At 71.0% G+C, this 56379-nt stretch carries 50 protein-coding genes and 4 pseudogenes (1 of these 54 only partly in view); 26 read left to right on the forward strand and 28 right to left on the reverse strand.

Annotated elements, in window-relative coordinates; translation table 11 throughout:
* From E1295_RS04175 to E1295_RS04185, 3 genes are all read right to left on the reverse strand, one after another.
* Positions 1 to 433: DUF5994 family protein (locus E1295_RS04175; protein ID WP_220448526.1), on the reverse strand; the 433-nt coding region annotated here is incomplete at its 3' end.
* Positions 430 to 1404, reverse strand: a complete 975-nt coding sequence (locus E1295_RS04180) for an acyl-CoA desaturase (RefSeq protein WP_132628321.1) — start codon at positions 1402 to 1404, stop codon at positions 430 to 432. The genes E1295_RS04180 and E1295_RS04175, both read right to left, overlap by 4 nt.
* A gap of 107 nt (positions 1405 to 1511) precedes the next feature.
* Positions 1512 to 4715 carry a Tn3 family transposase gene (locus E1295_RS04185; protein WP_132628322.1) on the reverse strand — a complete coding sequence of 1068 codons (3204 nt, stop codon included), beginning with the start codon at positions 4713 to 4715 and terminating at the stop codon, positions 1512 to 1514.
* 495 nt (positions 4716 to 5210) lie between these two features.
* Between E1295_RS04185 and E1295_RS04190 the strand changes: the two genes are divergently transcribed.
* Entirely contained in the window at positions 5211 to 5414 is a 204-nt protein-coding gene (locus E1295_RS04190; RefSeq protein WP_220448527.1) for a response regulator, read from the forward strand.
* Positions 5415 to 5633: 219 nt separating this feature from the next.
* Here the strand turns inward: E1295_RS04190 and E1295_RS04195 are convergent, their stop codons facing one another.
* Entirely contained in the window at positions 5634 to 5825 is a 192-nt protein-coding gene (locus tag E1295_RS04195) for a hypothetical protein (protein WP_132628324.1), read from the reverse strand.
* A gap of 316 nt (positions 5826 to 6141) precedes the next feature.
* Here E1295_RS04195 and E1295_RS48465 point away from each other — a divergent pair, with 316 nt between their 5' ends.
* The 8 genes and pseudogenes from E1295_RS48465 to E1295_RS48470 form a co-directional block, all read left to right on the forward strand.
* Positions 6142 to 6315 (forward strand): hypothetical protein, encoded by a 174-nt coding sequence (locus E1295_RS48465; protein ID WP_166427065.1) that lies wholly within the window; start codon positions 6142 to 6144, stop codon positions 6313 to 6315.
* Positions 6312 to 7742: an MFS transporter gene (locus E1295_RS04200; protein WP_132628325.1), complete on the forward strand. Its 1431-nt coding sequence runs from the start codon at positions 6312 to 6314 to the stop codon at positions 7740 to 7742. The genes E1295_RS48465 and E1295_RS04200 overlap by 4 nt, the downstream gene beginning before the upstream one ends.
* A gap of 116 nt (positions 7743 to 7858) precedes the next feature.
* A complete protein-coding gene (locus tag E1295_RS04205) occupies positions 7859 to 9076 on the forward strand; it encodes a cytochrome P450 (RefSeq protein WP_132628326.1) in 1218 nt (405 codons plus the stop codon).
* 19 nt (positions 9077 to 9095) lie between these two features.
* Positions 9096 to 9293, forward strand: a complete 198-nt coding sequence (locus E1295_RS04210) for a ferredoxin (RefSeq protein ID WP_132628327.1) — start codon at positions 9096 to 9098, stop codon at positions 9291 to 9293.
* On the forward strand, positions 9290 to 9460 hold the full coding sequence (locus E1295_RS49935) for an FAD-dependent oxidoreductase (protein ID WP_220448528.1): 171 nt from the start codon (positions 9290 to 9292) through the stop codon (positions 9458 to 9460). Before E1295_RS04210 ends, E1295_RS49935 begins: the two co-directional genes overlap by 4 nt.
* 12 nt (positions 9461 to 9472) lie before the next feature.
* Positions 9473 to 9598, forward strand: a complete 126-nt coding sequence (locus E1295_RS51740; protein ID WP_281284715.1) for a hypothetical protein — start codon at positions 9473 to 9475, stop codon at positions 9596 to 9598.
* A 121-nt stretch (positions 9599 to 9719) separates the two neighbouring features.
* A pseudogene (locus E1295_RS50655) lies at positions 9720 to 9956 on the forward strand (DUF4158 domain-containing protein); the annotation flags it as partial.
* A gap of 187 nt (positions 9957 to 10143) precedes the next feature.
* A pseudogene (locus E1295_RS48470) lies at positions 10144 to 10320 on the forward strand (IS256 family transposase); the annotation flags it as partial.
* 273 nt (positions 10321 to 10593) lie between these two features.
* On the opposite strand, the gene E1295_RS04225 reads toward E1295_RS48470, so the two are convergent.
* The gene (locus tag E1295_RS04225; protein ID WP_132628329.1) at positions 10594 to 11187 is read right to left on the reverse strand and encodes a TetR/AcrR family transcriptional regulator; all 594 of its coding nucleotides are present in this window, start codon (positions 11185 to 11187) and stop codon (positions 10594 to 10596) included.
* Positions 11188 to 11297: 110 nt separating this feature from the next.
* Here E1295_RS04225 and E1295_RS04230 point away from each other — a divergent pair, with 110 nt between their 5' ends.
* A complete protein-coding gene (locus E1295_RS04230) occupies positions 11298 to 13562 on the forward strand; it encodes a S9 family peptidase (RefSeq protein WP_132628330.1) in 2265 nt (754 codons plus the stop codon).
* Between the two features lie 169 nt (positions 13563 to 13731).
* Positions 13732 to 14253, forward strand: a pseudogene (locus tag E1295_RS52350) (FAD-dependent oxidoreductase); the annotation flags it as partial.
* Positions 14254 to 14534: 281 nt separating this feature from the next.
* Here E1295_RS52350 and E1295_RS04240 read toward each other — a convergent pair.
* Together E1295_RS04240 and E1295_RS04245 are read right to left on the reverse strand one after the other, a co-directional pair.
* Positions 14535 to 14768 (reverse strand): annotated as a pseudogene (locus tag E1295_RS04240) (Tn3 family transposase); the annotation flags it as partial.
* Between the two features lie 142 nt (positions 14769 to 14910).
* On the reverse strand, positions 14911 to 15861 hold the full coding sequence (locus E1295_RS04245) for a helix-turn-helix domain-containing protein (RefSeq protein ID WP_132628331.1): 951 nt from the start codon (positions 15859 to 15861) through the stop codon (positions 14911 to 14913).
* Positions 15862 to 16034: 173 nt separating this feature from the next.
* On the opposite strand from E1295_RS04245, the gene E1295_RS04250 reads away from it, so the two are divergent.
* Positions 16035 to 16283, forward strand: coding sequence for a hypothetical protein (locus E1295_RS04250; protein WP_220448529.1), 249 nt, complete (start codon positions 16035 to 16037; stop codon positions 16281 to 16283).
* Positions 16280 to 17683, forward strand: a complete 1404-nt coding sequence (locus E1295_RS04255; protein WP_132628333.1) for a serine hydrolase domain-containing protein — start codon at positions 16280 to 16282, stop codon at positions 17681 to 17683. The genes E1295_RS04250 and E1295_RS04255 overlap by 4 nt, the downstream gene beginning before the upstream one ends.
* 42 nt (positions 17684 to 17725) lie before the next feature.
* Here the strand turns inward: E1295_RS04255 and E1295_RS04260 are convergent, their stop codons facing one another.
* The 4 genes from E1295_RS04260 to E1295_RS04275 all read right to left on the reverse strand — a co-directional run bounded on the left by E1295_RS04260 (position 17726) and on the right by E1295_RS04275 (position 21933).
* On the reverse strand, positions 17726 to 18847 hold the full coding sequence (locus E1295_RS04260) for a hypothetical protein (protein ID WP_132628334.1): 1122 nt from the start codon (positions 18845 to 18847) through the stop codon (positions 17726 to 17728).
* Positions 18840 to 19337: an RNA polymerase sigma factor gene (locus E1295_RS04265; RefSeq protein WP_246079832.1), complete on the reverse strand. Its 498-nt coding sequence runs from the start codon at positions 19335 to 19337 to the stop codon at positions 18840 to 18842. Before E1295_RS04265 ends, E1295_RS04260 begins: the two co-directional genes overlap by 8 nt.
* 188 nt (positions 19338 to 19525) lie before the next feature.
* Positions 19526 to 20572, reverse strand: a complete 1047-nt coding sequence (locus E1295_RS04270; protein WP_132628336.1) for an aldo/keto reductase — start codon at positions 20570 to 20572, stop codon at positions 19526 to 19528.
* A gap of 125 nt (positions 20573 to 20697) precedes the next feature.
* Positions 20698 to 21933, reverse strand: a complete 1236-nt coding sequence (locus E1295_RS04275; RefSeq protein WP_132628337.1) for a GNAT family N-acetyltransferase — start codon at positions 21931 to 21933, stop codon at positions 20698 to 20700.
* A 70-nt stretch (positions 21934 to 22003) separates the two neighbouring features.
* On the opposite strand from E1295_RS04275, the gene E1295_RS04280 reads away from it, so the two are divergent.
* On the forward strand, positions 22004 to 24778 hold the full coding sequence (locus E1295_RS04280; RefSeq protein ID WP_246079840.1) for a helix-turn-helix transcriptional regulator: 2775 nt from the start codon (positions 22004 to 22006) through the stop codon (positions 24776 to 24778).
* Positions 24779 to 25053: 275 nt separating this feature from the next.
* A complete protein-coding gene (locus tag E1295_RS04285) occupies positions 25054 to 25620 on the forward strand; it encodes a dihydrofolate reductase family protein (RefSeq protein ID WP_132628339.1) in 567 nt (188 codons plus the stop codon).
* A gap of 45 nt (positions 25621 to 25665) precedes the next feature.
* On the opposite strand, the gene E1295_RS04290 is transcribed toward E1295_RS04285, so the two are convergent.
* Both E1295_RS04290 and E1295_RS04295 read right to left on the reverse strand, forming a co-directional pair.
* Entirely contained in the window at positions 25666 to 27255 is a 1590-nt protein-coding gene (locus tag E1295_RS04290) for an FAD-dependent monooxygenase (RefSeq protein ID WP_132628340.1), read from the reverse strand.
* A 51-nt stretch (positions 27256 to 27306) separates the two neighbouring features.
* Positions 27307 to 28314: a glycoside hydrolase family 113 protein gene (locus E1295_RS04295; RefSeq protein WP_220448534.1), complete on the reverse strand. Its 1008-nt coding sequence runs from the start codon at positions 28312 to 28314 to the stop codon at positions 27307 to 27309.
* Positions 28315 to 28429: 115 nt separating this feature from the next.
* Between E1295_RS04295 and E1295_RS04300 the strand changes: the two genes are divergently transcribed.
* Positions 28430 to 29083, forward strand: a complete 654-nt coding sequence (locus E1295_RS04300; protein WP_166427068.1) for a TetR/AcrR family transcriptional regulator — start codon at positions 28430 to 28432, stop codon at positions 29081 to 29083.
* On the opposite strand, the gene E1295_RS04305 is transcribed toward E1295_RS04300, so the two are convergent.
* Together E1295_RS04305 and E1295_RS04310 are read right to left on the reverse strand one after the other, a co-directional pair.
* Positions 29028 to 30884 (reverse strand): WD40 repeat domain-containing protein, encoded by a 1857-nt coding sequence (locus tag E1295_RS04305; RefSeq protein ID WP_166427069.1) that lies wholly within the window; start codon positions 30882 to 30884, stop codon positions 29028 to 29030. The genes E1295_RS04300 and E1295_RS04305 overlap by 56 nt on opposite strands.
* Before the next feature lie 373 nt (positions 30885 to 31257).
* Positions 31258 to 32412 carry an adenylyl-sulfate kinase gene (locus E1295_RS04310; protein WP_132628344.1) on the reverse strand — a complete coding sequence of 385 codons (1155 nt, stop codon included), beginning with the start codon at positions 32410 to 32412 and terminating at the stop codon, positions 31258 to 31260.
* Between the two features lie 86 nt (positions 32413 to 32498).
* Between E1295_RS04310 and E1295_RS04315 the strand changes: the two genes are divergently transcribed.
* Genes E1295_RS04315 through E1295_RS04325 form a run of 3 tightly spaced genes read left to right on the forward strand, consistent with a single transcriptional unit; the run spans position 32499 to position 35597 of the window.
* Positions 32499 to 33404, forward strand: coding sequence for a class I SAM-dependent methyltransferase (locus tag E1295_RS04315; RefSeq protein WP_132628345.1), 906 nt, complete (start codon positions 32499 to 32501; stop codon positions 33402 to 33404).
* A 37-nt stretch (positions 33405 to 33441) separates the two neighbouring features.
* A complete protein-coding gene (locus tag E1295_RS04320) occupies positions 33442 to 34962 on the forward strand; it encodes an N-acyl homoserine lactonase family protein (protein WP_166427070.1) in 1521 nt (506 codons plus the stop codon).
* Positions 34959 to 35597, forward strand: a complete 639-nt coding sequence (locus E1295_RS04325) for a TetR/AcrR family transcriptional regulator (RefSeq protein ID WP_132628347.1) — start codon at positions 34959 to 34961, stop codon at positions 35595 to 35597. The genes E1295_RS04320 and E1295_RS04325 overlap by 4 nt, the downstream gene beginning before the upstream one ends.
* 7 nt (positions 35598 to 35604) lie before the next feature.
* On the opposite strand, the gene E1295_RS04330 is transcribed toward E1295_RS04325, so the two are convergent.
* The gene (locus tag E1295_RS04330) at positions 35605 to 37998 is read right to left on the reverse strand and encodes an ATP-binding cassette domain-containing protein (RefSeq protein WP_132628348.1); all 2394 of its coding nucleotides are present in this window, start codon (positions 37996 to 37998) and stop codon (positions 35605 to 35607) included.
* Between the two features lie 295 nt (positions 37999 to 38293).
* Here E1295_RS04330 and E1295_RS04335 point away from each other — a divergent pair, with 295 nt between their 5' ends.
* Positions 38294 to 39322: a hypothetical protein gene (locus E1295_RS04335; protein ID WP_132628349.1), complete on the forward strand. Its 1029-nt coding sequence runs from the start codon at positions 38294 to 38296 to the stop codon at positions 39320 to 39322.
* A 36-nt stretch (positions 39323 to 39358) separates the two neighbouring features.
* Here E1295_RS04335 and E1295_RS04340 read toward each other — a convergent pair whose 3' ends face one another.
* Positions 39359 to 39655 carry a response regulator transcription factor gene (locus E1295_RS04340; protein WP_246079833.1) on the reverse strand — a complete coding sequence of 99 codons (297 nt, stop codon included), beginning with the start codon at positions 39653 to 39655 and terminating at the stop codon, positions 39359 to 39361.
* A gap of 375 nt (positions 39656 to 40030) precedes the next feature.
* On the opposite strand from E1295_RS04340, the gene E1295_RS04345 reads away from it, so the two are divergent.
* The 4 genes from E1295_RS04345 (at position 40031) to E1295_RS04360 (ending at position 43360) form a co-directional block, all read left to right on the forward strand.
* On the forward strand, positions 40031 to 40609 hold the full coding sequence (locus tag E1295_RS04345) for a TetR family transcriptional regulator (protein ID WP_132628351.1): 579 nt from the start codon (positions 40031 to 40033) through the stop codon (positions 40607 to 40609).
* Between the two features lie 78 nt (positions 40610 to 40687).
* Positions 40688 to 41761 (forward strand): TetR/AcrR family transcriptional regulator, encoded by a 1074-nt coding sequence (locus E1295_RS04350; RefSeq protein ID WP_132628352.1) that lies wholly within the window; start codon positions 40688 to 40690, stop codon positions 41759 to 41761.
* 100 nt (positions 41762 to 41861) lie between these two features.
* Positions 41862 to 42200 (forward strand): YciI family protein, encoded by a 339-nt coding sequence (locus tag E1295_RS04355; protein WP_132628353.1) that lies wholly within the window; start codon positions 41862 to 41864, stop codon positions 42198 to 42200.
* Between the two features lie 2 nt (positions 42201 to 42202).
* On the forward strand, positions 42203 to 43360 hold the full coding sequence (locus tag E1295_RS04360; RefSeq protein WP_166427071.1) for an RNA polymerase sigma factor: 1158 nt from the start codon (positions 42203 to 42205) through the stop codon (positions 43358 to 43360).
* 238 nt (positions 43361 to 43598) lie between these two features.
* Here the strand turns inward: E1295_RS04360 and E1295_RS04365 are convergent, their stop codons facing one another.
* The 8 genes from E1295_RS04365 to E1295_RS04400 form a co-directional block, all read right to left on the reverse strand.
* Positions 43599 to 44153 carry a DUF1062 domain-containing protein gene (locus E1295_RS04365; protein WP_246079834.1) on the reverse strand — a complete coding sequence of 185 codons (555 nt, stop codon included), beginning with the start codon at positions 44151 to 44153 and terminating at the stop codon, positions 43599 to 43601.
* A gap of 255 nt (positions 44154 to 44408) precedes the next feature.
* Entirely contained in the window at positions 44409 to 45155 is a 747-nt protein-coding gene (locus E1295_RS04370) for a hypothetical protein (protein WP_132628355.1), read from the reverse strand.
* Positions 45152 to 46489, reverse strand: coding sequence for a vWA domain-containing protein (locus E1295_RS04375; protein WP_132628356.1), 1338 nt, complete (start codon positions 46487 to 46489; stop codon positions 45152 to 45154). Before E1295_RS04375 ends, E1295_RS04370 begins: the two co-directional genes overlap by 4 nt.
* Positions 46486 to 47565, reverse strand: a complete 1080-nt coding sequence (locus tag E1295_RS04380; protein WP_132628357.1) for an AAA family ATPase — start codon at positions 47563 to 47565, stop codon at positions 46486 to 46488. Before E1295_RS04380 ends, E1295_RS04375 begins: the two co-directional genes overlap by 4 nt.
* Before the next feature lie 89 nt (positions 47566 to 47654).
* On the reverse strand, positions 47655 to 48023 hold the full coding sequence (locus E1295_RS04385; RefSeq protein ID WP_132628358.1) for a hypothetical protein: 369 nt from the start codon (positions 48021 to 48023) through the stop codon (positions 47655 to 47657).
* A gap of 550 nt (positions 48024 to 48573) precedes the next feature.
* A complete protein-coding gene (locus E1295_RS04390; RefSeq protein WP_132628359.1) occupies positions 48574 to 49125 on the reverse strand; it encodes a dihydrofolate reductase family protein in 552 nt (183 codons plus the stop codon).
* A gap of 250 nt (positions 49126 to 49375) precedes the next feature.
* Positions 49376 to 50854, reverse strand: coding sequence for an SDR family oxidoreductase (locus E1295_RS04395; protein WP_132628360.1), 1479 nt, complete (start codon positions 50852 to 50854; stop codon positions 49376 to 49378).
* Positions 50855 to 50917: 63 nt separating this feature from the next.
* Entirely contained in the window at positions 50918 to 53188 is a 2271-nt protein-coding gene (locus E1295_RS04400; protein WP_132628361.1) for a xanthine dehydrogenase family protein molybdopterin-binding subunit, read from the reverse strand.
* Positions 53189 to 53262: 74 nt separating this feature from the next.
* Between E1295_RS04400 and E1295_RS04405 the strand changes: the two genes are divergently transcribed.
* Entirely contained in the window at positions 53263 to 54132 is an 870-nt protein-coding gene (locus E1295_RS04405; protein WP_132628362.1) for an FAD binding domain-containing protein, read from the forward strand.
* Complete coding sequence (locus tag E1295_RS04410; protein WP_132628363.1) at positions 54129 to 54644, forward strand: (2Fe-2S)-binding protein; 516 nt, start codon at positions 54129 to 54131, stop codon at positions 54642 to 54644. Before E1295_RS04405 ends, E1295_RS04410 begins: the two co-directional genes overlap by 4 nt.
* Here E1295_RS04410 and E1295_RS04415 read toward each other — a convergent pair.
* The 3 genes in view from E1295_RS04415 to E1295_RS04425 are tightly spaced (at most 34 nt apart) and all read right to left on the reverse strand, a layout consistent with a single transcriptional unit that may run on beyond the window.
* On the reverse strand, positions 54614 to 55363 hold the full coding sequence (locus E1295_RS04415) for a hypothetical protein (protein ID WP_132628364.1): 750 nt from the start codon (positions 55361 to 55363) through the stop codon (positions 54614 to 54616). The two genes, E1295_RS04410 and E1295_RS04415, sit on opposite strands and share 31 nt — an antisense overlap.
* Positions 55360 to 55857 carry a SigE family RNA polymerase sigma factor gene (locus E1295_RS04420; RefSeq protein ID WP_132628365.1) on the reverse strand — a complete coding sequence of 166 codons (498 nt, stop codon included), beginning with the start codon at positions 55855 to 55857 and terminating at the stop codon, positions 55360 to 55362. Before E1295_RS04420 ends, E1295_RS04415 begins: the two co-directional genes overlap by 4 nt.
* 34 nt (positions 55858 to 55891) lie before the next feature.
* Positions 55892 to 56379, reverse strand: the end of a protein-coding gene (locus tag E1295_RS04425; RefSeq protein WP_246079835.1) for a LacI family DNA-binding transcriptional regulator. 532 nt of this gene lie beyond the right edge of the window; 488 of the gene's 1020 nt are visible here — the last part of the coding sequence; its start codon lies off the right edge, out of view; its stop codon occupies positions 55892 to 55894.

Genomic DNA, 56379 nt, shown 5'->3' on the forward strand with positions numbered 1-56379 from the left:
GGGCGGAGGTGGTGGGGTTGTCTGGGTCTGCGGCGGTGAGAATGTCGCCGGGGCGGGTACGGCCCCGGCACCGGGTGGCCAGGCCGAGCGCCTTGTCGGCGGCGGCGGGCGCGGTGCCGGGCGGGATGACCAGCAGGTTGAGGTGCTCGATCCCTGGGATGATCAGGTTGACCAGGTGGGGGTCGATGGTGCGGAACCAGCCCACTCTGATCTGGCGGCCGGGGGCGGCGATGCGGCGCGGGATGTTGTCCCAGGTGTCCACATGCAGGCCCACGCGCAGAACCCGCCGCTGCAGCCGCTGGTCGATGGCGGCGATCAGGGCGGGCAGTTCCGCGCCGGCGTCGTAGCTGGCGGGCCACCACGCGCCGTCCACCGCGCCCCGGCGCGCGAGGTCGGGATCCAGGCTGAGCCGCACCGGCTCAGGGCCGGTCATGAGGAAGGCTCGCGGCGTTGTGCGGCCAGGCGTGCGGCCAGGCGTGCCGGGGTCGGCCAGCGTACGTCACGGGCCCAGCCGAACCGTTCCAGCAGCCGGATCAGCCGGGCGGAGATGTCGATCTGGCCGGGCAGCACGCCGTGGCGGGCGCAGGTGGGGTCGGCGTGGTGGCCGTTGTGCCAGCTCTCGCCGAACGACAGGAGCGCCAGCGGCCAGAAGTTCGCGGCCCGGTCCCCGTTGCGGGTTTTCAGCGGCCGCTCGCCGAAGACGTGGCAGATGGAGTTGATCGACCAGGTGACGTGGTGCAGCAGCGCGATCCGTACCAGGGCTCCCCAGAAGAACGCGGTCAGCGCGCCGCGCCAGGTGCCGGTGGCCAGCAGGCCGACGGCGGGCGGCAGCAGCAGTGAGGCCGCCACCAGCGGCCCGAACAGCCGGTCCACGCGGCCCATGTCGGTGTCGGCGAGCAGGTCCTTGGCGAACCGCTCCCGGTTGGTGACATCACGCCCGAACATCCAGCCGATATGCGCGAAGACCAGTCCCTTGGCCAGGCCGCGTACGCTGCGGCCGTAGCGCCAGGGCGAGTGCGGGTCACCGTCGCGATCGGCGAAGGCATGGTGGCGGCGGTGGTCGGCCACCCACTGGATGACCGACCCTTGCACCGCCAGCGTCCCAGCCACGGCCAGGCCGATCCGCAGCCACCGGCTCGCTTTGAACGCGCCGTGGGTGAGGTAACGGTGAAAGCCCACCGTGATGCCGAGCCCGGTGAGGATGTAGGCACCGGCCGCGATCGCCACGTCGGTCCAGCTCAGCCCCCACCCCCAGGCCACGGGGATCGCTGCGGCCAGTGCCGCGAACGGCACCAGCACGAACACCCACAACGCGACCACCGCCGCGACCGGTTTACGCCCATCGATGATCGGCGCCACGCCGACCCGCTCACGGTCAACGACACCTGTGCCCGTCGAAGCCATGCCAGCATTGCCTCCCTATTCTCATCGCGGCGCGCAGTCACGCGTTGCCAGAAGCCAGTTCGCCTTCCCACGCTTGCCGCGGCTACACACCACCGCGATCGACGCGCTCAGGCGGGGCTCTCGCGGGGTCCGCCGGCCTGGCGAGGACGGGAGGGGCTACACCCCTCCTCGTCCGCGTCGGCGTCGCTGTCGGGCACGTCGGGGATCTCGCCGAGCTGCCGCAGCCCACCGGCCGGGGCAGAGGAGGCGATGGCATAGCGGCCCAGGACATTGAGGTGGGCGTGGCCGAGCGGGCTGAGCCGGGCAGCGTCCTCATCCTTGACCGGCACGCCCTGCGCCCGCAGCTGGTCGACGGCGGCCGACAGGTACTTCGAGTTCCACAGCGCGACCGCATTGACGACCAGCCCCAACGCGGCTAGTTGATCTTCCTGGCCCTCCCGATAAGCCTTCCGGATCTGGCCGTTGCCGCCGTGGCAGATCTTGCGGGCCAGCCGGTGCCGGGATTCCTGGACGGTGAGCTGCTTGTTGAGTTTGCGCCGGTAGGTGTCGTCGATCGGATCCAGGATGGACAGCAGGTGCAGGGTCTTGTCGATGCGGCCGTACTCGGCGAACGCCTGCCCCAGCGGGGTCGGGCGCCCATTGCGGGCGAACATGCGCAGCAGGTCGTAGGCGCGCACCTGGTTGGTCACCAGCGATCCGGCCACCCGGGTCATATCCGACCACTGCGTAGCGATCTTCTGCCGGTTGATCTTGTTGCGGGCGATCGCCTCCAACGGCCCATACGCCGGCGTCGTCCCGTCAGACAGGTCAGCGCGCCAAAACCTTTGGTCGCCCAAGTCCGCGAAACGGGGCGCGAACCGGTAGCCGAGCATCGAGAAGATCCCGAACACCATGTCCGAATCGGAGGCCTGATCCGTCGTGACCACCTCCGGCTGCGGGCCGGCGTCGATGTTGATCAGGCAGTCCAGGATGTACAGCGAATCGCGCGGCGTGCCCGGCACCACCACCTGCCCGATCCCCATCACTTGATCATTGACTGCGTTGAGGAGTGTGAGGCCGCGCTTGTAGCCGAAGTACTTCGGCGAGGGAGCGGCGTTGATCGTCTGGACCGGGACGACGAAGCGCAGCCCATCGACCGAGGCCAGCAGCCCGCCGCCCCACAACTTCACGAGCGGCACGCCGCGCTGGGCCTCGATGAGGATCGCGTTGGCCGCGGCGTGGGTTTCGGCGCGCACGTAGTTCTGGTCGACATGCGAGAGCCGGCTGCGGGTCAGCGCCTCGTCCCCGTCCTTGATCACCGGTGTGAGGCCGACATTGCAGGCCTCGCTGATCAGCAGCGCCACCAGCGACCGCGGCAGGTCGTGCATGCGCGTGGAGACATCGGCCAGATGCACATAGGCGTCCAAAAACCCGGTCCAGGAATGCACCTCCAGCAGCAGCTCGGGCAGGTCGATGCGCGGCAGCATCGCCTGGCAGGCCGCGCGCAGCCACTTCAGGGAAGGCGACTCGCCGAGCGCGCCAAGCTTTTCCACCGACAACCGGGCGTGCCCGTCGGCCGGGGTGACCACCCGCACCAAGGCGTCGTCACCGGCCTCGGTCAGGCGGCCGGCCATCTGCTTCCACGCCGCATCCAGCGCCAGCAGCTTGGCATCCAGGTGCGCCTCGACCGGATCGGTCAGCGACAGCGAGGCGAGCACGTCCTCACTGATCGCCTCCCACGCCTTGCCGTCCAGAAGATGGGCACGCGGATCGGCCCACCGCAGCGACGGGGCGGCAAAGACGTCCCGCACCTGCAGCGCCCGAAACAGAGCCTCCAGGACGCACACCACATAGGCATCGCGATCGACCGCGCCCGCCGGCAGATCGGAGTTGGCGAACACCGGCCGCTTCCAGGCCGCGCTCACCAGCGAGGCATCGATCTCCTTCGACAGCAGGGGCTTGCGCGAGACGTGCCGGCGCGCCAGCTCCGGCAGGCGCCGTACCGCGGCCAGCACCTTGCGGCCGCCCGCCGCAGCCCCCAACGCCTTCGACTCGCCCAGCAGCTTCAAGAACGGGCGGACGGTGTTGTACTTGTCCACCAGCGCGGCGCGCAGCGCCGCCTCCGCGGCCCCGTTATCTTCCGGCACGAGCTCTTCGACCTGCTCCAGCGCGGCCAGCACCTGTTCCTTGCTCGCGCCCGCTTCCGCGACGACCGCCGTCCACAATGCGGCCACGTCCAGATCGGCACCCACCTCGGCGACCAGGTCCAGCTGCTCCACCAGCACCCGGCCCGCCCGCGACAGCAGCTTGGAGGCCTTCTCCAGCTTCGGCAGCATCGCCAGCCGCTCGCCCGCCGACTTGCGCCGCGCCGGCGAGATCAACCGGGTGGCCATCAGCAGCGCGAACAGATCCAGCGCATCGTCGATCGCCTCGGCCTCCAGCGAGCGGGTCACCCCCAGCATCGTGGCCGTCTTGCGCGGCTCAGCCAGGCGGGCCAGCAGCGGCGCCTTGGTACCCGCCCCGTACTTGGCGAGCGTCTTCATCCGCCGCACCGGCACCTTGTCCACCCGCACCCGCCCCAGCCGGAACGCCGCGATGTCGTCCACCCGCTTGAGTGCCTTGGCCATCTCCGTGCCCGACTGCCGCTTGGGCGCCTGCCGCAGCCGCTCCAACTCCGAGATCCGCGCCCCTTCAGGTACCACCAGCAGCCCCGACAACGCCCGCGGCAACCCTGCATCGGCGCGCTCCACCTGACGTGTCACCGTCGCATACAGACGCTCATCCGCCCGCTCCCGCACCGAGCCGACCAGCCGCTCCAACACCGTCACCCCCGGCAGCAGCACCCGATGCCGGCGCAGCCACGCCACCGACTGATCGAACAACGCCGTCGGCCCCTCGGCATGCGTCCACGCCCGCCCGTGCAAGAACGTCAAGAACCGCTTCGACAGCGCCCGGCCCTGCCACGACTCCCGGTCGTCGAAGTCGTGGTAGCCGTAGGCGTCCCGGATCATCCACGCGTGCTCATAGACCGTCTTCGGTCGCTCGCCGTACCGTTTCACCTGCGACGGGTCCCCGATGCCCAACTGCTCGGCCAGGTAGTCCACCACCGGCCACGGCACCTCCAGAGGGTCCTCCAGGAACAAGCCCTTGTACCGGACCGTCCCGATCTGGATTGCCACGCCAAGGCGATGTGAATCCTGGCGCGACCGCCCGATCACTTCCCGGTCGAAGGCGTCCAGGAAGAAGAACTTCTCCATGTCCGGCAGCGACGGCATCTCACTGAACCTCGCGTACGCCGACCGCTGCTCATCAGACAGAAACTCCGCAGGCATGCCCGACGACCGTAGGCACACCACCTAGCGCCCGGTAACAACCGGAAGCACACCACAAGTCCAGATCTTGAACGGAAATGATCAACCCGAGAGCGACCTGCTGAAGCATCCCGCTAAGTTACTCACGGGTACCGCCAACGGCTGTCCGCAGGTTCCTCAACCCCGGCGACGGCGGGCAGCGCCTGCACCGGCTGATGGCCGACGCGCTACAGGGCGGCCGCGACGTACCCCAAGGGGTGCCCGGCCAAGATCTGCTTCAGGCGGTTATCGCCCGCCAGCGAGTCCTGGCCGCCGCGCTGAACGAGGTGGACCCCTTCTACCGCTACGAGGTGCAGATCCGCTCCGGCCGCGTGCGCGATCAGTCGTGGGACGGCGACCTGTGCACAGCCCCGTGCCGGTGGCCTGGGTGCACTACCGGCAACTGGACGAGGCGCCGCGAGGAGAAGCATCATTCTCGAACCAGCAGACACGCCAGCCAGAGCGGCCAGGCTGCTCGTGGCGGACGACGAACCCGCCATCGTGGACGCCGTCTCCCGCTACCTGCGCCACATCGGGCACGAGGTGCGCACCGCCACCACCGCGTTGCAGGCGCTCACCGCGGCCCGCACGTTCATGCCGGAGCTGATCCTGCTTGACGTGATGCTGCCCGACCGTGCTGGTGCTCGCGGTGACCCGGCTCGGCCACGCTCGTCGTCCTGATCGGTTCGCTGCACCAGCGGGTGGACGCCCAGCTTGACAGCGCTTCCAGTCGGACCTGCGGAACGGCCTGGTCGTCCCGCTGGGTGATCTTCCGGCGTTCCAGGTGCCGGGCAGGATCAGCGACGATCCACTCGTTGCGGATCGCGTAGGCGGCGAAGGATCGCAGCGCGGACAGGTGCTTGTTCCACGTCGCCGGGGCCCGCTCGTCCCAGCGGGCCGTCACCACCGCGTAGAGCGGCGGGCCGAGTTCGGCGATGGGCGCGTTCTGCCCGGCGGCGCCAGCAGGTGGATGAGGGTCTCGGCGTAGGTGCCGGCGGTACCGGGCTCGTCGCGGTAGCGGTCCAGGAACCGGGCGACCGCGTCGCCGAGCGGAACGGCGCCGTGGCCGGTACGCAGTGGCGTGATCGACATCGAAGGCGGCCTCCCGGCCGATGTGACACAGAACGTTTGGAGTCGCGGTCATCGCCACGGGATCGATCCGCAGGTCGCGGCGATCGCTGTTCAGCAGCGTGACACCGAATATCTACTTCTGTGTCACAAGCGGCCGCGGCCTCAACCGTGTTCGTCATGAAGAGGTGCTTGATCGGCTGCCCGCATGGCCTCGACCACGGGGAGCAGAGCGGCATGGTTCAACCGGCGCTTGAGGCTTTCCCGGCTACCGGCCCAGAACCGTCCACGAAGGGCGACGAAATGTCTCCGGGCTCAGTTCAACGACAGCCTTGAAGTCATGAGTGCTGGTGACAACGAGCAGCCCGGCGCGGAGCCTGCCATCGAGACCCGCGGCCGACGGCCACGCCACGGACGGATCGATGCGCGCAACGCCTCAACGACCGTGGCCAGCGAGTCCGAACCCGGAAAGCCCACCGCAGCCCCCGACGAACTGAGCGAGATGACCGCGTGATTCCCGATTCAACCCCTGCCCCGCCTTCCTGGCGGGAACTGCTGGGCCCCCAACATCTCGGAGCTGCGATCGTGCTGGCGGGCGGCGTGCTCGTCGGTGCGGTCAATATCTATCTGGCCTCGAGCCTGCTGCCGACCGCGGTGGCCGACATCGGCGGCGCCGGCTTCTACGCCTGGAACATGACGATCTACCTCGTCGCCATGGTGATCGCGACGATGCTGGTCAGTCGGCTCCTGGCCCGATGGGGGAACGTCGGCGCCTACCGCCTCGGCTTCGCCGTGTTTCTGGTGGGCTCGCTGGCCTGTGCGGCGAGCCCGGCGATGCCGGTACTGCTGGCCGGCCGCGGCGTCCAGGGATTCGGGGCGGGGGTGCTGTCCGGGCTGGGGTTCGCCGTCATCCGCTCGGCCCTGCCGAGCCGACTGTGGACCCGCGGCAACGCCCTGATGTCAGCGATGTACGGCGTCGGCAACTTCGTCGGCCCGGCGCTCGGCGGCCTGTTCGCCCAGTTCGGCTCGTGGCGCCTGGCGTTCGTGGCGATGGCGGTGATCGCGGCGGCGTGCTGCGCGATGGTGCCCCGGGTGCTACCGCGCGGCGAACGTAGTGACGCGCGGGCGCCGGTCCCGGCCGTGTCGCTGCTGCTGGTCACGGCGGCCACCGTGGCCGTCAGCCTGGCCGGAGTACTGCCCGGCACCATGGCGATGGTGGGCAGCATCGTGGTGGCACTGCTGCTGGTGGCCGTCTTCTTCGCCTACGAACGGCGCAGCGAGCTGCGGGTCTTCCCGCGTACGACCTACCAGGCCGACTCGCCCCTGAAATGGATCTACCTGACGCTCGGGCTCCTGGCCTTCGGCGTCGCGATCGAGTCGTTCGTCCCGCTGTTCGGCCAGCAGCTGGGCGGGCTGCCCCCGCTCGCGGCCGGCCTGTTCGGGGCGGCCATCTCGCTCGGCTGGTCGCTGACCCAGCTCGGCAGCTCATCGGCCACCAGACAGCGCACGGTACGCCGTTTGCGCATCATCGGTCCGCTACTTCTGGCGTCCGGCTTCCTCCTCCAGGGACTGCTGCAGCGCGAGGACACGCCGACCTGGCTGGTACTCCTGTGGGTGCCGGTGCTGTTCATCGCGGGTTCCGGCATCGGCCTGGCCTACCCGCACCTGTCCGTGGCCGCCATGTCCAGCACCCAGGATCCAGAGGAAGGACGCAGGGCCGCCGCGGCGATCGCCACCGTAACGAGCCTGTCGATCGCGTTCGGCACGGCCGTGGCCGGAGTCCTGGTCAACCTCGGCGACCCGTCGATGCTCGACTCGGCACGGTACGTACTGTTCGGATTCGCGATCATCTGTGCGATCGGCGCCATCACCGCACGCGTGGCGAACCGTTCGAGCCGCCCGGAGCGCGCCGACCACGCTTCGCTTCAACAGGGCTCGTGACTCGCGATCCACCGACATGACGTCCACCCCCTGGGGATGACCGGCTCGGATTTCCGATCGCCTGTTCACCACGTGCCCGAGATCACCCCATGACCGCATCGATGCGAGGAGATGCCATGACTGACGCCCTGCCAGAAATGCCGACCTTTCCGATGGCCCGCGCGACGGGATGTCCCTTCGACCCGTCGCCGGAGTTGAGCCGACGACTCGAAGACGCGCCGGTTTCACGAGTGAGACTGTGGGATGGCAGCACCCCGTGGATGGTCACCCGCCATGCGGATGTGCGTGCGCTGCTCGCTGATCCGCGGGTCAGCGTCGACGTGGCGCAACCCGGTTTCCCGCACACCAACGCGGTGAGCAAGGCACGCGACGCACACATGAAGACGCTGATGCAGATGGACGCGCCGGAGCACACCGCCCAGCGACGGCTCCTGACCTCGGACTTCACGATCAAAAGGATGGAGGCGTTGCGGCCCCGGATCCAGCGGATCGTCGATGACCTTATTGATGAGATGCTCGCCGGCCCGAATCCCGTAGACCTGGTGGAGGCGTTCGCGCTACCGGTTCCCTCACTGGTGATCTGCGAACTGCTGGGCGCGCCCTATACCGCCCGCGACCTTTTCCACCGAGTGTCCCGCACGCTCGTCATGGACGAACCCGACCCTGAACGGGCCATGGCCGCCAGCCAGGAACTTAACGCCTACCTGGAGGAACTGGTGGACAAGAAGAATGCCGAGCCGGGCGACGACGTGTTCAGCAGGCTGGCCGTCGAGCAGTACCGGACCGGCGCGATGACCCGGCGTGAGATCGCCACGGCCGGTCAACTCCTTCTGGTGGCCGGGCACGACACCACCGCGACCATGATCGCGCTGGGCACGACCGCACTGCTGGCGCACCCGGACCAGTTGAGCGCGGTCCGCGACGGCGGCGACCCCGCACTGGTGACCAACGCCGCCGAAGAGCTCCTGCGCTACCTGTCCATCACCCATACCGAAGCCCGCCGCGTCGCGCGGGAAGATCTCGAGATCGGAGGTCGGCTCATCCGCAAAGGCGAAGGCATCATCGCGGTGAAAAGCATCGCTAACCGCGACCCCTCGGCCTTCCCCGACCCCGACACCCTCGATGTCCACCGCAAGGCCCGCCACCATGTCGCCTTCGGGTTCGGCGCCCACCAGTGTCTGGGCCAGTCACTGGCCCGAGTGGAACTGCAAGTCGTCTTCAACACCCTGTATCGACGCATCCCCACACTGGCCCTTGCCGTACCGCTGGAACAGCTGACGTTCAAGGAGAACGCGGTCTTCTACGGGGTGCGCGAACTACCCGTCACCTGGTAAATCACACAAGGAGAAACGCATGAAGATCACCATCGACCAAGACGCCTGCATCGGCTCCGGGCAATGCGTACTCGCCTCACCTGAGGTATTCGACCAACGCGACGCCGACGGCATCGTCGTGCTCCTGCAAGACAGCCCGGAACCCGGGCTACAGGAGGACGTCTGGGAGGCCTCCCGCATCTGCCCAGCCCTGGCGATCACGCTGACCCGGTCGTGAACCAACCATCTCGACTCGTTGTCGTAGGTGCTTCGGCGGCGGGTCTGACCGCCGCCGAAGCCCTGCGCCGTAAAGGATTCACCGGCGCGTTGACCATGGTCGGTGAGGAGCCGCGACTGCCCTACGATCGGCCGCCGCTGTCCAAACAAATCCTGCGCGGCAGTTGAGAACCCGACCGTGTGGCGCTGCGGCGCCACGACGCCCTCACCACGCTGGGCGCGGACTGGCTGCTGGGCATCGCCGCCACCACCCTCGACACCGACGCGCACCCTCACCCTCTCGAACGGCAGGGCGCTTGCTTATGACGGGCTGGTGATCGCCACGGGAGTCGGGGGTCATACGTTGCGTACATGCCTGTCGACTTCCTGAGCGACTCAGAAGCGGCGAAGTACGGCCGTTACGACGGTCCGCCCTCCCGGGGCCGAGATGGAGAAGATCTTCTTCCTCGACAACGAGGACATGGCCCTGATCAAAGGGCATCGCGGCCGGCACATCCGGTGCGGCTTCGCCCTCCAGCTCGTGACCGTTCGCTACCTGGGGTGCTTCCCGGCCGATCCGCTGGAGGTGCCGAACGAGGTCCTGGACGTCGTCGCCGCCCCGTTGCAGATCGACGACCCGTCCTGCGTCAAACGCTACACCGAGCGGGACAAGACGCGGCTGGAACACACCGCGCAGCGGCTGGAGACCAAGACCATCGACGACACGCTGGAGCTGCTGGACCTGCTCATGGTGACCGAGCTGCTCGGCAAGGCGCACCGGGAGGCCGACAAGCATAAGGTCGTCAAGCATCCGCGGCTGGCCAAGGCCTCGGCCTGGCTGGCCCAAGCGGTGGAGGCGGATCCGGCGGGTGGTCAAGGCCCGTGGCCACTTCCCGAATGGGCAGGCCGCGCTCAAGTGCGTCTACATGGCGATCATGAGTCTGGACCCGACCGGCAAGGGCCGCAAACGCTGGGTCGCCCGCTGGAAAGCCGCTCTGAACGCCTTCGCCATCGCCTTCGAAGGCCGCCTGCCCCCGACCACCCGCTGATCAAACAAGATCGAGATACGCCACTGACTGGACACACCCCCGCCACGAGCTCGGTGGCGCGCGGCGCCCGTTGCGTGATCCCGAAAGCGCCGATCCCGACGCTGAAGAGGAGACCGAGGATGGCTGAGCCGCCTTAGTCTGCGATGGGCGTCGCGGTGTCGCTTCGCAGAAATGACTCATTTCTGCGAAGCATGTTGAGCGTCGAGAAGCTGGTGCTCTGGATCGAAGCTTTGGAATGATCAGCGACCGTCCAGAGCTGTGGCCTGGTGTAGGTCAGTCGGCGCGCGTGGGCCCGATGGCCCGCATGACGAGCGCGATGAGCCTGGTCAGGTAGGCGTCGTCGGGCAGCGGGTAGTGCAGCACCTGCCTTCGGTAGATGGGTGAGTGGAGGATGTCCAGCGCCACTTCGAGATCGGCGTCGGGGGCGAGCTCGCTGTTCTTTCGCGCCTTGGTCATGCGTTCATCGAGCTGAGCGACTCGGTGGTTGATCAGCCGTTCGCGTAGCTGGTGGGCGAGGTTCGCATCCAGCTGGCTTTCGGCGAGCACGCCGGTGAAGGCCGGGCCGAGGCGCGGGTCGTGGAAGACGCCGAGGATGCCGCTGAGCCAGGCGTGTAGGTCGCTGGCCAGATCGCCGGTGTCGGGGAACGTCTCTGGGATGGGAGCGGCCTCATCGACCGCTTCCAGCACGATCGCGCTTTTGGCCGGCCACCAGCGGTAGATGGTGGCCTTGCTGACGCCTGCGCGGGTGGCGATGGCGTCGACGGTCACCGCGGCGTATCCCCGCTCTACGCACAGCTCCAGGGCCGCGGCTAGGGTCGCTTTGCGGCTTGCGTCCCGGCGGCGGTCTGGGTTCGGGGCTCTCGTCATGCCCACACCCTAAACGAAACGATTCGTTTTGACACGTCTCAATATCCGATGCCATCCTGCAAAACGAAACGATTCGTTTAAGACGGTTCTTATGGCATGGAGTGATCACAATGGACGCAACCCGGTACCAAGCGGCCGAGCGCCTGCTCCGGCACAACCGAGCGGCACTGGTACGCAGCGACAAGATCAACCCTCAGTGGGACGGCGCCCGCTTCTGGTACACCGTGGACACCCGCGAGGGCAAGCGCTTCATTCTCGTCGATCCCGCCGCCGGATCCCGCAAGCCCGCCTTCGACCATCATCGCCTGGCAGTCGCACTGGCCGCCGCCACCGGGCAGGAGGCGAACCCGGCCGCGCTGCCGTTCTCCGCCATCGCCCTGAGCCAGGACGCGATCACATTCTTCGCCTTCGGCTCCTTCTGGAGCTGCCGCCTGGACACCTACACCTGTACGCCCGCGGCCCCGGCCACCGCCCACGGCCCCGGTTTCCTCGAAGTGCCCTCGCCGGACGGCAAGCTGGTGGCGTTCCTGCGCGGTCACGACCTGTGGGCGCGCTCGGTGGCCGACGGCCGTGAGTGGCCCCTGACGACCGACGGCCGGGAGGATGAGGAGTACGGCGCCACGCCGTTCGCCCCGTCGGTGCTGCCGAACAAGCTGGGGTTGCGCAGCCACCTGCCGCCCGCCCTCGCCTGGTCACCCGACTCGACGCGCGTGCTGACGCACCGCACCGACCAGCGTACGGTCCGCCGTACCCAGATCATGGAGGAACTGCCGGCCGACGGCGGCGTCCCGCGGCCGATCACCCAGCGCTACGCCTACCCCGGTGACGCCCACATGTCGCAGGGGGAGTTCGTGGTGATCGACGCGGCGACCTGCCACGTCGTCAAGGCCCGCACCGCCCCGGAACCCATGCCGCTGCAGTCGCCGATCGCCGCCGGCTGGGCCTGGTGGGCCGAGGACGGCTCGGCCGTGTACTACCTGAGCCAGCCCCGCGATCAGCGTTCCCTGCACCTGAACCGGCTCGACCCGGCGACCGGGGAAGTGCGCGGGGTGCTGAGCGAGAGCGGCTCGACCCGCGTCGAACCGAACCAGACGGGGGCGATGCCGATCATCGCTGTCCTGTCCGGCGGATCACAGGTGCTGTGGTACTCCCAGCGCGACGGCTGGGGCCACCTCTACCTGTACGACGCACGCACCGGCACACCAATCCGGCAGGTCACCTCGGGTGCCTGGGCGGTGCAGCGCATCCTGCACATCGACGAACCGGCAGGCGTGGCCTACTTCATCGCCGCCGGCCTGGTCGCCGAGGACCCCTACCGCCATTCCGTATGCCGGATCAACCTCGACAGCACCGGCTTCGCCCGCATCACCGACGACGACCTGCACCACGTCGTCACCGTCGCCCCTGGCAAGGAGTGCTTCATCGACTCGGCCTCCACGGTCGAGCTGCCTCCGGTGACCACTGTGCGCGGATGGGACGGCCGGGTGCTGGTCGAACTGGAGCAGGCTGACATCACCCCGCTGCTCGCGACCGGCTGGACCCCTCCGGAACGGTTCCGGGCCACCGCTGCTGACGGCGTCACCGACGTCTACGGGGTCATCTACCGGCCGCACGACTTCGACCCCGGCCGCCGATACCCGGTCATCGACCACGTCTACCCCGGCCCGCAAACTACCCGCGTGTCGCCCGCCTTCCACCCGGGGATCCTCGGCCAGGAAGCCGAGGTACTGGCCGCGCTCGGCTTCGTCGTGGTCGCCGTCGACGGGCGGGGAACCCCCGGCCGGGACAAGGCCTTCCACGATGCCTCCTACGGCAACCAGGCCGCCGCGGGCGGCATCGACGACCACGTCGCCGCCCTCCGGCAACTGGCCGCTACCCGCCCCTGGATGGACCTCGACCGCGTGGGGGTCACCGGCCACTCCGGCGGCGGATTCGCCACCGTCCGCGCCATGCTCACCTTCCCCGACGTCTACAAGGTCGGCGTCGCCGAGTCGGGCAACCACGACACCCGCCTGTTCCACCTGCAGTTCGCGGAAGCCTACGACGGCCTGGACCCGGCCGCTTGGGTCCGTTCATCGAACGTGGAGCTGGCCGACCGGCTCGACGGCAAGCTCCTGCTGCTCCACGGCGGCGTGGACGACATCGTCCACGTCCACCACTCGCTGCGGCTCGCCGAACGGCTCATCGCCGCCGACAAGGACGTCGAACTCGTCATAGTCCCCGGCGCCGAGCACTTCTTCATCGGCTACGAACACCACGTCAACCGGCGTAAGTGGGACTTCCTCCTCCGCAACCTCATGGGAATCGAACCGCCGCGGCACCGCCTCGCGCCGGTCGCACCCAGCATGGACCTGATCGTCAGTCTGTTCAGCTGAGCCTGCTCGCCTACTCCGGCCACACCACGGTCGTGTCCCTCGCTCGCTACGCGCCGACAGCGGCCGGCACGCGTCGATCCAGCTGGCTGCGTACCGGGCGGCCTCTGCACCATCCTCGCCGCCACCGCATATCCAACGCCAGCGGCGCTTTCTGCGCACCCGCGGTGCAATGGCGCGGAATCCGGCGTTGACCACGTTCGGACGAGCGAGCGAGACGGGGTCACTGACCAGCGGAACCGCGCTAACGCCGGATTCCGTTCCAAATCTCTCTGACCCCGGAGTCACCCCCCGGGCGCTGCCCGCGGGACACGAACTCGGCGGCGTGCACCTGCTGCGCACCCTCGATGACGCCCTCGCCCTGCGGGACGGGCTTCTCGCCGCTACCTCGGTGGCCATCGTCGGCGCCGACTTCCTTGGATCGGAGGTCGCCGCGGTGGCCCGAGAACTCGGCCTGAACGTCACCCTGATCGATCCGCTGCCCGCCCCGATGATCCGCCAATTCGGCGACCATGTGGCGCAGCGGCTTGCCGAGCTGCACATCCAGCACGGCGTGCAGCTCCGCCCCGGCACCGCGGTCACCGGATTGACCAGCCGCGATGGCCGGGTGACCGGAGTGGACCTGGACAAGGGCGTCCACGTCCCAGCCGACCTGGTGCTGGTGGCCATCGGTTCGATACCGGCGGTCGGCCGGCTGGCCGACAGTGGACTGGACCTGGGCGACGGCGTCGAATGCGATCAGAGGTGCCAGGCCGCCCCGGCGTCGTCGCCGCCGGCGACCTCGCCTCCTGGCAACACCCCACTTGAGGCGCGTGCGCGTCGAACACCGGATGAACGCCACCGAACAAGGCGCCGCCACCACGGAAACCCTCTTGGGGGCAGCAACCCCGTTCGCACCGGTGCCCTCTCGCGACCTCCGCCGCCATGTCGCCGAGCGAACCCCCTGGCGGCAGGCGCTCCAGCCTGGCCCATCCGTCATAGAGCTTGGTCGTCGTCAGCAGTGGCGGTGTCACGCAGGTCACGCAGCCGGCCAGGGAGTCCGGGCCGGTTGAACGGACAGGAGCCCACGAAGTTGATGTGTTCCCACTGCAGCGGGGACAGGTGGGCTCGGATCTCCGGGCTGATCGTCATGCCGCTGGCCGCGAGCTTCTTCACCGCGGCGTCGATGTACAGCGAGTTCCAGTAGACGATCGCGTTCAATCCCAGGCCGAGCGCCGAGTTGGTCCTCCATGCCGCACTCGTAGCCGCGCTTCAGCTGGCCCAGGTTGCCGAAGAACACCGCTCGGGCCGGCCGGTTGCGGCCCTCGCCGACATTCAGCGTGATCTGGCGTGGAACCCCGGGCGTTTACGTTCACGGCCGAGAAGCTGACGGCTGATGTTGCTCCAGCCGGGCCTGGAGCGCGTCACGCTGTGCGGCGGTCAGCCGGTCGGGTCTGGGCTCCATGGTGTAGGCGCCGCTCCCCGCCCTGAGCATGAGCGGGTCGGCCAGGGCCGGGTGCCGATCAATCGCGTCGAGAGCCTCAGCCACGCGTTCGCGTGGCCATCCCAGGGGCGTGGCGAGTTCGTCCAGGGTGAGCGCTCTCGCGCCGTGCACCAGCGCGGCGATGACGGTCAGGGCGTCACGTACGGCGGCGTCTGTGAGGCTGCTGCTGCCGTGCATCTGCTCACTCAGCCTGGCGAAGAAGCGACCCATCTGGGCAAGCCGGACCCCGGCGGGCGTGTCGGCGCCGAAGAGTTCGAGCCCGCGCCGGGTGGCCTTTGCGACGTCGGCGTGCGCGCTGGTGTCGGCCTGCCATGCGCGCAGCCAGACGTCCTCATGAACCGTGTAGCGCTCCCGCCGCCGGCCGGAGTCGGAGGTTCGCCCTACCAGTTCCATGGTCTCCAGGTAGCCGATGGATTTGGACACCGACGCCGGGCTGATCCGCAGCCGTTTCACCAGGTCGGCCGCGGTGAGGCCGTCGGCATCCGCGGTGAGCAGGCTGGCGAAGACCCGGGAGGCCATCCGCTGCAGGCCGGTCCCCGACAGCAGCACCGCGAACTCTTCCACGAACTCACGCTCCCGCTCATCGGCGGATGACGGCGGTTCGGGCTGTGTGGTCCTACGGCGGCGCGCGCGGGTCGCGGCGGCTTGCTGGGCGCGATCGGCGAGGTAGCCGCCGGAACGTGAGTTGCGCGCCACCTCCCGCGAGATCGTGGACGTCGGCCTGTTCAGCCGCCTGCCCATCTCGGCGTAGCCCACTCCCTCTGCCAGCCACAACGCGATCCGTTGACGCTCCTCGTGGGTCAGCCTGCTCCCGGGCATCGGTTCGCCTCCAGCGCTTTCACGTGCATCTCATTGCAACGATCCGCGTTGCGTTCACCAACAGTTCTGTTGCAATGATAACCGTGGATATAGGTAACCGTATTGACTAGGCATAAAATGCAACATAGCTTTCATCCTCTTGGAAACATCATCTGGAGGGCGAGATGCATGTCATGGCCATATCGACGATCACTGACGAGAAGTCGTTCTGGGATGCGTTGAAGAAGGCGCACGGCCGCCTGCCCAAGGGGGCGAAATGGACGCTCGCGGTCGCGAGCGCCGACGGGACCAGGGCGGTCAACATCATCGTTCACGACTCCGTCGACGCTGTGCGGACCTTCTTCGACGATTACGCGGGCTCCGCCGCCACGACGGAATACCTCGAGGCCGACGCGGCCAACGCGGTGGGCCTGGGACGATGATCGAAGAGATCCTGGCGGACTACCAGGTCCCGGGCGCCACGATCGGCATCCTCCGGAACGGAGAGATCACCGACTTCGCGTACGGCATCAAGGACGTCACCACCCGGCAGCCCACCACCACCGACACGATCTTCCAGTGCGGCTCTCTGAGCAAGACCTGGACCGCGCTGGCCTTCATGCAGTTCGTCGACGAAGGCACAGCCGACCTGGACGAGCCGGTGCGCACCTACCTGCCGGACTTCCGCGTCGCCGATCCCGACGTCACCGTCCGCGTCACCCCCCGGCACCTGCTCAACCACACCAACGGCATCGAGGAGGACTTCGGCGACCCCGGCGAAGACGAGAACGTCTACGAGAACATGGTCGCCGCCATCGCCGACACGCCCCAGTTTGCCCCGCTCGGCCATACCCACGGCTACAGCGCGGCCCTTGGCTACGCGATCCTCGCGCGCATCATGGAGGTGCTCAACGGCAGCCCCTGGGACATCATCATGCGCGAGCGTCTTTTCTCTCCCATGGGCCTGACCAGCACGACCAGTTGGCGCGGGCAGGTGGATCCAGCGCGGGCCGCGACCGGACATGTGATCCGCTCCCTGGAAGAAGGCCCCGTGGCCACTCCTGTGGATTACCTGCCGCGCTCCTTCGGTCCCGGCGGCAACATCAACTCCACGGCCCGCGAGGTGCTCGCGCTGGCGCACGTCCTCCTCAACGGCGGACAGGCGCCGAACGGCGCGCGCATCGTCACAGCCTCCGCCGTCCGCGAGATGATGACCTCTCGTGTCCCCGTCCCCGATCCCTACATGTTCGGCCCGCAGTGGGGACTCGGCCTGATCGTGTGCGATTGGCACGGTGAGACCGTCTACGCGCACGACGGCAGCACCATCGGCCAGAACGCCCGCCTCCGCATCCTGCCGGACTCAGATCTGGCCCTGGTGATGCTGACCAACGGCGGGCCACGGGAGAGCATGTACCACCAGGTGTTCAACGAGCTTCTTGGTGACTTGGGTGCCGGCGAGATCCCCGGCCTACCTGACCCGGATCCTGGGCTCAGGCTCGACCCGGCTCGCTACGTGGGTGTCTATGAGCGGCCGGGGACCCGGTTCGAGGTGAGCGCCGACAGTGCCGGGCTTCGGCTGACCACCTTCCTCGACCACATGCAGGCGGCTTTCCTCGGGCGGCCGGAGCGCCTCACCTACGAGTTGTTGCCGGTCAGCGAGACGCACTTTCTGATGCCGCCGAGCGATCCTCTGGAGGACACCCAGACTGTGGCGATCTACGACTTCATGGATGGGCAGGCGCAGCATCTTCACCTGAACTGCCGGGTGCACCCCCGTGTACGGCTTGCGCGATCCGGGGATCAGCCCTCATCTTCCTCACGCTCGGATGGTCTCGGGGGTTGAGCAGCACGCCCCCGAGATGGTGTCCGCAGAGGGGAAGGACGGTCAGTCGTGGTGCGGTTCCTCGCTGGTCCAGCCCGCCGTGTACACGTCGGTCTGTTGCACGAGGGTGCCCGGCCCCAGCCCGCGGAACGACCCGTCCTTGACGATCTTCCTGTCGCCCAGCAGCCGGTAGGTCTTCGGCTCGAAGATGATCGTGTACTGGAAGGCGGCGCTGCCGTCACGCATCTCGCCGTCCGCCGCGATCGCGATCCCGCCACGGCCGTCGGAGGTCGTCACGCCCTTCGCGGTCCGTACCCCGGGCAGGTCCGCGAGCAGACGGAACGTCGCGGCCCTGATCTCGGCGGAGGCCGCTTCGGACAGCAGGAAGGAGAACCCTCGCTGCAGTTTGTCCGCCGCGCTCCAGCTCCCGGCGCCCGGCGGGAAGAGCCACTCCTGGAACCGGCTGGGATCCGCGGCCATCGCCCGCCGTTCAGGGGCCTTCGCGGCGGCTTCGGCGGCGTCCTCCTCGCAGCTCCTGGGGTCCGGCTGCTGAGCGCATATCCGGCTGACCGTCCGCCAGAGGTCCTCCGGGGTGGTCCTCCGCTCCTTCCAGCCGGTGCCGGTGGGGGCGCCGGCGGCTACGTATCGGCCGTCTCGGTAGGTGAAGGACGTGGGCGAGCCCGCCCGTTCCCACGTCGCCCTGTCCTGCTGCGTCAGCGGGCGGGCGGGGAGTGTGCGCTCGAAGACGACGTCAGTGCCTTCCTTCGCGCGGGGATACCAGGCGTCCCATTCCTGCGGGACGGCGACCGTGTACGGCTCAGCCCCCTCGACCAGGCCGGCGAGGGCTTCCACGCCGTGAACCCTCCAGAACCGTCCCTCCGGTTCCGCCTCTGCCCGCTCGGCCGCGGCGAGGAGGATCGTCCTGGCGGACAGTTCTCCCTCGGCAGCGGGCGGAACGGGCGTACGGCCGACGCCGGTGACCGTCAGGGCGGCCGTCACCGCGGCCGCGGCGGCGATGGCGCCCAGCGTCACGACCCGCCTGCGCCGCCGGGGACGGGAACGGACGGAGGCCGCGCCACCGTCCGCCTGCGCCTCCAGCGCGAGCCTGGCCCGTATGCCGTCCTGCAGCCGCGTGTCAGGCGTGATCTCACCGTAGGCCTCACGCACCATCGTCAGGTCATCCACGGTCAGAGGTCCTTTCTACGCGGCCAAGCTGCACGTGGTGCATGGGGTTGGTGTCGCCGAGGGCCGCGCGCACCTTCTTCCTCGCGCGGTTCAACCGGGACCCCACGGTCCCGTACGGGATGCCGAGCGCGGCGGCGACCTCTTCGTGGCTCAACTCGGCCAGGGCCACGAGCAGCAGCACGTCACGGTCGCCGTCGTTGAGCGAGGTGATCGCCCTGGCGATGGCCGGCCGCAGCCCCTGGGCCGTGACGCCGTTGACGGCCCGGTCCTCCGGCCCTTCGACGGCGAGGTCAGGCGACTGGCGGCCCATCGCGCGCAGGGCACGCAGCTCGGCACGGCGCTGCGTGCTGATCTGGTTGGTGGCGATGCCGTACAGCCAGGTCCTGACGCCGCCGCGGGTGGCGTCGTAGCGCGACCTGTTACGGAACGCGGTGAGGAAGGTCTCGGCGACGACGTCCTCGGCGGCGCTCGGCCCCAGCCGGCTCGCCACATAGCGGTGGATCTCGGCGAAGTACGCGTCGAAGACCGCGGTGAAGCGTTCGGGTTCGGTGCCGGAGAGCCGCAGCTCGGTGAAGTCGTCCCTGTATCGGGGGCCGTCACGTAGGAGGCCTGGTCATCGATCGCCTCTCGACGAGGTGGACTATGTCAATGTGTATAGTCCGTTCGCCCTTGTCGCTTTCACGGGCTTTCGGCGAGTGATGCACGGCCAGGCCGAGCGTGTACGCCGGCGAGGACGGACGGCTCCATGTCCACCGGGGTACGTTCGTCCAGCAGGCCCTCGTCGCGCAGATCAGCCCACAACCGCGCCGGTACGCAGGCCGAGAACGCGGCGGCGTTGAGCCGCACCTCCTGCGCCGATCGCATGCCGACCACGATGCCCGTGACGGAGGGGTGATGCAGGGGGAAGGCCATGGCGGCCTGGGGGACGGTCACTCCGTGCGCCTCGCAGACGTCCGCGATCCGGTCGACCCGTTCCACCAGCCGCGGACCGGCGAGCGCGTAGTCGAACCGGGCCCCCTCGGCGGGCCGTTCGGTCGCCAGCAGGCCGGAGTTGAAGACGGAGGCGGCCAGGACCGACACTCCCCGTTCGGCGCAGGCCGGCAGCAGTTCGTCCAGAGCGGACTGGTCCAGCAGCGTGTAGCGACCCGACAGCATGATCACGTCCGCGTCGCTCTCGCGTACCAGGCGGGTCAGCTTGCCGGGGTGGTACATGCCCGCGCCGATGGCGCCGACCACGCCCTCGGAACGCAGCTCGGCCAGGGCCGGGTAGCCGTCGCGCAGGGCCGCCTCGAAGTGTTCCTCGGCATCGTGCAGGAACAGTACGTCGATCCGGTCGACGCCCATGCGGGTCAGGGAGTCCTCGACGCTGCGCCGGATGCCGTTGCGTGAGAAGTCCCAGACCCGGCGGTGGGTGGCCGGTACGGCGAAGGCCTCGTCCATCCGGCCCTGCGGTTCCTGCGGGACCAGCAGCCGGCCCACCTTCGTCGACAGGGTGTACTGCGCCCGAGGCTTGCCGCGCAGCAGTTCACCGATGCGGCGCTCGGAGTGCCCGATGCCGTAGTGGGGCGAGGTGTCGAAGTAGCGGATCCCCGCGTCCCAGCCGGCCGCCAGCGCCTGCGCCGCGGTGTCGTCGTCGAGCGGTTCGTACAGGCCGCCCAGTGGCCCGCCTCCGAAGCCCAGTTCGGTGACCTCCGTGGTGGTGCGCCCGAGCCGGTGAGTACGCATGTGGCATGTCTCCTTGGTGTGCGGTTCCGGCTCGCGGCCGGACTGATGATGGGTTCGGTGTGATGCGGACGGGCGGGGCGGATCCGGCGCCACGAGCGACGTCCCCCGTACCGGAAAGGCGCCCGTCAGAAGGCGGGGAAGGCCGCGCCCGAGGGGTGGAAGGGCTCGCGCTCGCCGCGGAAGGCGAGCGAGGCGGCCGTGACCGCGCCGGCGCGCAGCTCCTCGACCCGGCCCACGGCCGCCAGGGACGACAGGGTGGTGCCGCCCAGATAGGCCGCGCCCAGTTCGGCGGAGGTCAGTCGCAGGTCGGGCCGGGCCGGCGTACGTTCGCAGGTGACGGAATCCTCGTCGGCACGCAGGTGGTAGCGGCCGGCGTTCCACGGGCAGAACGTGTCCTGGACCTCCAGGACCAGGTCCAGCGAGGTCGAGTAACGGCGTGCCGTCAGCGCCCGCTCCACGTCCACCAGGCGGACCCAGAGGTTGTCGATCACGGTGGTGCGTGCCGCGCGCGGGTCGGCCAGCAGGTGTTTCAGCGGTTCGTCGACGGCGCCGTCGTAGGCGAGGCCGGTGTGAGCGTCGAGATCGATGAGGTAGCGCCACAGGGCGGCGTACGCCTGCCTGGTGGTGGCCGCGACCTCGATGACCTGCACCAGGTCCTGTTTCGAGCGGTAGAGGGTGTAGCCGGTGACCTCGCCGCCGGGTTCGGTGTGGAGGGCGAAGCGCAGGGCCGTCCCGCCCTCGCGCGCACGCTCGCCGTCGGCCAGCCGCGCCTCCCAGAACGTCTCCGTACGGTCGACCCATCCGACCCCACCACGGCGGGCGGTGTCGTAGACCTTCTCCAGCAGCGGCCGGGCCTCCTGGCGGCCGAGCAGGCGAATCGTCCCGTCGCCGAGGTCGGTGCCGGGCCGCAGGGCCATGAACCTCTTGTCCGCCTGGATCCGGGCCACGTGGCTGGCGACGCCGTACCCGAAGCGGCCGTAGATCGTGGCCTCGGCGGCGTTGAGCGCGGCGATCGGTTCGGCACCCGATTCGTACAGGTCGGTGAGCTGCTTGCGCATCATCGCGGTGAGGATCCCGCGACGCCGGTGCGTGGGCAGGACCGCGACGAGCGTGATGCCGGCGACGGGAACGGACACGGGCGCCGCCGAGCCGGGGACCGTCATGACGCGGCCATAGATCGACGCGCCGCCGGCGATCGCCTCGCCGTCGTAGGCGGCGATCGTGCGTCCGGGGTCGATGGAGGAGGCGGCGTTCCTGAGCCCGCCCTCGTGCCAGTCCTGGCCGTAGGTCGTGGTGACCATGCGAGCCCACGCGTCGAGCTCATGGGCGCCGATGGTCCGCAGCGGGTGGGTGACTGTCATGCTTCGAGCGTGGCCGGATGAACAGGCGCCGCACATCGGGTGATCTATGTATTTATATGCTGGCGCCGTGATGGCGGAACGCGTGGTCAGCCCGGTGTTCGTCGGCCGCGACCAAGAGCTGTCGGAGCTGGCGGCGGCCCTGGACACAGCGGTCGAGCAGGGGCCGGCCGTGGCGCTGGTGACCGGGGAGGCCGGGATCGGCAAGTCGCGGCTGCTCGCGGAATTCGCCAGGTCGCTGGGTCCGGCCGTACGGGTGGTCGAGGGCGCCTGCACGGAGCTGGGCAGTGACAGCCTGCCGTACGCGCCGTTCGTGACGGTGCTGCGCCGGCTGATCCGGGTCGAAGGGGTGCTGCCAGGGCCCTACCGCCAGCTCGCCCGCTGGTTTCCGGAGCTCGGCCGGCCAGGCGACGAGGAAGGCGGCAAACACCAGCTGTACGAGGAGGTCCTGATCCTGGTCGAGCGGGTGGCCGCCGACCAGCCGCTCGTCATCGCCATCGAGGACCTGCACTGGGCCGACGCCGCCACCCGCGAACTGCTCGGCTTCCTGGCCAGGAACCTCACCCAGGCGGGAGTGCTCCTGGCGATCACCTACCGGCAACAGGAAACCGGCGACGGGCTGCTCGGGCCGCTGCTGTCCGAGCTGTCCCGCCGCCCGCGCACCACCACGCTGCGCCTGGACCGCCTGGACCGGCAGGGCGTGGGCTGCCAGCTGGCCGCGATCCTCGGCGCCGAGCCGGAAACGGCCACCGTACGCCGCGTCCACGAACGCAGCGACGGCAACCCGCTGTTCGTCGAGGCCCTCGCCCGCACCGGCGAGCGGACACCGGACAGCCTGCGCAACCTGCTGCTCCACGGTCCACGGTCGCTGCCCGGCCCGGCCCGCGAGCTGCTGCGCATCGCTTCGGTGGCGGGCGGCCGGGTCGGCCACCGGCTGCTGGCGGAGGTGGCCGGGCAGGACGAGGTCGCGCTGGACGCCCTGCTGCGCGAGCTCGTCGACCGCAGCCTGCTCCGCACGGCGGGGGACGGCTACGACTTCCGCCACGCCCTGATCCGGCACGTGGTGTACGAGGATCTGCTGCCGGGCGAGCGGGCCCGCCTGCACGCGCGCTACGCCGAGGCCCTGCGCGATTCCGGCGCCCACGCGGAGCTGGCCGCGCACGCCTACGCCGCCGGAAATCGCGGGCTGGCCCTGTCCGCCGGATACCTGGCCGCGGGCCGGGCGCGCGGCACCTACGCCTACGAGGAGCAGGTCCGCCTGCTCGACCAGGTCCTCGAACTATGGGACCCGGACGTGGAACTGGGCGTCGACCGGATCGACGTCCTGACCGGCGCGGCCGAGGCCTGCATGCTCAGCGGCGACTACGGTCGCGGCGTCGACTACGCCAGTGCCGGGCTGGCCGCCGTGGACGAGCGGCGCGAACCCGAGCGGGCCGCCCAGCTGCTGGAGCACCGGGGCCGGCTGCGGCACCGGTTGAACGCGACCGGCGTCTCCGACTGGGAACGAGCCCTGGAACTCCTGCCCGCCGACCCCGACAGCGTCCAGCGAGGGCGGCTGCTCGGCGTGCTGGCCATGGGCCTGCTGCCGGAGGTCGACAGGGCTCGCGAGCCGTTCGAGGAGGCGCTCAGGATCGGCCGGCGCACCGGCGACGCCACGGTCACGATCCGCGGGCTGCTGGGCGTCGGTTCGATGACGCGCGACCTGGGAATGCTGGCGCAGGCCCGTACGCTCGCCGAGCGGCTCGACGGCCATGACCTGCTCATGACCGTCCCCATGTACGAGTCCATGCTGCACGCCAAAGCCGGCGACCAGCACCGCGCCATCGCCGCGGCCCGCGACGGCATCCGCCACGCCCGCCGCTACGGGCTGGGTCGCAGCCGCGGCGCCGAACTCGCGAGCTACGCCGGGCGCAGTCTGATCCTGGCGGGGGAGTGGGACGAGGCGGCCGCCGTCCTGGGGGAGAGCCTCCAGGAGGATCCGCCGCCGCTGTCGCGGCAGACCCTGCTCGTCCTGGCCGGCTACCTGTCGCTGCTGCGCGGGGACGTACCCGCGGCGGCCGACGCCGCGGCGGCCGTGGAGCACGACGGCGCGGGCAGCCCGTTCCTCCGCTTCCAGCTGCTCTGCCTGCTCGCCGTCGCCCAGGGCGACCCGGAGCGGGCCGACCTGCTCCTGGACAGGGCGCTGGCCGATCAGGCGCTCACCCGGATCTACAGCAGCGACGCCCGGCCGGTCCTGGTCGCCGGTGCGCTGGCGCAGCGGGCACGGCTCGCCCACGGCACCGGCGAGGAACTGCGGCAGCGGGTCGCGGAACGGCAGGCCGGACTCGCCGCGGTCGATGCGACGCTCGGTGTGGACGGGCGCCTCGACCGGGCCTGGCAGATCATGTTGCACGCGCTGATCGAGGACGACGGCTGGGACGACGCGGCGGAGTCCTGGCGGGAGCTGCGGCAGCCGTACGAGCTGGCGCTGAGCCTCTACCACGGCGCCCGGGCCGCGCTGGAGGCGGGCGACCGGCCGGGCGGAACCGCCCGCCTCAGGGAAGCCGCGCGGCTGGCCGCGGACCTGGGCGCCGCGCCGCTCGCCCGGGAGATCGCCCTGCTGAGGCGGCCCCGGCCGGCCCACGACGGGCTCACGGAGCGTGAGCATGACGTGCTCCGGTTGATCGCCGAAGGCCTGAGCAACCGGCAGATCGCCGCGCGGCTGCACATCTCGCCGAGTACGGCGGGCGTGCACGTCTCCCACATCCTGACCAAATTGGGCGCGGCCACCCGCACCGAGGCGACGGCCATCGCCTTCCGCGAAGGGCTGGCGGGTGGAGACCGTCCCGCCGATCAGGCCGGCCCGTGACAGTAGGGCGGTCCGTGAGAGCAGGCCGGTCCGTGGAAGCAGAGCGGCGTGACGATTCGCGTGGCGGCCGCCCGACGTGATAGGGCTGGCCGACCGTCCGCAGCGCGCGGATGCAGTCCGCCGGAAAAAAAGTTGTGGCAGGACGTCGAGAACCCGCGCGCGGCTCCGTCCCCGAGGAGAAGAACCGCTCCGGTTCCTCCGGCGACGGACCGTCACAAAGCATCCGTACCGGCGGACCGGCGCGACCGGCGAACACGCGAAAGGCACCATCAGTGATGAGGAAGCTCATAGTCCAGGAGTGGGTCACCGTCGACAACATCGCCGCGGAGGAGGACGGCGGGCTCGGCTTCGTGTCAGGGGAGCCCTTCGACGAGACCACCAACCGCGCGTTCCAGGCGAAGGTGATGGGGTTCGTCGACAGGGTCGACACGCTGATCCTCGGCGCGAACACCTACGCACAGTCCAAGGACTACTGGCCGTACGCCGAGGAGCAGGGCGAGTACGGCAAGAAGCTCAACAACCTCACCAAGGTCGTCGCCTCGTCCAAGCTGGACGACGCCCCCTGGGGTGATTTCCCCGCCGCGACGGTGACGCGCGACGCGGCCGCCACCGTCCGTGAGCTCAAGAAGCAGGACGGCAAGGACATCTGGTTGTGGGGGAGCTTGACCCTTGTGCGCTCCCTGCTGAACGCCGGCGTCGTCGACGAGATCACCCTGCTCGTCTGCCCGGTGTCACGCGGCAAGGGAACCCGCGTCTTCGAGGACCGGCAGGACCTGAGGCTGATCGAGGGCACCTCGTTCGAGAACGGCATGGTGATTCTGCGCTACGAGATCAGGAAGTAGACCGACACCACGACCGGCGGGGCGCACAACGCGACGCGCTGCTCGTCAGTCCGCGCCCGTGGACATGACGGAGCGGGTCGCGACGCTCATGACTCCGAACCACCGCCGCAAGACCGCCCGGAGTGTGTCGATCTCCGTGGGATCGGGCCGGGGTGAGGCGGATGCCCAGGCCACATAGCAGTCCGGTCGAAGGAGCAGGGCGGTGGGCGCCGGGCTCTCCGAGCGCGCCGTGACGATCTCGACCTGGTCGTCATCCCGCAGGGCGAGCGTCCTCGCCAGTGATGCGTCCTCGGTCAGGTCGAGCAGCAGCGGCCGTGCGGTTCTGGTCAGCTCGGCCAGCCGTACCGGCCCCGACGGGGTGTGCAGACCCAGGTCCGGGACGAACCGGCCGGTCAGCGGGTGCGGCTCGCGTTCGCCCATGTCGTAGCGGACGTCGGCGCCCGCGGTGAGTTCGGCCAGGCGTCGTACGGTGCCCGGGTCGCGCAGCAGTTCGCCGAACACCTCGCGCAGCCCGGTGACGTCGCCGCCGGGCGCGATCAGGGCCGCCTGCGCCTGCGCGTTCAGCACCATGCGCCGGGCGGCCGATCGCCGCTCCGTCTCGTAACTGTCCAGCAGCCCGGGCGGGGCGCTACCCCGGAGCTCGGCGGCGAGTTTCCAGCCGAGGTTGACGGCGTCCTGCAGGCCGAGGTTGAGACCTGGACCGCCTCCCGTGGCGGCGTACACGTGGGCGGCGTCGCCGATCAGGAACACCCGGCCGTGGGCGAACCGTTCGGCGACCCGGGTGTTGCCGCCGCTCAGCCGGCGCAGCGCGTGCGGTCCCTGGCCGTCGGGCGGGCCGATCGGCACGTCGACGCCGAGCACGCGGCGGATGCTCGCCCGCAACTCCTCCAGGCTCATCGCCGTGCCGGTCGCGGGCTGGTCCCACTCGGTGGTGCTGACCAGCGGCGGTTGGCCGGGCATCGGCGCGTACGAGAACCCTCCGCGCTCGGTGCGATGGGGCATGAACGGCGCAACGGCCCCGTAGCCGGGCACGTCCAGCCCGCCGGTCACCGGATCGACCCAGTCCGCCGGGACCGTCGCATGAGCTGAGCGCACGGTCATCCGGTCGTAGGTGACGCCGGGGAACGCGATGCCGGACAGCTTGCGCGTGGTGCTGTGGGCTCCGTCGGCGCCGATCAGGTATCGGGCCTGCAGGCGGTACGGCCCGTCCGGGCCCGTGATGTCGGCGGTGACGGCGTCGTCGTCCTGTGACAGGCCGGTGAGCTCGTGTCCCCGCCGGATCTCCACGCCCAGTTCGACGGCGCGCTCCTGCAGGACCTGCACGATACGTCGCTGCGGCACGGGCAAGGCGTGGATGGGGCTGTCCTCCAGCAGGCTCAGGTCCAGGCCCATCGCGCCGAACATGAAGTACGCGGAGTTCGGCTTCGGCGGTTCCGGGCCGCCGCTGAGAGGTTCGTGCAACCCGCGGTGGTCGAGCATCCTCACGACCTGGCCGAGCAGCCCGTTCGCCTTCGGTTCCCGGCTGGGCTCGAGAAGCCGTTCCAGGACGAGCGGCCGGACCCCTGCCAGGCTCAGTTCGCAGGCGAGCATCAGCCCGTTGGGGCCGCCGCCGGCGATGACGACATCTGTGATCATGTGTACTCCTTGTTCGCCCGCCCACAAGGGCAGGACGGATGAAGGGCCCGGTCAGCCGCGGTAGTGCTCGGCGAGGGCGGCGAAGGCGGCCTTGGGTTCCCAGGGCATGCCCGGGTAGGTGTCCCCGTGGCGGTCCTCGAGGACCTTGACGATGCCGGGGCTGGCCAGGTCGAGGTCGTCGCGGGGATCGCCGTCGGGGCGGTGCGGGAAGTTGTCGAGGGCGAAGAGGAAGACGAAGGCGCTGTCGACCCCCGCGGCCTCGTAGGTCTCCAGCAGCTCCCGCAGGTATGTGGCCTGGCCGGCCTCGTCGCGGACGCACTCGGAGTTCAGCCGGACCGGCGCGCCGGTGTCCTCGTCGAACTCGAGGACCTCCAGAACACGACCGCCCCTGTCGCCCGCCCCGCAGTAGGCGGCGGTCCCGAACTCGGTGATCGCGACCGGCTTTCCCTGCGCCACGAGGGTGCGCACGCCCTCGGCGAATCGGTCGGCGACCTCGGCCGACCGGTAGAGATCCACCCCCACGAGGTCGAAGGGGGCCCAGTCGACCCGCTCGAGCGGTACGGCGGCGTACGTGACGCGGCCGCCGAAGCGCTCGCGAACGAGGGCGACGGCGCGGGCGAGGAAGTCGTTGACCCGTGCGCTGAGTTCGCCGATCCGCTCGGGCAGGCGATCTCGTCGCGTCAGCAGTCCGAGCCTGTCCTCCTGGGTGTCGCCCGGCAGGAATCCCTTGTTCATCAGGCTCAGCTCGGCGCCGGTGACGAACACGACCTCGGCGCCGCGCCGCCGGATCCGCTCCGCCCGCTCGGCGCAGTCGGCGAACAGCGACAGCGTCTCCTCGGCGGTCAGCTCCAGGGGGTACGGCGAGAACCAGACCTCCAGGCCGAGATCGGCGGCGTACGTGGCGGCCAGTTCCAGCCGCCCGGGATCACCGCCGATGACGCGGACCGCGGTGCAGTGAAGGTCGTCCCGGATGATCTCCAGCTCACGTCTGACCACGTCCGGGTGGAAGCGCTCACGGGAGAACCCGCCATTGCGGACGAAGCCGGTGTCGTAGGTGATGCCCTTGGCCCTCATCGCGTTGATCCTTTCCCGAGGGATGAGGACGCTCAGGCTAGAAAGAAAAATGCGTGCACGCAAGTTTGCGTGCACGCACCAAAACTGGGATGCTGGGGCGGTGACGACGCGACGGACGGGGCTGCGCGAGCAGAAGAAGCAGGCCACCCGGGACGCCTTGCGTACGGCGGCCCTGCGGCTGGCACTTGAGCGCGGGCCGGACAACGTGCGCGTCGATGACATCGCCGAGGCCGCCGGCGTCTCACCGAGGACGTACAACAACTACTTCCCCAGCCGCGAACACGCGATCGTCGCCGCCGTCGCCGGCGAGCGGGAGGCGCGGGTCGCAGCGGCGGTGGCCGACCGGCCCGACGGCGTCGGCCTGGCCGACGCCGTCACCGAGGCGATCGTGGATCAGTACACCGCGCCGGACGGCTCCGGCCGGGACGCGCTGCTGCTGATCACCACCCACCCCGCGCTGCGGGACGCGTTCGCCGAAACCACGACCGCGATCGAACATCCCCTCACCGACGCGATCGCCGAACGGCTCGGCGACGACGACCAGCACACCGCACGGGTGCTCGCGGCGAGCGTGGCCGCCGCGGTGCGCGTGGCCATCGAACGGTGGTTGCAGACGACGGCCTCGTCCATGACGAGCAGCGGGCTCGTCGTGCCGTCCGGCTCGCTGGCGGACCTCCTTCGCGCCACGCTCGCCCCCCTCACCCCCGCGCTCGACGCCGCCGAGCAACGGGCGCTACGCCGCCCGCATCAGTGAACTCCCCGGCCTCGCGGAGAACGGCGCCCGGGGCAGTGAACACGGCGAGGCCGCTTCGGAAACCGACGACGATGTGCCCGGCCTCGTCCACGGCAACAGCTGTCACAGCGTCGGGGAAGTGAAGACGTGAACCGATCCGCCGGCGAGTGGTCAGGTCCCAGATCTCGACCATAGGACCGCTGGCGGTGACGGCAACGGGGTGGCCGTGCACGGATGCCGCTGTGAGTACCTGCACGTTGACGGCAGGCAGTCTGCCAAGGTGGCGGCCGGTAGTCACCTCCCACAGCCTCACCGGGACGTCCTCTTCCCTTCTCCAGTCCTCGCTCGTGGTGAGGACAACCGGTTGGCCGCCGACCACGGTGGTGGCGAGCTGCTGCACAGGGGGGCCGTGGCGCCCAGGGGAAGAGGTATGGATCTGCCGGTTGGTGGCCAGCTCCCGGACGCGGATGGCGCCGTGGAAGGAACCGGCTACGGAGACGGGTGTGCCGTCGATCACCGCGGTGTCGACGGCGCGGACCCAGCGGCGGTGGCTGACGCCGGGCGCGCCGATCTGCTCGCCGGTGGCGGGGTTCCACACCCGCACGGTCTTGTCGGCGCCGGCGGTCACGATCAGGGGCTGCCCGGCCGGCGAAGCGGTGGCGACTGAGCAGACGGGTGCGGTGTGGCCCGTCAGCGGAGCGCCGAGTTCTCTGCCCGCGGCCAGGTCCCAGAGCCGGACGGTGCGGTCGTCGCTGCCGGTGACGGCGACGGCGCGGTCGCCGACGATGGTGGTGGCCAGCGCCCGCACCGGTCCGTCGTGCCCCATGAGCGGCTGCCCGAACGGCCGGCCCGAGGCCAGGCCCCACAGACGGACGCTGTGGTCGTCGCCGCCGGCGACCACCACGGGGTTTCCGTCGACCACGGCGGTGGTCACCGCCAGCACTGTCCGGCGGTGGCCGGCTGCGAGCTCCTCGGCCTCCAGCCCGAACCGCAGGTCCCATGTCCGCAGTGTGCCGTCGCTGCTGCCCGTGACGGCGACCGGCCGGCCGTCGAGCATGGTGATGTCGACCGACCACACGAAGTCGGTGTGCCCGGTGAAGACGTGAAGCTGCTTTCCGGTGGAGAGGTCCCAGAGCCGGACGGTGCGGTCGACGCCTGCGGTGAGCGCCACCGGCCGGCCGTCGAGCGTGGCGAAAGCGACACCGTCCAGTCCCCGCTCGTGACCCGTCCATGGTTCTCCGATCGGCTGGCGGGTGGCCAGGTCCCACACCCGCACCGTGCCGTCGTAGTGGCCACCGGTGACGGCCACCGGGCGACCCTGCAGCATGGTCGTGGCCAGGGTGGAGACGGTGTCCTTATGAGCGGTGAACGGTTCACCCAGTTGTTCACCGGTGGCCAGATCGGATAGCCGGATCTTCCCGAGTGAGCCGCTCGACACCACCACCGTCCTGCCGTCGAGCTCGGCCGTGGCAACCTTCGTCACCATGTACTCGTGACCGGTGAACGGCTCAGCGAGCTGTTCGCCTGTGGCCAGGTCCCACACCCGCACCGCCCCGTCGAAGCCGCCGGTGACCGCCGCCGGCCGGCCGTGGAGCCTGGTCGTCGTGACCCCCCGTACGATCGCCGCGTGCGCTGTGAACGGGCTGCCGATCTGGCGGCCGGTGGTGAGGTCCCACACCCGTGCCGACTTGTCGTTGCCGGCGGAGACGGCGACGGGCCGACCGTCGAGCGTTGCAGTGGCAAGTCCGTGGACAGCGTCCGTGTGCCCGGTGAGCGGGCTGCCGATCTGCTGATCGGTGGCGAGATCCCACAACCGTAACAAGCCGTCGCTGGAGGCCGAGACGGCCAGCGGCCGACCGTCTAGGACTGCGGCGGCAACCGCGAATACCGATCTCTTTTTGGGCGGTAGCTGCCCAAGGGGCGGCATGGACGCCAACTCTCCGGTCGACCGCCAAGTCCATCGCAGGCCCCACCCCTTCGCGGACGGCACTGGCACCGAGAACATCTCACGCTCCGACATGGCGCACACCGTACAGCCGGGGTACGTCACCGGCAGACAAGACGAACGGGGACAGCCGGGCGATGTCTTCCTCGGCCGGCGCTTTGAACTGATCAGAAGCCCCGTCCGGGTCGGTTGGAAAGCGCGTGTTTCCGGAAACGGCCTGCGGGCCCCACGGCCTGCCTGAGGGTGGGGTTCAGGTGAGGTGCGGCCAGTAACCACTGCGGTCCAGCACGTCCGCCGCCACCTCCTGCACCGAGCGGCCGTCGGTGTCGATGCGCAGATGGCCGGCTCCCTCGCGGTCGAGCGCCTCGGCCTCGCGGGCCGCCCGCCGGGCGGTGCGGCGCAGGGCGTCGGCGTCCAGCCCTCTCAGCTCGTCACCAGGGATGGCGGGACCGCCTCCCCGGCCGCGCCGCGTGACCCGCTCGGTCAGTGTCTCGGGGCCGGCGTGCAGGCGGCACACGGTCAGCTCCGCTCCGGGGAGCCGGTCGGCGTAGCCGCGGACGGGATCATCGGCCTCGCCGGAGACCACCAGGCATCGGGCGCCCATCGCGCGATGGCCGCTCCAGACGGCGGCGAGGTTGCGCGCCTTGAGAGTGTTGCGCGCCTTGAGAGTACGGTGGTCCGCACCGGGACGCAGCGCGCCGATCTGCTTCACGTCGACGTAGGCGGCTCGCACGCCGGTCCGGTGGATCCGCGTGAAGACCTCGTAGCCGACCGTCGACTTTCCCACCGCCGTGGCGCCGCAGATCCACAACACGGGAAACGGCTCGTCACCGGCCGGTGGGCGGCTGCGCCGGCCGGCGGCATCCGGGGGTGTCGCGGCGGGGAGGTCGCCCGGCCATCCGCCGGCCCGCTCGCGAACCAGCCGGGCCGCCTCGGGCACCGTCAATCCGCCGGTCGGCACGCACAGGTCGGCGTGGTCGCTGTGATCCAGGGCTTGCGCCTCGGCGACCGCGTGCTCCACGAGGTCCGGACGCCATCCACGCGCGAGGAAACGTTCCCTGAGCTCGGTGCTTTCGACGCGCAGCCGGCACACCGTGAAGTGGAGGTCGGGCAGCATGGCCGTGTATTCGCGTACCTCCTCGGCCGTGTGGACGAAGCCGGCGAGGACGAGGCATCGCGCCCCTTCCCGCTGGAAGTTCGGCCACATCGCAGCGAGATTGCGTGCGCGAAGGTGATGTGTCACGCCCTCCGGCAGGGGATGGCACAGGCTGATCTGGTCGGCGTCGACGAACGCCGTCTTGACGCCGTCCCGGCTCAGCCGCGCGAACACCTCCCAGCCGACCGTGGACTTCCCGGCTCCCGACGGCCCTGACAACCACAGCAGAGGCGGACGTACGTATCCCATTCGCGCGACCCTAACCGGCACCAGGCGGGGCGAGCGAGCGGATATTCCATGGTTCGGGCCCGGCCGGGGTCTCTACCATTCCCGGCATGTCTTTTCACGTACATCCGCTGGCCTGGCTGCTGGCGCTCGAAGGCGTGGCACTGCTGCGCTCCCAGGCAGGCGACCTCGGCGGCGAGGGCGACGACGGAGACCAGGAGAACGAACGGTTCGTGGCGCGGCGGATCGCCGAGATCCGCAGGTTGTGCGCCGAGCCGGACCTGGCAGGCCGAACGGGCGCCGTCGTCGGCCACGCGACCACGGTGGAGGGGTACGCGCGGTGGGCGGGTTCGTACGACTCCGAGGAGAACCCGCTGATCGCGGTGGAGGAGCCGCAGGTCCGGCGCATCATCGCCGCGCTGCCCCCTGGCCGGGCCCTGGACGCCGCATGCGGCACGGGAAGGTACGCCGCGTATCTCGCCGGGCTCGGGCACGAGGTCGTCGGTGTGGACTCGTCGGCGGAGATGCTCGCCCTGGCCTGGGCCAAGACCCCGGACGGCACGTTCCACGAGGCGGACCTGCACGACCTGCCGGTCGAGGCGGCGAGCTTCGACCTGGTGGTCTGCGGACTGGCGCTGACCCACCAGCCGGCTCTTGGGCCTGCGCTGCGCGAGTTCGCCAGGGTGGTCAGGCCGGGCGGCCACCTCGTGGTGTCGGACATCCACGTGCTCTCGCTCTACCTGGGCGGCGTGGCCAAGGTGGCCGGGCCGGACGGCGGCCTGCGGGCGATGCCGGCCGGTCGCTTCCTCGCCGGCGACTACGTCGCCGCGATCCTGGAGGCCGGGCTGGAGATCGTGGCCTGCCACGAACCCAGGTGGGGCGAGCTGCCGGGCGGCCACGGCGGCCCGCTCGCCCAGCAGTGGTGTCCCGAGGCGGCCGCGCTGGCCTACCGCGACACTCCAGCGGCGATCATCTGGCACCTTCGCCGCCCGCCGGCTCGCGGGGCTAATATGTAAACGCAACCGTATGCGTTTACGAAATGGGGTGGCCGGGATGCTGAAGCTCCTGGGCAAGATCGGGTTACTCGTTTCCGCTCTCGCGGCCGGCGCGGTCTGGCTCGTCATCCTGCGGCTGAAGAGCGTGCCCGTTCCGCTGCTCGTGGCGTACGGGCTGGTGCTGGGCGTCTTCGTGGCCGGGATGTTGTGGCCCGGTGTGCTCGGCCGGCTCTCCACCCGGCGCCGGGTGGCGGCGTACGCCGGAATCCCGGCCGGCCTCGGCACGCTCGGGCTCTACCTCGCGGTCGTCTACTACGTCACGGACCTGCCCGTGCTGCTGGCCCTCGCCGCCGTGGCCTGCCTGGCATGGGCGGCGGCCGCCCTCCTGCGCGGACGCCGTACGCCGGGCGGCCAGGGCGCCCGCCGGACCAGGCGGGCCTTCCTCCTGGGCGGCGCCGGCCTGGTGCTGGGCGTGGCGAGCGGGCTGTCGGTCGGCCAGGTGGAACGTCGGCGCCGCGAGCTGCTCGCCGGGCGCGAGCGCCGGAGACAGGCGGCCGTACGCGCCGCGGGCGCGCGGAAGCGGGTCGCCGACGGCGCGGTGCGGGTGTTCCCGATCCACACCGGCGACACCATCGTCACCTACGGCCAGTTCTACGGCGGGCTGGACGGCTGGGAAGGGCTCAACGGCTACGTGCGCACCCTGGTGGACAAGGCGCAGATCGCGGTGCCCGTCCACGCCTACCTCATCGACCATCCCCGGCACGGGCTCCTCCTGGTCGACACCGGCGTCAACAGCGAGCAGGCCTGGGATCATGACGGGTACTACGGCATGACCTCGCGCCTGCTGACCGAGCGCGACGAATACCTGATGACCCCCGAGCAGGACCTGCGCGTACGGCTGGCCCGGCTCGGCTACGACCCCGAGGAGATCACCACCGTGTTCCTCACCCACGTCCACGACGACCACGCCGGAGGGCTGCGCCACCTGCCCCGGGCGACGGTGGTGATGGACCGCCGTGACTGGGAGCACGGCGTGCTGTATCCGTACTCCTTCGACCGGGTCAAGGACAACCTGTCCTTCCCCGCCTTCGACTCCGGCGCCTTCGGAGCCTTCCCGGCCAGCCAGGACCACTTCGGCGACGGCAGCGTCATCCTGCTGCCCACCCCCGGCCACTCGCCCGGCCACATGTGCGTGCTGCTGCGCCTGGACACAGGCAGCGTGCTGTTCATGGGCGACACCCTCTACACGCTGCCCCACCTGGCCGTGGACCAGGTCCGCCAGATGACCATCGGCGGGGCCGACACGGTCCGCCAGATCGAGGCGGCCCGGCGCATCCAGGAACTGCTGGCCTCCGACCCCGGCGTCGTGCCGCTGTTCGCCCACGACAACACCCGCTACCAGTCCGAGCTGGTCGCCTCCGCCTTCGCCGACGGCACGCCCGGCGAGGAGGGGCTGCGGGCGATGCGCGCCCACATGGACACCGTCCTCACCTCCGGCTGGCGGCTGCGTCCCGGGCACGCACCGCACTTCGTACCGCCGGCGGCCGGCACGGCACGAGGCCGGGTGGAGTTCCGATGACCTCCACCCGGCGCACACGGGGCAGACCGCGCGACCCCGAGGCCGACGAGGCGATCATGAAGGCGGCGCTGGAGTTGTTCGTGGAGCGCGGCCTGGAAGGCGCGAACGTCGAGCAGATCGCCAAGCGCGCCGGCGTGGCCAAGGTGACCGTCTACCGGCGCTGGTCGTCGAAGGAGGAACTGCTCACGCAGGCGATCGAGCGGGCCCGTACGCTCGCCCCCGAGGCCGACCTCTGGGCCGGGGCGGACGCCGCGGCGCCGCCGGGCGACGAGCGGCTCATGGACTCCTGGGTACGCACCTTCGGCGACGCCCGTTTCCGGGCGATCCTCGCCCAGCTCATCGGCTCCAGCGTCACCCAGCCGTCGCTGCTGGCCACCTACCGCGAGCAGTACGTCGAGCCACGCCGCCGGCTGATCCACGCCGTGCTGGAGCGGGCCCGCCGCGACGGCCGGGTGGACGCCGACGCCGACCTCGACGCCGTGATCGACATGGTGGTGGGCGCGGCGATGTACCGCATGCTCATCGACCCCGACGCGCCCGGCGACCCCGACGCCACCCGCGCCTACCTGGAACGGGTGCTCGGCCAGGCCGACCGGCTGCTGCGGCGCCCCGGCCGGCCCGAAGGGAGCACGTGAGCGGCGATCACACGCCGACGTACGCCGCGAGATGCTCGCCCGTGAGGGTGGAACGGGCGGCGACGAGGTCGGCAGGGGTGCCCTCGAAGACGATCCGGCCGCCGTCGTGCCCGGCGCCGGGTCCGAGGTCGATGATCCAGTCGGCGTGCGCCATGACCGCCTGGTGGTGCTCGATGACGATGACCGACTTGCCGGAGTCGACGAGCCGGTCGAGCAGGGCCAGCAGCTGCTCGACGTCGGCGAGGTGCAGGCCGGTGGTGGGCTCGTCGAGGATGTAGACGCCGCCCTTGTCCGCCATGTGGGTGGCCAGCTTGAGCCGCTGCCGCTCGCCGCCGGACAGCGTGGTGAGCGGCTGGCCGAGGCTGAGGTAGCCGAGCCCGACGTCGGCGAGCCGGCCGAGGATGGTGTGCGCGGCGGGCGTGCGGGCCTCGCCGGCGCCGAAGAACTCCGCGGCCTCGGTCACCGGCATCGCCAGCACCTCGCTGATGTCGCGCCCGCCGAGGCGGTATTCCAGCACCGACGCGTCGAACCTCCTGCCCTCGCACTCCTCGCACGTGGTGGTGACGCCGGACATCATGCCGAGGTCGGTGTAGAGGACGCCGGCGCCGTTGCAGGTGGGGCAGGCGCCTTCGGAGTTGGCGCTGAACAGCGCCGGCTTGACGCCGTTGGCCTTGGCGAACGCCTTGCGGATCGGGTCGAGCAGCCCGGTGTAGGTCGCCGGGTTGCTGCGCCGCGAGCCGCGGATGGGGGACTGGTCGACGGAGACGGCGCCCGCGGAGGCGGGGATGGAACCGTGGATCAACGAGCTCTTGCCTGAGCCCGCGACGCCGGTGACCACGCAGAGCACGCCGAGCGGGATGTCGACGTCGACGTCCTGCAGGTTGTGGCGGTCGGCGCCGCGGATCTCCACCTTGCCCTTGGGCGTGCGTACGGACTCCTTCAGCTGGGCGCGGTCGTCGAGGTGGCGGCCGGTGATGGTGCCGCTGGCCCGCAGACCGTCGACGGTGCCCTCGTAGCAGATGGTGCCGCCCGCGGTGCCCGCGCCGGGGCCGAGGTCGACGACGTGCTCGGCGATCGCGATCGTCTCCGGCTTGTGCTCGACGACCAGCACCGTGTTGCCCTTGTCGCGCAGCCGCAGCAGCAGGTTGTTCATGCGCTGGATGTCGTGGGGGTGCAGGCCGATCGTGGGCTCGTCGAAGACGTAGGTGACGTCGGTGAGCGCGGAGCCGAGGTGGCGGATCATCTTGACGCGCTGCGCCTCGCCGCCCGACAGCGTGCCCGCGGGCCGTTCGAGCGAGAGGTAGCCCAGCCCGATCTCCACGAACGACTCGAGGGTGTGCAGCAGCTTGGCCAGCAGCGGCGCGACCGACGGCTCGTCGAGGCCGCGGATCCACTCGGCCAGGTCGCTGATCTGCATCGCGCAGACTTCGGCGATGTTGACGCCCTTGATCCGCGAGGAGCGGGCCTCCTCGCTGAGCCGGGTGCCGTCACACTCGGGGCAGATGGTGAAGGTGACCGCGCGGTCCACGAACGCCCGGATGTGCGGCTGCATCGCCTCCCGGTCCTTCGACAGGAACGACTTCTGGATCTTCGGGATCAGGCCCTCGTAGGTGAGGTTGACGCCGTCGACCTTGATCTTGACCGGATCCCTGTACAGGAAGTCCTGCATTTCCTTCTTGGTGTACTCGCGGATCGGCTTGTTCGGGTCGACGAAGCCGGACTCGGCGTAGACGCGTACGGTCCAGAAGCTGTCGGACTTCCAGCCCGGGATGGTGAACGCGCCTTCCGACAGCGACTTGGAGTCGTCGTAGAGCTGGGTGAGGTCGAGGTCGGTGACCGTGCCGCGGCCCTCGCAGCGCCCGCACATGCCGCCGATGCGGGTGAAGGTGGCCTTCTCGGCCTTGCGGTTGTTGCCGCGTTCGACGGTGATGGCGCCGCTCGCCCTGACCGTGGGGACGTTGAAGGAGAAGGCCTGGGGCGAGCCGATGCGCGGCTCACCGATGCGGCTGTAGAGGATGCGCAGCATCGCGTGGGCGTCGGTGGCGGTGCCGACGGTGGAGCGGGGGTCGGAGCCCATCCGCTGCTGGTCGACGATGATCGCGGTGGTGAGCCCGTCGAGGACGTCGACCTCCGGCCGCGCCAGCGAGGGCATGAAGCCCTGCACGAACGTGCTGTAGGTCTCGTTGATGAGCCGCTGCGACTCCGCGGCGATCGTGCTGAACACCAGCGAGCTCTTGCCCGAGCCGGAGACGCCGGTGAACACCGTCAGCCGGCGCTTCGGCAGCTCGACGCTGACGTCCTTCAGGTTGTTGACGCGCGCGCCGTGCACGCGGATCACGTCGTGGGTGTCGGCGGTGTGCGGCGCAGGCGACTGCGGCTCTTCCCTCGTGGTCCTGCTCATCGTGTGTCCCTTTCTCGCGCGGTCGCCGTCGTGGCTGTCGTCTGCGTCGCCTGGCTGCGGTCCGGCCAGTCCTGAGCGTACGTGTGGTTGTCCCGTACCTGTGTCACGCGGGTGCGTGGGCGGAGCCCGCGTGAACGGTGAGGTCCATGGCGCTACGTTAGGCGTGGGGAGGGAGCCGGCGCTTCTCGGATCCTGCCCGGTCCGGCGGCGGCGTGCTCGCGTCGCGGTCTCGGCGATCTGACGCGGCACGCGTGAGACACTCCCCACCGTCAAGATCGGTCGTTAATCTACAGGGATGCGATTAACCTCCCGATCTTCTGGCGCGTCAGCGTTCGTGGCGGTCGCCGTGGCCGTCATGGGCACCACACCGGCCGCGGCCGCGCAGGCGGGCGAAGCGAGCGCGGGCGCTGCGGATCGAGTGCTCCGGGTCTACACCAACAACATCGAGAACCTCGTCAGGAACAACGCCGACGGTTCGTGCACCAGGATCTCGGGCCCGGACCACCTCACGTCGATGCTGGTCGACGACGACGGCAGAACGGGCACCTCCGGCGTACGGGCTCCGGACCTGCTGATCGTGCAGCAGGTCCGCGGCACGGGACAGGCGACGGCGTACGCCGACCAGCTCGCCGCGAAGTTCGGCCACCCGGCGGGCACGTACCGGGCGATCGTCGCCTGGGACGACCCCGAGCAGTGGGGCGGCTCCCACCACTGCAGCCAGCAGTCGCTGGGCAACCTGAAGAAGAAGCAGACCAACGCGATCATCTACAACACCAGAACGTTGAGCCTGGCGGCGGGCGACGTCTCGAAATACTGGAGCGCGGGCTGGCTGAAGCCCGGCACCGCGTACGCCGGTGGAGCCGGATGCACGCTCTACAAGCCGCCGAACAACGATGACGGCACGGCCAACCGGTACAAGTGGAAGCGTACGAGCGCGATCGCGGCGCGATTCTCGATCAAGGAGACGGGCACGAAGGTCTTCGCCGCGACCATGCACCTGCCCGAGCAGAACGGCGCGAACGCCTGCGCCGGTGCGGGCACCACCGGCGTCGCCGGTTCCGGCATCCACGTCGGCGCAGACGCCACGCGCCTGATGAACGCCTCGACGATCCGGGTGATCGGCATCGACGCCAACCGGAGGAACATCGCCTCCTCCACGCTGAGCGGCTTCGGCATGACCGGGTACGGGGCGCGGCCGACCTTCGGCACCAAGAAGATCGACTACCTGTTCGTCAAGGGCGCGGTGCAGCCGTCGGCCATCGATCACACCGTGAACAGCACGAAGTCGGATCACCTGGCGCTGTACGGGTTCATCGCGTACTGAGCGGCGGCAACGGGATGACGGCGGCGGCACCCGCCGTCATCCCGTTCTCCGGACGTGCCCGTTCTCCCATGCCCATGCGGCGATGCCGACCCGGCTGGTGGCGGCCACCTTCCGTTGAACGCTCGCGACGTGGGTCTTCACCGTGCCGATCGAGATGAACAACTCCGTCGCGATGTCGGTGTTGCTGAACCCGCGCGCGACCAGCCGGGCGATCTCCAGTTCACGCTCCGTCAGAGGGGTGTCCCGCGGCTCGCCGTTGTCCGCGTACCGGCGGCGGAAGTGCTCCATGAGCCGGACGGTGATCTGCGGGCTGATGAGTGTGTCGCCGTTCATCGCGGAACGCACCGCCTCGACGAGTAGGGCGGGGCCGGAGCGTTTCAGCAGGAACCCGCTGGCGCCGTCCCGCAGCGCGATGTAGGCGTATTCGTCGCTGGACCGCCGCGCTGCTCCTCACCCTCCAGACGCTGGTGATCGCGCTCGGAGAGCCTGGACTGCTCATCCAACCGGCAGGGCCGGGACCATGGTCCCTCATCGGCGGGCCCGCCTTCGCCGTCTTCGCCTGGCGGTCACGCCGGCGCCGGCCGCGTACGTGATCGCCATGGCGGAACACGGTCCGAGGCCCCGCCGCCCGCCGGAATGCCGAGCGGTGGCCGCGGCGCCTCCACCGGCCACGTCGCCCGATGGAGGTGAGCCGAGTACAGTGCGGCCATGGGCAACGGCGGACTGCGCGAACGCAAGAAGGCCAGGACCAGGGAGACGATCCTGCGCGAGGCGTTCAGGCTCTTCCGCGAGCGCGGCTACAACGCCACCACCATCGATCAGATCGCCGAGGCCGCCGAGGTCTCGCCCGCCACCTTCTTCCGTTATTTCCCGACGAAGGAGGACCTGGTCACGCTCGATGGGTTCCCGCCGCTCATCGAGGCTCTCCATGTCCAGCCGCCGGGCCCGCCCGTCACCGTGCTGCGGGGCGCCTTCCGTACGGCCTTCGACGCCATGACGGCCGAGGAGATCGCCGCGGGGCACGAGCGGGAGGTGTTCGCCGCGACCGTGCCCGAACTGGTGGCCGCCAACCTGCGCAAGAGCACCGGCGTGCTGCGGGAGATCTCCGAGATCCTGGCCGGCAAGGCCGGGTGCGACGTCGGCGATCCCCGGCTGCGCAACGCCGTGGGCGCGGTGTTCGGGGTCGTGACCCTGCTCTGGCTGCAGTGGGCGCACGATCCCGGCCTGGACGGGCCCGCCGAGATCGACCGGGCGCTCGGACACCTGGAGTCGGGGCTGCCGCTGTAGGCGGCGCCGCCCACGCCCGGCCGGCCGAGCCGGGCGATGTTGTATCTTACGCCGCATGACGCGAGCAGAGGGCTCCCGATGGCCAGGCTGACCCGGGCGCAGCAGCAGGAGCGCACGCGCGCCGCCGTGCTGGCCGCGGCGAGGGACGAGTTCGCCGAGCACGGATACGCGGAGGCCAAGGTCGACCGGATCGCGGAGCGGGCCGAGCTGACCCGTGGCGCGGTCTACTCCAACTTCCCCAGCAAGCGCGCCCTCTACCTGGCGGTCCTGGTCGGCTCCGTCGAGCACGCGGGTGAGGCGGCCTCCTCGCCCGGCCTCGACGAGGCGGCGGCCGACTTCGCCCGGGTCTGGCTCGAACGGCTGCCGTGGTCCGGCGACACGCCCGCCGGAGGGAGCCTGCAGGCCCGCTCGCTGGACGGCGTGTTCGGCGACGAGCCGGGCCGTACCGCGCTGGCGCAGGTCACCACACTGGAAGCACTCCTGCTCGCGCTCTGCCTGGAGTCACGCGCGCCGGGACCCACGAGGCAGGTGCGCCTGGCCGAGCTCGTCCTCACGCTGCTGAACGGCGCCGGTCATCTCGCGGGCACGGCTCCCGGGTTCGGCGACCCGTTCGACGTGGTACGCGCCTGCGGGCACCTGGCCTGCCTCGACCTCGCCGACACGTGGGACCCGCCGCACCTGCCCTTCGTCACCGACGCCCAGCGCGCCCAGGACCCCTGGCACCCGCCCGCGGAGCTGCCGGACCTGGTCACCGGACGGCTGTCAGGGTTCGACGGCGACGGTGTGATCGCGTTCCTCGGCACCGGCCGGCTCGACGCCGCCGAGGAGGCCGTCCGCGCCGCCCGGCCGGGCGAGCAGGTCACCGTGGCCGTGATCACGGACGATCCGGCCGAGCTGGGGCGGCTCGTCCGGCTCAGGATCGGTGACCTGGGCGGATGCCTGCGCCGCGTGTTCGCGCCGGACGACCGGCCCCGCCCGCACGTCGTCCTCGACGATCGTGCCGTCCTCGCGACGGCCGCCGCCGTCCCCGCGGCGGGCGAGGCCACCGAGGGCGCGGTACGCGTCGAGGCCGGCACGATCGTCGCCCGTGCCCACGGGCGCGGCGCCGCGTACGCCGTGGCGTCGGCGGCGCGTTCCGACCACGCCGGATGACGGTTCCTCGTGCTGCGATGAGAAAAAATGCGCCAATGGTGTCCCTTGCGCGGGTGTTCGTTCGTCGTTCAGGTGAGAGCCCGTCGCCTCGGAGGTAGCGATGCAGTACGCCTTGATGATCTACGGAGAGCCCGGCTACGCGGATGCGCTGTCGGACGAGGAGCGTGAGGCGGCGTACGCGGAGTATTTCGCGTTCGCGGAGGACGAGCGGTGTGTCAGCGCCGCGCAGTTGGGATCCGCGGAGACGGCGACCTGCGTGCGGGTGGCCGGAGGCCGCACGCTGATGACCGACGGGCCGTTCGCCGACACCAAGGAGGTGCTCGGAGGCTTCTGCCTGATCGAGGCCGCCGATCTGGACGAGGCGATCGAGCTGGCGGCCCGCATCCCGGCGGCCAGATTCGGCGGCACGGTGGAGGTCAGGCCGGTGATGCGCTTCTGACCGTGCTGGAGGAGGTGTTCAGGGAACAGTGGGGCCGGGTGCTGGCCTCCCTGGTCGGGTTCCTTCGTGACGTCGATCGTGCGGAGGAAGCCGCTCAGGAGGCGTTCGCGATCGCGGCGCAGCGCTGGCCCACGTCGGGTGTGCCGGACAATCCAGGCGCATGGCTGGTGACGGCGGCCCGCAACCGGGCGATCGACCGCATCCGCCGGGAGCGCACCCTGGCCGGCAAGCTCCACCTGCTGCCGGTGCAGGAGGCCATCATCGAAGAGTTCGACGACACACGCATCAAGGACGAACGGCTTGAACTGATCTTCACCTGCTGCCATCCGGCGCTGCCGCTGGACGGGCAGGTGGCGCTCACGTTACGGACTCTCGGAGGGCTGCGGACCGCCGAGATCGCCCGGTCCTTCCTGGTCTCGGAGGAGACCATGAAACGCCGGCTGACCCGCGCCAAGAACAAGATCAAGGCGACCGGGATCCCGTTCGCCGTCCCCGGCGCCCACCTGCTGTCCGAGCGCGTCGACGCGGTGCTCGCCGTCATCTACCTGATCTACAACGAGGGCTACCGCGGCCGGATCGACCTCGGCGCAGAAGCCATCCGCCTCGGCCACGTCCTCGCCACGCTCATGCCGGAGCAACCCGAGGTGCACGGGTTGCTCGCGCTGATGCTCATCCACCACGCCCGGCGGCGGGCCCGCTTCTCCGGCGACGACCTGGTCCTGCTCGACGACCAGGACAGGTCACTGTGGGACATGCGCCAGATCACTGCCGGACGGGCGGTCCTCGACCGGGCGCTCGCGCTCGGCGGGCGCGGCGCCTACGTCGTGCAGGCCGTGATCGCCTCGCTGCAGACCCACGAGCGCATCGACTGGCCGCAGGTCGCCGCGATGTACCGGCGGCTGGCCGGCCTGACCGGCTCGCCGGTGGTCGAGCTCAACCACGCCGTGGCCGTCGCCCAGGCCGGCGACCCCGCCGCGGCGCTGCACGCCGTCGACCGGCTCGACCTGGACGGCTACCTCTACTTCCACTCCACCCGAGGCGAGCTCCTCCGGCGGCTCGGCCGCGCCGCCGAAGCCAGGACCGCCTACCACCGCGCCCTCGAACTCGCCACCTCCACCCCCGAACGACGTTTCCTGCGGCGCAGGCTCCAGCAACTCTGACCCGGCTCCGGCACGAAGAGATCACCTGAGACACGCCCCGCAGCGAAGGAAGTGGGCGCTGGCCTTGGGATGGGTGGACCTTTTCCTGCCGGACGAGAGCAGCCCGATCCACGTGGCGTTCGTGGCCGTTCCCGGGTCCGTGGCCGTGTTGTGCGCGATCGTGCTGGGGCTGGAGATGCTCTGGCAGTGACGGGCTGGTACCGGCCGGCCTCCTCCTGCGGAGCAGGCCGGCCGGCGGCTACGCCTCCGGTGTCGTCCCTGGCATCAGGGTGAAGGTGAACCCGGCACTCGTCGTCCGGCGCAGCGGAATGTCGCACTTGACCCGGCGCAGCACCTCGTTCCTGCTGAGGCCGAGCCCCTGCGCGATGAGCCGCTCAGGGCGCACCGGCACAGGATCGTCGAAGACGACCTCCACCTGGACCGGCCACGCCTCGTCGAGCCGTTCCTGCGGGGTGTGCAGCCGCCAGGCGCCCTCCCAGTCGAGGGTGCAGCGGTTGCGCCGGGCGAGCAGCGGATCCAGCAGCCTGGACGCCACCACGTCCGGATCGTTGGTGTGGTAGCGGTCGAGCTCGGCCGGGTCGAAGGTTCTGACCGGCGCCCGCTCGTGCACGGTGAGCTTGCTCGTGCGGTCGCAGGACACGCAGCGAACCAGCAGCCACACGTCCAGCAGTTTGCCGTTGGCGTTGACCCGGAAGGCGCCCTCGCCGGTGGTCGCCGACTCCGACCGGCAGTCCACGCACCGCATCGACAGCAGAGGCAGCCTGGTCCGGCGCACGAACCAGGACAGCACCATATGAGGTTGTGAAGACATGATCTCTCTGGACCTGACACGAGGCCGATTACGCGCGGCCTCAAGCGCTGTACGACCGAGCACACGCGGGCAGCCCGGCGGAGCCGGCGGCTAGAGGGCCGGCTGAAAGAGAGCGAGAAAAGGTGTCAGGTCTGAAGAGCAGGCGGGGTCACGCGGTTCTGTCCTCTGTTCGCGACGCGGTCCCGGGCAACGTACGGGAATGCGGGAGGAAGATCAATCGGATTTTCGCCGCAAGGATCAGCCGTCATCGCCCCCGGTCAAGGCACGCAGCACCTTGGCCTGCTCGACGTCGGTGCCCTCGGCCCGCATCCGGGCCGCCTCCTGGGCGGTGAATCCGGCCGCGCGCCAGGCCGCCACCTCGTCGATCGGCACCCCGGCACGCCAGAACTCGGTCATCAGGGAAATAGCGTCCTGCCCCGAGCCGAGCACCCGTTCGGCCTCACGGGGGGACAGTCCGAGCGCGTCGAAGACCCGCGCCTGTCCCGGCTCGATGCCGCGTTCGGCCCACTCCACCGCAGTGCCGGTCCAGCCCGCCTCGACGTAGGCGCGGGCCCGGCCGGCCGGGACGCCGGCCCTCAGCAGCCGGCGCAGGATGCCGGAGCGTTCCTCGTCGGCGAACGCCTCGCCCGGCTTCCCGCCCCGGTGCAGCAACCGCCACAGCAGGCTCCGCGGGTGCGGACGTTCCCCGGCGAGGTGCCGGTCGGCCGCCTTCTGGGGGGAGTAGCCCAGCTCGCGCCACCGCACCGCCTCCCGCGGGGTCATGCCGGCCCGTAGCCACAGGTCCACGGTGTACGGGGTGGCCCCGGCGGTACGCCACGGTCGCGCGTCGCCGGCGGTGTAGACGCCGGCCTTACGCCATCGCTCGGCATCGTCGATCGAGAAGCCGTGCTCGGTCCACTGCCGGGCCTCGGCGACGGTGAAACCGCGTTCCCGCCACTCGTGCAGCGGCTCGGGGCTCGGTTCGTCGGCGTAGCCCGTCGTCATGACTCTCCTTTCGCCGGCGTCCGCCGCGGCGGGTCCGCCGGGACGCGCGCCACGGACGCCCACTCGGGCGCGTGCCCGCCGTCGCCGATCAGGCAGGCCACCACATGTGCCGCGGGACGCTGCCCGGGCCACGGCGTCTCGCCGTCGGTCAGCACGATGACCAGGTCGGGCCGGGGCCGCAGGGCCATCGCCGCGGCGATGCCGGCCCCCATGTCGGTGCCGCCGCCACCGACGAGTTCGATGTCGCTCGCCCGGCGCACCACCTGGACCGGGTGCGGGCGGACGTCGCAGCAGAGCGCCCGCAACCGCCGGTCCGGGCCGGCCACGCCCTCGATGATCCCGGCCACCTCGGCGAGCAGCCGGCTCAGCACGTCGTCGGTAACGCTGCCGGAGGTGTCGATCACCAGTACGGTGTCCGGGACCGCGCGCACCATCGACGGGAGCACGATGCCGGTGTGCGCGCCGGCGCGGCGCGACGTGCGGCGATAGCTGAAGTCGACCTGCCCGGCCACCACACTCACCGCGCGCCGGATGGTCGCGCCCAGGCGGGCCCGCCAGTTCACCGAGGGGCGCAGGCGCTCCTCGGCCCAGCGGCGCCACCCCGACGGCACCTCGCTTCGCGCGCTGATCCTGTCCTGGATGCCGGCCGCGATGGAGCGTTCGAGCAGTTCCCGGTCGAGCCCGGCGAGCCCGTCGCCGGAGCCGCCGTCCTCGTACGCGCGCTCCTGCCCGTCCACGGCGCTGCCGCAGTCGATCGCCCCGGCCAGTGCCCGCCCGCCCCGGCCCATGGCCTGGGCCAGCACGTCGAGCATCGGCACGTACGCCTCAGCGGTGCGGTTGGCCGGAAGGCCCAGCCCGGCCGGCGACACCACGCCCGCCGGGCCGTGCAGGTCCTCCGCCTCCAGGTCGTCGTTGATCTCGGCGTCGGCGGCCTGGTTCCAGCGGTGGGCCTCCTCGTCGCGGGCCGCCCCGACGGCGTGGCTCACCTCATGGCCCGACTGCGGCCGCACCGGCGAGCGGGCCGCGTGGCCGCGCACCAGATGACCCACCTGGTGCAGCATCCACCAGCCGACCTCCTCGACCGGGGTCACCAGCGCGGTGCCCGGTTCCACGTACAGGTTCCACCGGGTGTCGGCGGGGAAGGCGCGGAACTCGGGGTCGGCGACGGGCACGCCGGTGTCCTCGTACAGGGCCGGTTCCAGAATGACCGGTTTGAGGGCGAAGACGGCGGAGGCGAGGTAAGGCGCCTGGTGCGCCGCCCACAGACGCGCGGCGGCGATCCTGGCACGCACCTTCTCTTCGTGGGCGGGAGCGCGGGGGCCGTCGGCGCTCATCGCATGAGCCCCGCCGAGCGCAGCACCGGGGCCAGTTCGAGCATCGAATCGGGCAGGGACGCGCCCTCGGGCCGGGAGCGGGCCAGCGACCGGGCCGAGGCCGCCGCCACGTCCGGTGCCGTACGCGCGACCTGGGCCATCACCGTCCACGCCCGCTCCCACGTGTCGGCTGTGCCGTCCGCGTGCACGTACGCCACCACCGCGGCGAGCAGGGCATGCAGCCGGTCGAGGCGCTCCGGCAGGCGGGCCTGGGGGTTGTTCAGCAGGGTCTGCGGGTCGGGAAGGTCCAGGTTGCGGCGCCAGGAGAGCAGTTCGAACCCGGCCGCCTCGCCGACCGCGCCTAGCACCAGCTTGGCCAGGACCGCTTCGCCGGCGCCCATGTGCTCGCACGCGGCGACCGCCCGCGCGGCCATCTCCCAGCTACGCGGGCTGGGCCAGCCGCGGCCCGCCCGGTCCGGACTGTCGGGCACCGCCAGCACGAGGTCCGGCCGTACCCGCAGGAACGCCCCGACCAGCGCCTGCGCGCCGGCGACCGCGGCCGGCCCGGCGGTGCCCTTCACGTCGAACTCCGGCACGGGGAACCCGCCGGCGAAGCCTTCGGCGATGTCCTCGGCCGAGACCGTCCAGTCCAGGTGGATGAGCCGGTTGGCCAACGGCGCGGACAGGTCCCAGCCGTCGGCGGCCTGTTCCGGCGGGTTGGCGGCGGCCACGATCCGCACCTCGCCCGGCAGTGCCAGGTCGCCGACCGTGCGCTCCAGCACCACCCGCAGCATGGCGGCCTGCACGGCCGGCGGCGCGGTCGTCAACTCGTCGAGGAACAGCAGCCCGCCGCCCTCGGCGGCGAGCCGCTCCGCCCATCGCGGCGGCGCGAACCAGGTGCCGCCGTCACGCAGCACCGGCAGCCCGGAGAAGTCGCTGGGCTCGCGGATCGAGCCGACCACCACCTCGACGGGCAGGCCGGCGGCGGCGCCGAGCGCGGTCACCACGGACGTCTTGCCGGTACCCGGCGCACCCCACAGGATGACCGGCAGATTGGCGGTCACCGCGACCGCGAGAGCTTCTCGTTCGAACTCCATGTCGTCACCCTAGGTTGACGAATAGCTGTTCGTCAACCAAAGATGACGACTGATGGGGCGCGACGGCAGGAAAGCCGCGTGCCCGGCGCTCACATGACGCGGGCCGCTTCGTCGCCGCGGCAGGCCAGGCAGTAGCGGAACAGGTCCACACGGGTGAGCGTGCCGGCCTGGTTGTACCGCTTCTTGCAGTAGGCGCGCCAGTTTCCGGTGGCCTCCAGCCGGGCGCCTTCCGTCTGGCATTTGCCACACGCGTTCGGGTTGTTGTAGGAGGAGTCGAAATAGTAGCCACCGCTGTAAGGGCCGTCTCCGCAGTCGACCGCGAAAGCCGCGGCCACCCGAGCCTGACCGGCTCCGGCACTCGCGGCCCCGCTCGTCAGCACCGAGACGGCCGCGCCCAGCATGGCGGCCGTGCTCAGCAGGACACTTGCCTTCTTCCATCCCGTCCGGGGAAAGACCATGTCGCCTCCTCGCGATTCCGTACCTGGATTGTCGGCACGGGCACACGACGCGAACAGGGCATCAAGGGGACATACGGCGGACTGATGCGCCACCGGGAAAGGCAGGTGGCGGTCGTCAGGCTCCGCGATCCGCCGGCCGCGGTGATTTCCGCGTCGTGTCCGCTTCCCTGCGGAGAATTGACAGGCGCCACCCCAAGATCAATACTCCGTCGTATTCAGCGTGATCTGGCGTGGAACCCCGGGCGTTTACGTTCGCGCCCGGGAGGAAACGACAGCGCGGGAGGGCCCCCAGACCCGAGCGGTGCTCCGACAGTCGGCCTGTGTGGGTGGCTCAGCGCTCAGCCTGGCCGCTTCTGGTTCTCGATGTACTCCTTGGTGATCGGCAGGGGGTGGCCCGCCGCAGGACGCGGAGAGAGGCGAGGGGGTCCAGAGCCGGCCGCCCTGCCGATACGTCGCCTCGGCCTGCAGGACCTGAGCGTGGTCGACCAGCGACATGGACACAACGTAGAAGACAGTCGACGGGCAGCACCACGGATTATCCGGGGACCGCCTACTGGGCGGCCGGCGTGTACGTCGCGATGATGACGCCGCTCTTCATCACCTTGGTGGCGGCCAGGTTGAGCGTGGTCGTGACCTCGTCCAGGGGCGAGGAGATGCTCGGGCCTCCCACGAACACGGGGGTGATCCAGAACCGCACCTCGTCGACCAGGCCCGCCTTGACCAGGGTGTGGGTGACGGCGCCGTAGCCGTACATCAGGATGTTCCTGCCCTGCTGGGCCTTGAGCCGGGTGACGGCCTCGACGAGGTCGCCCTGCAGCACCTCGCTGTTCTTCCACTCCGGGTCGGTCAGGGTGGTGGAGGCGACGTACTTCTTGACGTTGTTGAAGTAGGCCGCGCCGGTGCTCGGGTCGCTCTCGTCCTGGTGGGGCCAGGAGGCGGCGAAGCCCTCGTACGTGCGGCGTCCCATCAGCAGCGCGTCGGCCGAGTCCGTCTGCTCGCCGGCGAACGCGGAGGCCTCGTCGTCGAAGTACGGCATCGTCCACGCCGGGTCCTCGATGACGCCGTCGAGGGAGATGTAGGTCGAGCAGATGATCTTGCGCATTACGGGTTCCTCCTGCTGCCAGTACGTGGTGTGCCGGTCGTGGACGGGAGCCGCTCGGCGCGTCCTCCTGCCATGACCTTCATCCTGGAGGAGACACCTTACGATCCGCTTCAGGTCGCCTTCCGCCAGCGTCCGATCATGACAGGACGGCCGGGCGGCAGCGTACGAAGTCCTGGATGTCGTCGCGCACGTACGCGCCCATGAGTACGTCAGGATCGCGATTGCGAGCGGCACGAGGGCGGCGCGGGACTCAGGCGGCGGTCGAAGCCCGCCGTTGCGACCGGGCCGCCGCGGCGGCGATGTTCACCGGGATCCGCCCGAAGATCAGCCCGTGGAACGGTGAGATGCCCCACCAGTAGAGGTGGCCGAGCAGCCCGCGCGGATGGAAGATCGCCCGCTGGGTGTAGTACGTGCGCCCGCCCTCCTCGCGTACCCCGAGCTCCAGCCAGGCCAGGCCGGGCAGGCGCATCTCGGCGCGCAGGCGCAGCAGCCGGCCGGGCAGCACCTCCTCCACCCGCCAGAAGTCGACCGCGTCGCCCACCCGCAGCCGGACCGGGTCGCGCCGCCCGCGCCGCAGCCCCACGCCGCCGAAGAGCCGGTCGAGCAGGCCGCGCACCTGCCAGGCGACGGGCAGGGAGTACCAGCCGTTCTCGCCGCCGACGGCCTCGATGACCCGCCACAACGTCTCGGGGCCGGCGTCCACGGGTCTGGCGCGACGGTCGACGTAGAGGCTGCCGCCGGTCCAGCCGGGGTCGGTGGGCAGAGGATCACTCGGCGCGCCCGGCGTGGACGCCGACGACCAGCGGGTCGCCACGTCGGCCTCCTTGATCTTCTGCAGCGCCAGGGAGACGGCCTGGCGGAAGCCGGTCAGCCCGCCCTCGGGATCGGGTACGTACCGAGCGACGTCGTGCTCGCGGCAGACGGCCTCGGTGCGTACGGACTCGACCAGCGGGCGCGCGATGCCCGCGGGCACCGGCGTGACCAGCCCGACCCAGTGGCTGGACAGCTTGGGGGTGAGCACCGGCACCGGGACGATCACCCGGGACGGCAGCCCTGCCACGGAGGCGTACCCGTGCATCATGTCGGCGTAGGTGAGCACGTCGGGACCGCCGATGTCGAACGACCGGTTCACCTCGCCGGGGACGGCCGCCCAGGCCACGAGGTAGTGCAGCACGTCACGGATGGCGATGGGCTGCGTGGGCGTGCGCACCCAGCGCGGCGTGGTCATGACGGGCAGCCGTTCGGTGAGGTGGCGCAGCATCTCGAACGACGCCGAGCCGGAGCCGATGATGACGGCGGCGCGCAGCACCACGGCGGGCACGTCCGACCGCAGGAAGATCTCGCCCACCTCGGCGCGCGAGGTCATGTGCGGGGAGAGCGGCTCGTCGGCGGCCAGCCCGCCGAGGTAGACGACGCGCCGCACGCCCGCCCGCCCGGCCGCCGCCGCGAACGTGCCCGCGGCCAGGCGGTCCTGCTCGGCGAACCGGCCGGACGTGCCCATCGCGTGGATCAGGTAGTACGCGACCTCGATACCGCGCAGCGCCCGGTACGTCTGTTCGGGGTCGGTGGCGTCCGCCTCGGCGACCTCGGTCCGGCCGGACCACGGCAGGTCGCGCAGCCTGGCCGCCGAGCGCACCATGCACCGGACGTCGTGACCGGCGGCGAGCAGCTGGGGGACCAGGCGTCCCCCGATGTAGCCGGTCGCCCCTGTGACCAGGCAGTTCGCCATCCGAAGCCCCCTCACGCGGCCTGTCAGCCTGCTCCGTTCCCCGGGGGCGCCGCCCTCATGCGCTCACGCCGTCGAGCCGTGCCGCGCGGCGGCCGCCGCCCACACCGCTGCCGGGGTCAGCGGCATGTCGATGTGCTCGACGTCGAGGGCGTCGCACACGGCGTTGACCACGGCGGGCGGGATGCCGATGCAGCCGGCCTCGCCCGCGCCCTTGGCCCCCAGCGGCGTGTTGGGGTTGGGCGTGACGGTCTCCAGCAGGGTGACCGGCGGCATGTCGGCGGCGGTGGGCAGCAGGTAGTCCAGCAGGGTGCGCGCGTACGGCATGCCGTCGGCGCCGATGACCGCCTGCTCGTGCAGCGCCTGCCCGAGGCCCTGGGCGATCGAGCCGTGGCCCTGGCCGTCGACGATCATGGGGTTGACGACCACCCCGTAGTCGTCCGCGGCGACCAGTTTCAGCACGCCGACCGTCCCGAGGTCCGGGTCGATCTCGACGACGGCCACGTGCGCGCCGTACGGGAAGGCCTGCGGCGGGGTGAGGATCTCGTCGGCGCGCAGCGGCCCGGTACGGGCGACCAGCTCGCCGAGCGCGAGCCCGGTGATCGGTCCCGCGTCGACGCCGGCGCCCAGCTCGCCCCCCGTTCCCGGGCCGGGCGGCTCACCGGCCAGCATCCGGCCCCGCGCGTAGGTGACGTCGTCCTCCTGCAGGCCGAGCAGGCCCGCGCACCGGCGGCGCGCGGCGGCGACCAGCGACTCGGCGGCCCGCCACAGCGCCGCCCCGCCCACCTGCATGGAACGGCTGCCGAAGGTGGCGAACCCGTGGGGCACCTCGCCGGTGTCGCCTTCCACGACGCGGACCAGATCGACGTCCACGTCCAGCACCGAGGCCACGACCTGCGCGAACGCGGTCAAGTGGCCCTGCCCGGTGGACGTGGACCCGACGCGGGCGATGAACGTGCCGTCCGCGCACGCCTCCACGCTGCCGAACTCCTCGCTGTCCGGCGGCCCTCCCGAGCGCTCGACGAACGTGGCGATGCCCACGCCGATCGGCGCTCCGCCCTCCTGGCGGCGCCTGGCCTGCTCGGCGCGGACGTCGTCGTAGCCGGCGGCGGCCAGGGCCCGCTCCAGCGTGGCGGCGTAGTCGCCCGAGTCGTAGGTGCGTCCTGTCGGCGTGAGGTAGGGGAACTGGCCGGGGCGGATGAAGTTGCGGCGGCGCAGCTCGGCGGGGTCCATGCCGAGCCGCCTGGCGAGCCGGTCCACGGTGCGTTCGAGCGCGTACGCGGCCTCGGGGCGGCCCGCGCCGCGGTAGGACGCGGTCGGGGCGGAGGTGGTGGCCACGCACCGGACCCGCGTGTGCACCCGCGGCGTACGGTAGGCGCCGGTGCTCATCGCCCCCGTCATCATGGGGACGAACGCCCCGGTGTGCGGGTAGGCGCCGACACCGGCGTCGATCAGCAGCTCGTAGGCGAGGAAGGTGCCGTCGGCGTCGGCCGCGAGCCGTACGCGCTGGTCCTGGCCGCGGCCGCGCGGGCCGGCCAGCATGGCCTCGGCGCGGTCCTCGCACCAGCGCACGGGCCGGCCGAGCCGGATCGCGAGCAGGGCGGCGACGACGTACTCGGGGTAGGTCTGGCTCTTGGCGCCGAACGCGCCGCCGGTGGCCGGGACGATGACCCTGATCCGCTCCCTCTCCAGGCCGAGCAGCTCGGCGAGCGAGTCGCGCAGGCGGTGCTGGGCCTGGTGGGAGACCCACACGGTGAGCCCGCCGTGCTCGCCTGGCTCGGCCAGGACGGCCCTCGGCTCCAGGGACGTGGGCAGCAGCAACTGCTCGCGGTAGGCGGCCTCGACGACCACGGGCGCGGCGGCGAACACGTCGTCGGCCGGCGCGCCGAAGGTGTGTTCGGCGAGCACGTTGCCGCTCCCGTCGAACAGCGGAGGCGCCGCCTGGGCGCTGACCGGGTCGCAGACGGCGGGCAGCGGTTCGAGGTCCAGCCGTACGGCCTCCGCGGCGTCCTCGGCCTGGGCGCGCGTGGCCGCGGCGGTCACGGCCAGCGCCTCGCCCGGGTAGCGGACGCGCCCGGTGGCGAGCAGCGGCCACGGCGGCGACTCCTCGGCGCCGGGCAGGGCGCGGGCGGCGAGGTAGGGCAGGTCGGCGGCGGACCACGCCCCGGCGACCCCTTCCTCCTTCAGCGCGGCGGCGACGTCGACGCCGCGGACCACCGCGTGCGGCACCGGGCTGCGGGTGAAGGCCAGCTCCAGGGTGCCGGACAGGTCCAGGTCGGCGACCCGGCGGGCACGCCCGGTGAGCAGGTCGTGGTCCTCGCGCCGAGCGAGCGGCATCCCGATGTACCGCAATGTTTGGACACCCCCGCGTTCGGTACCAACGTGGGTATCGGATGCCCGGGATGAGGGACATGAAACCGCCGCAATTCGACTACGTAGCGCCCGTTTCCGTGCCGGAGGCAGTGGCCGTGCTGGCCGAGCGCGGGCCGCACAGCCGCGTGCTCGCGGGAGGGCAGAGCCTGCTCATCGAGCTGCGCTACCGGACCGCGCGCCCGGCCCTCGTGGTCGACGTCAACCGCGTCCCCGGGTTGTCGGACGTCACGGTCGAAGACGGTTCCGTGCACGTCGGCGCGCTCGTCCGGCACGCCCAGCTGGAGCGCGCCCGCTTCGACGACCCGCTGGCCGGCCTGTTCCGCCAGGTCGCGCCGTACGTCGCCCATCCGCCCGTCCGTGCGCGTGGCACCTTCGCCGGCAGCCTGGCCTGGGCGCATCCGGCGTCGGAGTGGTGCGCGCTGGCCATGGCCCTCGACGCGGGGATCGAGCTGGACGGCCCGTCCGGCCCGCGTACGGTGCCCGCCGCCTCCTGGTTCCGCGGCCCGTTCACCACCGCCTGCCTGCCGGAGGAACTGGTCACCGGCGTACGGCTGCCGCGCCCGCCGGCCGGGGCCGTCGCGGCGTTCGCCGAGCACCGCCGGACGCACGGCAGCTTCGCGCTCGCCGCCGCCCTCGTCATGCTGCGCGTCTCCGAGGACCGCGTCGACTGGGCGCGCATCGGGCTGGCCAACGCCGCCGACGTCCCCTTGCGCGCCGTCGAGGCCGAACGGCTCATCACCGGGGAGCCGCCGCAGCCGGACCTGCTCGCGCAGGCCGCGGCACGGGCCGCCGCCGAGGCCGACCCGCCCGACGAGCCGCACGCGCCGGCCGCCTACCGCAGGCACGCGCTGGCCACCCTGGTACGGCGCTGCCTCACCCGAGCCGTCGAGACCGCGGGAGCACCATGAACGTCGAGTTCACCGTCAACGGCGGCGCCCACCGGCTCGACGTCGAGCCGCGCACCAGCCTCGCCGACATGCTGCGCGACCGGCTCGGGCTGACCGGGACGACGCTCGGCTGCGAGCACGGGGTCTGCGGCTCGTGCACCGTGCTGGTCGACGGCACCGCCGTACGTTCCTGCCTGGTCCTGGCCGTGCAGGCGGGCGGCGCCGACATCCGTACGGTCGAGGGCCTCGCGGGCGAGGACGGGCCGCATCCGCTGCAGGAGGCGTTCGCCGCCGAGCACGCCCTGCAGTGCGGGTTCTGCACGCCGGGGTTCCTCATGCTGCTGGCCGGGGCGCTGGCCGAGGAGCCTAACCTGGACCACGACGAGCGGCGGCTGGAGGAGGTGCTCGCCTCCAATCTCTGCCGCTGCACCGGGTACGCGGGCATCCGCCGCGCCGCGGTTCGCGCGGCGGCGGCGCTGCGCGGGGACGGCGCCGCCGGCGTTCACGAGCCGGGGCGCGGGTCCGCGTCGTAGATCCCGATCGACCAGAGCCCCCGCCGGGGGCCGGTCTCGGCCGCGAGCCGCTCCGGCATCGCGGTGATCGCCTCGCGGTCCCACGGCCCGTCGCACGAGCCCGCCCGACGGTCGGCCAGGGCACACTTGTCCGCCGACGTGGGCGAACCGATCGGCGCGTCGGCGGGGAACACCCAGACCTCCACGCTCTGCGGTGCCCGCAGCCAGTCAGGTGTCACCGACCTCTCGTCGTACTGGACCTGCAGGCCCTGACCCAGGCGTACGCACGGGGTGAGGTCGTTCCACTCGCCCTTCGGGTCGCGGACGAGGATCCACGCCTCCGGGTCCGCGCACCGGAGCGCGATCCCGGTATAAACGCTGGTCGGGCGGAACGTGATCCGTACCCGCTCGCCGACGGACCGGTAGGTCTGACCCGAGATCAGCGACACGGGCCCGTGCCTGGTCCCCAGCGTCCGGGGCAGCTCGACGCCCGGCGCGAAGGAGGCCGTGACGTCCGCGGCCGGTTCGCTCCACCACGGCGTCACGGCTCCGGTCAGCGGCACGACCGTCGCGGTGGCCCCCGCCAGCGCCGCCACGGCCGCCCCCGTCGCCATCCGCCGGCGCAGGCGCGTCCTGGCCCCCCGCTGCCTGATCTCGTTCAGCCGGGGCGGCGACCCGGCCCCGCGCACGCTGTTCTCAGTGAACACGGCACGCAGGTCGTCCTCGGTGTACTGGCTCATCGGAGCACCTCCGGCTTCAGATCGTGCAGCGCGGGATCCACCCGCAGCCGCGCCAGCGCCCTGCTCAGTTGTTTCTTCACGCTCCCGACCGAACATCCGAGTACGTCGGCCACCTGCTGCGGGGTGAGATCGTCGAAGTAACGCAGCACGAGCGCCGCGCGCTGCCGGGGCGGCAGCGTGCCGACCGCCGCCCAGAGGTCCGAGCGCCGCGCGATCCCCGTCTCCAGGTCCGGCCCGGCCGGGCGCTCGGGCAGCGCCTCGGTCGGCACCTCACCGCGCCAGCGCCGCCGCCACCAGGAGGCGTGCGTGTTGACGAGGATCCGGTACACGTACGGGTCGGGGTCGGCCCCGATCCTGCGCCACGCGGTCCACGCCTTGACCAGGGCCGTCTGCACGAGGTCCTCGGCGGCCTGCCAGTCGCGGGTCAGCAGGTACGCCGTCCGGCACAACCGCTCGTGTCGCTGGCCGACATATTCGGCGAACCCATCCGCCATCACATCCTCCCGGACCATTCCGTCTCACGGTGTACTACCGGTTGGCGGAGCGGTCCGGGTGACCGGGCGCCGAACCTTTTCGGGCGGCCATGCTCGATTCGCGCACGACCAGCTCGGTGGCCAGCTCGACGTGAGGGGAGTCGATCTCCTCGCCGGCGGCCAGGCGCAGGGCCGTGCGCAGGGCGACGCCCCCCATCTCACGCAGCGGCTGGCGTACGGTGGTCAGCTGGGGTGAGGACATGTAGGCGACCTCCGTGTCGTCGAAGCCGACGACGCTGAGGTCCTCGGGGACGCGCAGGCCACGGGCCCTGGCGGCGTGGATGGCGCCGAGGGCGGCCTCGTCGCAGGCGGCGAAGACGGCCGTCGGCGCGGGGGAGAGGCCGAGCAGGGCGGCGCCGCCCTGCACGCCGTCGCGGTAGCAGTAGCCGGGGGTGACCACGTACCCCGGCAGGACGGGCACATCCGCGGCCTCCATGGCGGCGCGGTAGCCGTGCATGCGGGCCTGGTTGGAGGCCGCGGTGG

It is taken from the genome of Nonomuraea mesophila (assembly GCF_004352805.1).
GTDB lineage: Bacteria > Actinomycetota > Actinomycetes > Streptosporangiales > Streptosporangiaceae > Nonomuraea > Nonomuraea longispora.

Excerpts from the sequence above, each read along its gene's own strand:
- E1295_RS04180 (WP_132628321.1), bottom strand. The coding sequence starts at position 1,404 with ATGGCTTCGACGGGCACAGGTGTCGTTGACCGTGAGCGGGTCGGCGTG.
- E1295_RS04185 (WP_132628322.1), bottom strand. The coding sequence starts at position 4,715 with ATGCCTGCGGAGTTTCTGTCTGATGAGCAGCGGTCGGCGTACGCGAGG.
- E1295_RS04195 (WP_132628324.1), bottom strand. The coding sequence starts at position 5,825 with ATGTCGATCACGCCACTGCGTACCGGCCACGGCGCCGTTCCGCTCGGC.
- E1295_RS48465 (WP_166427065.1), top strand. The coding sequence starts at position 6,142 with ATGAGTGCTGGTGACAACGAGCAGCCCGGCGCGGAGCCTGCCATCGAG.
- E1295_RS04205 (WP_132628326.1), top strand. The coding sequence starts at position 7,859 with ATGACTGACGCCCTGCCAGAAATGCCGACCTTTCCGATGGCCCGCGCG.
- E1295_RS04210 (WP_132628327.1), top strand. The coding sequence starts at position 9,096 with ATGAAGATCACCATCGACCAAGACGCCTGCATCGGCTCCGGGCAATGC.
- E1295_RS04225 (WP_132628329.1), bottom strand. The coding sequence starts at position 11,187 with ATGACGAGAGCCCCGAACCCAGACCGCCGCCGGGACGCAAGCCGCAAA.
- E1295_RS04230 (WP_132628330.1), top strand. The coding sequence starts at position 11,298 with ATGGACGCAACCCGGTACCAAGCGGCCGAGCGCCTGCTCCGGCACAAC.
- E1295_RS04245 (WP_132628331.1), bottom strand. The coding sequence starts at position 15,861 with ATGCCCGGGAGCAGGCTGACCCACGAGGAGCGTCAACGGATCGCGTTG.
- E1295_RS04250 (WP_220448529.1), top strand. The coding sequence starts at position 16,035 with ATGGCCATATCGACGATCACTGACGAGAAGTCGTTCTGGGATGCGTTG.
- E1295_RS04255 (WP_132628333.1), top strand. The coding sequence starts at position 16,280 with ATGATCGAAGAGATCCTGGCGGACTACCAGGTCCCGGGCGCCACGATC.
- E1295_RS04270 (WP_132628336.1), bottom strand. The coding sequence starts at position 20,572 with ATGCGTACTCACCGGCTCGGGCGCACCACCACGGAGGTCACCGAACTG.
- E1295_RS04275 (WP_132628337.1), bottom strand. The coding sequence starts at position 21,933 with ATGACAGTCACCCACCCGCTGCGGACCATCGGCGCCCATGAGCTCGAC.
- E1295_RS04280 (WP_246079840.1), top strand. The coding sequence starts at position 22,004 with ATGGCGGAACGCGTGGTCAGCCCGGTGTTCGTCGGCCGCGACCAAGAG.
- E1295_RS04285 (WP_132628339.1), top strand. The coding sequence starts at position 25,054 with ATGAGGAAGCTCATAGTCCAGGAGTGGGTCACCGTCGACAACATCGCC.
- E1295_RS04290 (WP_132628340.1), bottom strand. The coding sequence starts at position 27,255 with ATGATCACAGATGTCGTCATCGCCGGCGGCGGCCCCAACGGGCTGATG.
- E1295_RS04310 (WP_132628344.1), bottom strand. The coding sequence starts at position 32,412 with ATGGGATACGTACGTCCGCCTCTGCTGTGGTTGTCAGGGCCGTCGGGA.
- E1295_RS04315 (WP_132628345.1), top strand. The coding sequence starts at position 32,499 with ATGTCTTTTCACGTACATCCGCTGGCCTGGCTGCTGGCGCTCGAAGGC.
- E1295_RS04320 (WP_166427070.1), top strand. The coding sequence starts at position 33,442 with ATGCTGAAGCTCCTGGGCAAGATCGGGTTACTCGTTTCCGCTCTCGCG.
- E1295_RS04325 (WP_132628347.1), top strand. The coding sequence starts at position 34,959 with ATGACCTCCACCCGGCGCACACGGGGCAGACCGCGCGACCCCGAGGCC.
- E1295_RS04330 (WP_132628348.1), bottom strand. The coding sequence starts at position 37,998 with ATGAGCAGGACCACGAGGGAAGAGCCGCAGTCGCCTGCGCCGCACACC.
- E1295_RS04335 (WP_132628349.1), top strand. The coding sequence starts at position 38,294 with ATGCGATTAACCTCCCGATCTTCTGGCGCGTCAGCGTTCGTGGCGGTC.
- E1295_RS04340 (WP_246079833.1), bottom strand. The coding sequence starts at position 39,655 with ATGAACGGCGACACACTCATCAGCCCGCAGATCACCGTCCGGCTCATG.
- E1295_RS04345 (WP_132628351.1), top strand. The coding sequence starts at position 40,031 with ATGGGCAACGGCGGACTGCGCGAACGCAAGAAGGCCAGGACCAGGGAG.
- E1295_RS04350 (WP_132628352.1), top strand. The coding sequence starts at position 40,688 with ATGGCCAGGCTGACCCGGGCGCAGCAGCAGGAGCGCACGCGCGCCGCC.
- E1295_RS04355 (WP_132628353.1), top strand. The coding sequence starts at position 41,862 with ATGCAGTACGCCTTGATGATCTACGGAGAGCCCGGCTACGCGGATGCG.
- E1295_RS04365 (WP_246079834.1), bottom strand. The coding sequence starts at position 44,153 with ATGGTGCTGTCCTGGTTCGTGCGCCGGACCAGGCTGCCTCTGCTGTCG.
- E1295_RS04370 (WP_132628355.1), bottom strand. The coding sequence starts at position 45,155 with ATGACGACGGGCTACGCCGACGAACCGAGCCCCGAGCCGCTGCACGAG.
- E1295_RS04375 (WP_132628356.1), bottom strand. The coding sequence starts at position 46,489 with ATGAGCGCCGACGGCCCCCGCGCTCCCGCCCACGAAGAGAAGGTGCGT.
- E1295_RS04380 (WP_132628357.1), bottom strand. The coding sequence starts at position 47,565 with ATGGAGTTCGAACGAGAAGCTCTCGCGGTCGCGGTGACCGCCAATCTG.
- E1295_RS04385 (WP_132628358.1), bottom strand. The coding sequence starts at position 48,023 with ATGGTCTTTCCCCGGACGGGATGGAAGAAGGCAAGTGTCCTGCTGAGC.
- E1295_RS04390 (WP_132628359.1), bottom strand. The coding sequence starts at position 49,125 with ATGCGCAAGATCATCTGCTCGACCTACATCTCCCTCGACGGCGTCATC.
- E1295_RS04395 (WP_132628360.1), bottom strand. The coding sequence starts at position 50,854 with ATGGCGAACTGCCTGGTCACAGGGGCGACCGGCTACATCGGGGGACGC.
- E1295_RS04400 (WP_132628361.1), bottom strand. The coding sequence starts at position 53,188 with ATGCCGCTCGCTCGGCGCGAGGACCACGACCTGCTCACCGGGCGTGCC.
- E1295_RS04405 (WP_132628362.1), top strand. The coding sequence starts at position 53,263 with ATGAAACCGCCGCAATTCGACTACGTAGCGCCCGTTTCCGTGCCGGAG.
- E1295_RS04410 (WP_132628363.1), top strand. The coding sequence starts at position 54,129 with ATGAACGTCGAGTTCACCGTCAACGGCGGCGCCCACCGGCTCGACGTC.
- E1295_RS04415 (WP_132628364.1), bottom strand. The coding sequence starts at position 55,363 with ATGAGCCAGTACACCGAGGACGACCTGCGTGCCGTGTTCACTGAGAAC.
- E1295_RS04420 (WP_132628365.1), bottom strand. The coding sequence starts at position 55,857 with ATGGCGGATGGGTTCGCCGAATATGTCGGCCAGCGACACGAGCGGTTG.